46 protein-coding genes and 1 pseudogene (1 of these 47 running past the window's edge) are annotated in these 57,671 nt (G+C 42.8%); 23 read left to right on the top strand and 24 right to left on the bottom strand.

Annotated features, from left to right (window positions below; translation table 11 throughout):
• Both ACFSCZ_RS06680 and ACFSCZ_RS06675 read left to right on the top strand, forming a co-directional pair.
• Positions 1 to 904, top strand: partial view of an LLM class flavin-dependent oxidoreductase gene (locus tag ACFSCZ_RS06680; RefSeq protein WP_380773046.1) — the 3' portion only. The gene continues 470 nt to the left of window position 1, outside the view; the window shows 904 of its 1,374 coding nt (coding positions 471-1,374); the start codon falls outside the window, past its left edge; it ends in the stop codon at positions 902 to 904.
• Positions 905 to 1,413: 509 nt separating this feature from the next.
• Positions 1,414 to 2,667 carry a glycosyl hydrolase family 18 protein gene (locus tag ACFSCZ_RS06675; protein WP_380773044.1) on the top strand — a complete coding sequence of 418 codons (1,254 nt, stop codon included), beginning with the start codon at positions 1,414 to 1,416 and terminating at the stop codon, positions 2,665 to 2,667.
• 111 nt (positions 2,668 to 2,778) lie between these two features.
• On the opposite strand, the gene ACFSCZ_RS06670 is transcribed toward ACFSCZ_RS06675, so the two are convergent.
• Positions 2,779 to 3,780, bottom strand: a complete 1,002-nt coding sequence (locus tag ACFSCZ_RS06670; RefSeq protein ID WP_380773043.1) for an ABC transporter substrate-binding protein — start codon at positions 3,778 to 3,780, stop codon at positions 2,779 to 2,781.
• 369 nt (positions 3,781 to 4,149) lie between these two features.
• On the opposite strand from ACFSCZ_RS06670, the gene ACFSCZ_RS06665 reads away from it, so the two are divergent.
• The 5 genes and pseudogenes from ACFSCZ_RS06665 (at position 4,150) to ACFSCZ_RS06645 (ending at position 11,443) form a co-directional block, all read left to right on the top strand.
• Positions 4,150 to 5,514 (top strand): spore germination protein, encoded by a 1,365-nt coding sequence (locus ACFSCZ_RS06665; protein ID WP_380773041.1) that lies wholly within the window; start codon positions 4,150 to 4,152, stop codon positions 5,512 to 5,514.
• Positions 5,511 to 6,605, top strand: a complete 1,095-nt coding sequence (locus tag ACFSCZ_RS06660) for a GerAB/ArcD/ProY family transporter (RefSeq protein ID WP_380773040.1) — start codon at positions 5,511 to 5,513, stop codon at positions 6,603 to 6,605. Before ACFSCZ_RS06665 ends, ACFSCZ_RS06660 begins: the two co-directional genes overlap by 4 nt.
• Positions 6,602 to 7,714, top strand: coding sequence for a Ger(x)C family spore germination protein (locus tag ACFSCZ_RS06655; protein ID WP_380773039.1), 1,113 nt, complete (start codon positions 6,602 to 6,604; stop codon positions 7,712 to 7,714). Before ACFSCZ_RS06660 ends, ACFSCZ_RS06655 begins: the two co-directional genes overlap by 4 nt.
• Before the next feature lie 679 nt (positions 7,715 to 8,393).
• The gene (locus tag ACFSCZ_RS06650; RefSeq protein WP_380773108.1) at positions 8,394 to 10,112 is read left to right on the top strand and encodes a sigma 54-interacting transcriptional regulator; all 1,719 of its coding nucleotides are present in this window, start codon (positions 8,394 to 8,396) and stop codon (positions 10,110 to 10,112) included.
• Positions 10,113 to 10,241: 129 nt separating this feature from the next.
• A pseudogene (locus ACFSCZ_RS06645) lies at positions 10,242 to 11,443 on the top strand (IS256 family transposase).
• Positions 11,444 to 11,780: 337 nt separating this feature from the next.
• Here the strand turns inward: ACFSCZ_RS06645 and ACFSCZ_RS06640 are convergent.
• From ACFSCZ_RS06640 to ACFSCZ_RS06610, 7 genes are all read right to left on the bottom strand, one after another.
• Positions 11,781 to 13,019, bottom strand: a complete 1,239-nt coding sequence (locus ACFSCZ_RS06640) for a M20 family metallo-hydrolase (RefSeq protein ID WP_380773037.1) — start codon at positions 13,017 to 13,019, stop codon at positions 11,781 to 11,783.
• A gap of 34 nt (positions 13,020 to 13,053) precedes the next feature.
• Complete coding sequence (locus tag ACFSCZ_RS06635) at positions 13,054 to 14,670, bottom strand: amidohydrolase (protein ID WP_380773036.1); 1,617 nt, start codon at positions 14,668 to 14,670, stop codon at positions 13,054 to 13,056.
• A gap of 182 nt (positions 14,671 to 14,852) precedes the next feature.
• Positions 14,853 to 16,133 carry a TRAP transporter large permease gene (locus ACFSCZ_RS06630; protein WP_380773035.1) on the bottom strand — a complete coding sequence of 427 codons (1,281 nt, stop codon included), beginning with the start codon at positions 16,131 to 16,133 and terminating at the stop codon, positions 14,853 to 14,855.
• Positions 16,134 to 16,200: 67 nt separating this feature from the next.
• Positions 16,201 to 16,710 carry a TRAP transporter small permease gene (locus ACFSCZ_RS06625; RefSeq protein WP_380773034.1) on the bottom strand — a complete coding sequence of 170 codons (510 nt, stop codon included), beginning with the start codon at positions 16,708 to 16,710 and terminating at the stop codon, positions 16,201 to 16,203.
• Between the two features lie 58 nt (positions 16,711 to 16,768).
• The gene (locus tag ACFSCZ_RS06620) at positions 16,769 to 17,812 is read right to left on the bottom strand and encodes a TRAP transporter substrate-binding protein (protein WP_380773033.1); all 1,044 of its coding nucleotides are present in this window, start codon (positions 17,810 to 17,812) and stop codon (positions 16,769 to 16,771) included.
• Positions 17,813 to 18,532: 720 nt separating this feature from the next.
• On the bottom strand, positions 18,533 to 19,999 hold the full coding sequence (gucD, locus tag ACFSCZ_RS06615) for an alpha-ketoglutaric semialdehyde dehydrogenase GucD (RefSeq protein ID WP_380773032.1): 1,467 nt from the start codon (positions 19,997 to 19,999) through the stop codon (positions 18,533 to 18,535).
• Positions 20,000 to 20,031: 32 nt separating this feature from the next.
• On the bottom strand, positions 20,032 to 21,369 hold the full coding sequence (locus ACFSCZ_RS06610) for an aminotransferase family protein (RefSeq protein ID WP_380773031.1): 1,338 nt from the start codon (positions 21,367 to 21,369) through the stop codon (positions 20,032 to 20,034).
• 270 nt (positions 21,370 to 21,639) lie between these two features.
• Between ACFSCZ_RS06610 and ACFSCZ_RS06605 the strand changes: the two genes are divergently transcribed.
• Complete coding sequence (locus tag ACFSCZ_RS06605) at positions 21,640 to 22,380, top strand: SDR family oxidoreductase (protein ID WP_380773029.1); 741 nt, start codon at positions 21,640 to 21,642, stop codon at positions 22,378 to 22,380.
• A 73-nt stretch (positions 22,381 to 22,453) separates the two neighbouring features.
• Here ACFSCZ_RS06605 and ACFSCZ_RS06600 read toward each other — a convergent pair whose 3' ends face one another.
• The 5 genes from ACFSCZ_RS06600 to ACFSCZ_RS06580 all read right to left on the bottom strand — a co-directional run bounded on the left by ACFSCZ_RS06600 (position 22,454) and on the right by ACFSCZ_RS06580 (position 27,416).
• On the bottom strand, positions 22,454 to 23,566 hold the full coding sequence (locus tag ACFSCZ_RS06600; protein ID WP_380773107.1) for a GerAB/ArcD/ProY family transporter: 1,113 nt from the start codon (positions 23,564 to 23,566) through the stop codon (positions 22,454 to 22,456).
• Between the two features lie 30 nt (positions 23,567 to 23,596).
• Positions 23,597 to 23,824: a hypothetical protein gene (locus tag ACFSCZ_RS06595; RefSeq protein WP_380773028.1), complete on the bottom strand. Its 228-nt coding sequence runs from the start codon at positions 23,822 to 23,824 to the stop codon at positions 23,597 to 23,599.
• Positions 23,821 to 25,011, bottom strand: a complete 1,191-nt coding sequence (locus tag ACFSCZ_RS06590) for a Ger(x)C family spore germination protein (protein WP_380773027.1) — start codon at positions 25,009 to 25,011, stop codon at positions 23,821 to 23,823. Before ACFSCZ_RS06590 ends, ACFSCZ_RS06595 begins: the two co-directional genes overlap by 4 nt.
• 14 nt (positions 25,012 to 25,025) lie before the next feature.
• Positions 25,026 to 26,609: a spore germination protein gene (locus tag ACFSCZ_RS06585; protein ID WP_380773026.1), complete on the bottom strand. Its 1,584-nt coding sequence runs from the start codon at positions 26,607 to 26,609 to the stop codon at positions 25,026 to 25,028.
• A gap of 78 nt (positions 26,610 to 26,687) precedes the next feature.
• Positions 26,688 to 27,416 carry a YqjF family protein gene (locus tag ACFSCZ_RS06580; protein ID WP_380773025.1) on the bottom strand — a complete coding sequence of 243 codons (729 nt, stop codon included), beginning with the start codon at positions 27,414 to 27,416 and terminating at the stop codon, positions 26,688 to 26,690.
• 138 nt (positions 27,417 to 27,554) lie between these two features.
• Between ACFSCZ_RS06580 and ACFSCZ_RS06575 the strand changes: the two genes are divergently transcribed.
• The 5 genes from ACFSCZ_RS06575 to ACFSCZ_RS06555 all read left to right on the top strand — a co-directional run bounded on the left by ACFSCZ_RS06575 (position 27,555) and on the right by ACFSCZ_RS06555 (position 33,216).
• Positions 27,555 to 28,961 (top strand): FMN-binding glutamate synthase family protein, encoded by a 1,407-nt coding sequence (locus ACFSCZ_RS06575; protein WP_380773024.1) that lies wholly within the window; start codon positions 27,555 to 27,557, stop codon positions 28,959 to 28,961.
• A gap of 319 nt (positions 28,962 to 29,280) precedes the next feature.
• Positions 29,281 to 29,808 (top strand): PepSY domain-containing protein, encoded by a 528-nt coding sequence (locus ACFSCZ_RS06570; RefSeq protein ID WP_380773023.1) that lies wholly within the window; start codon positions 29,281 to 29,283, stop codon positions 29,806 to 29,808.
• A gap of 752 nt (positions 29,809 to 30,560) precedes the next feature.
• Positions 30,561 to 30,749 carry a hypothetical protein gene (locus ACFSCZ_RS06565; RefSeq protein ID WP_380773022.1) on the top strand — a complete coding sequence of 63 codons (189 nt, stop codon included), beginning with the start codon at positions 30,561 to 30,563 and terminating at the stop codon, positions 30,747 to 30,749.
• Positions 30,746 to 32,155, top strand: a complete 1,410-nt coding sequence (locus ACFSCZ_RS06560; RefSeq protein ID WP_380773021.1) for an amidase — start codon at positions 30,746 to 30,748, stop codon at positions 32,153 to 32,155. The genes ACFSCZ_RS06565 and ACFSCZ_RS06560 overlap by 4 nt, the downstream gene beginning before the upstream one ends.
• Positions 32,156 to 32,370: 215 nt before the next feature.
• The gene (locus tag ACFSCZ_RS06555) at positions 32,371 to 33,216 is read left to right on the top strand and encodes an MBL fold metallo-hydrolase (RefSeq protein ID WP_380773020.1); all 846 of its coding nucleotides are present in this window, start codon (positions 32,371 to 32,373) and stop codon (positions 33,214 to 33,216) included.
• 599 nt (positions 33,217 to 33,815) lie between these two features.
• Here the strand turns inward: ACFSCZ_RS06555 and ACFSCZ_RS06550 are convergent.
• Positions 33,816 to 35,882 (bottom strand): catalase, encoded by a 2,067-nt coding sequence (locus tag ACFSCZ_RS06550; protein ID WP_380773019.1) that lies wholly within the window; start codon positions 35,880 to 35,882, stop codon positions 33,816 to 33,818.
• Between the two features lie 383 nt (positions 35,883 to 36,265).
• Between ACFSCZ_RS06550 and ACFSCZ_RS06545 the strand changes: the two genes are divergently transcribed.
• Both ACFSCZ_RS06545 and ACFSCZ_RS06540 read left to right on the top strand, forming a co-directional pair.
• The gene (locus tag ACFSCZ_RS06545) at positions 36,266 to 36,943 is read left to right on the top strand and encodes a DUF421 domain-containing protein (RefSeq protein WP_380773018.1); all 678 of its coding nucleotides are present in this window, start codon (positions 36,266 to 36,268) and stop codon (positions 36,941 to 36,943) included.
• Between the two features lie 23 nt (positions 36,944 to 36,966).
• Entirely contained in the window at positions 36,967 to 38,082 is a 1,116-nt protein-coding gene (locus ACFSCZ_RS06540) for an NAD(P)/FAD-dependent oxidoreductase (RefSeq protein ID WP_380773017.1), read from the top strand.
• A gap of 190 nt (positions 38,083 to 38,272) precedes the next feature.
• Here the strand turns inward: ACFSCZ_RS06540 and ACFSCZ_RS06535 are convergent, their stop codons facing one another.
• Together ACFSCZ_RS06535 and ACFSCZ_RS06530 are read right to left on the bottom strand one after the other, a co-directional pair.
• Positions 38,273 to 38,518, bottom strand: coding sequence for a hypothetical protein (locus ACFSCZ_RS06535; RefSeq protein WP_380773016.1), 246 nt, complete (start codon positions 38,516 to 38,518; stop codon positions 38,273 to 38,275).
• Positions 38,519 to 38,580: 62 nt separating this feature from the next.
• Positions 38,581 to 39,165 (bottom strand): class I SAM-dependent methyltransferase, encoded by a 585-nt coding sequence (locus ACFSCZ_RS06530; RefSeq protein ID WP_380773015.1) that lies wholly within the window; start codon positions 39,163 to 39,165, stop codon positions 38,581 to 38,583.
• A 190-nt stretch (positions 39,166 to 39,355) separates the two neighbouring features.
• Between ACFSCZ_RS06530 and ACFSCZ_RS06525 the strand changes: the two genes are divergently transcribed.
• The gene (locus ACFSCZ_RS06525; RefSeq protein ID WP_380773014.1) at positions 39,356 to 40,351 is read left to right on the top strand and encodes a zinc-binding dehydrogenase; all 996 of its coding nucleotides are present in this window, start codon (positions 39,356 to 39,358) and stop codon (positions 40,349 to 40,351) included.
• A gap of 348 nt (positions 40,352 to 40,699) precedes the next feature.
• Here ACFSCZ_RS06525 and aspA read toward each other — a convergent pair whose 3' ends face one another.
• From aspA to ACFSCZ_RS06500, 5 genes are all read right to left on the bottom strand, one after another.
• Positions 40,700 to 42,112 (bottom strand): aspartate ammonia-lyase, encoded by a 1,413-nt coding sequence (gene aspA, locus ACFSCZ_RS06520; RefSeq protein ID WP_380773013.1) that lies wholly within the window; start codon positions 42,110 to 42,112, stop codon positions 40,700 to 40,702.
• Positions 42,113 to 42,266: 154 nt separating this feature from the next.
• Positions 42,267 to 43,607, bottom strand: a complete 1,341-nt coding sequence (locus ACFSCZ_RS06515) for an MATE family efflux transporter (protein WP_380773012.1) — start codon at positions 43,605 to 43,607, stop codon at positions 42,267 to 42,269.
• Between the two features lie 958 nt (positions 43,608 to 44,565).
• Complete coding sequence (locus ACFSCZ_RS06510) at positions 44,566 to 45,360, bottom strand: carbon-nitrogen hydrolase family protein (protein WP_380773011.1); 795 nt, start codon at positions 45,358 to 45,360, stop codon at positions 44,566 to 44,568.
• Between the two features lie 42 nt (positions 45,361 to 45,402).
• Positions 45,403 to 46,221, bottom strand: a complete 819-nt coding sequence (locus ACFSCZ_RS06505) for a carbon-nitrogen hydrolase family protein (protein WP_380773010.1) — start codon at positions 46,219 to 46,221, stop codon at positions 45,403 to 45,405.
• Positions 46,218 to 47,465, bottom strand: a complete 1,248-nt coding sequence (locus ACFSCZ_RS06500) for a sigma-54 interaction domain-containing protein (protein WP_380773008.1) — start codon at positions 47,463 to 47,465, stop codon at positions 46,218 to 46,220. The genes ACFSCZ_RS06505 and ACFSCZ_RS06500 overlap by 4 nt, the downstream gene beginning before the upstream one ends.
• A 245-nt stretch (positions 47,466 to 47,710) precedes the next feature.
• Here ACFSCZ_RS06500 and ACFSCZ_RS06495 point away from each other — a divergent pair, with 245 nt between their 5' ends.
• From ACFSCZ_RS06495 to ACFSCZ_RS06475, 5 genes are all read left to right on the top strand, one after another.
• A complete protein-coding gene (locus ACFSCZ_RS06495; protein WP_380773007.1) occupies positions 47,711 to 49,054 on the top strand; it encodes an APC family permease in 1,344 nt (447 codons plus the stop codon).
• A 216-nt stretch (positions 49,055 to 49,270) separates the two neighbouring features.
• Positions 49,271 to 50,203, top strand: a complete 933-nt coding sequence (locus ACFSCZ_RS06490) for a metal ABC transporter solute-binding protein, Zn/Mn family (protein WP_380773006.1) — start codon at positions 49,271 to 49,273, stop codon at positions 50,201 to 50,203.
• 14 nt (positions 50,204 to 50,217) lie between these two features.
• Positions 50,218 to 50,967, top strand: coding sequence for a metal ABC transporter ATP-binding protein (locus ACFSCZ_RS06485; protein WP_380773005.1), 750 nt, complete (start codon positions 50,218 to 50,220; stop codon positions 50,965 to 50,967).
• A 17-nt stretch (positions 50,968 to 50,984) separates the two neighbouring features.
• Positions 50,985 to 52,295: a metal ABC transporter permease gene (locus ACFSCZ_RS06480; protein ID WP_380773004.1), complete on the top strand. Its 1,311-nt coding sequence runs from the start codon at positions 50,985 to 50,987 to the stop codon at positions 52,293 to 52,295.
• Entirely contained in the window at positions 52,285 to 53,169 is an 885-nt protein-coding gene (locus ACFSCZ_RS06475; protein WP_380773003.1) for a metal ABC transporter permease, read from the top strand. The genes ACFSCZ_RS06480 and ACFSCZ_RS06475 overlap by 11 nt, the downstream gene beginning before the upstream one ends.
• Positions 53,170 to 53,729: 560 nt before the next feature.
• Here the strand turns inward: ACFSCZ_RS06475 and ACFSCZ_RS06470 are convergent.
• A complete protein-coding gene (locus ACFSCZ_RS06470) occupies positions 53,730 to 54,308 on the bottom strand; it encodes a superoxide dismutase family protein (RefSeq protein WP_380773002.1) in 579 nt (192 codons plus the stop codon).
• 162 nt (positions 54,309 to 54,470) lie between these two features.
• Here ACFSCZ_RS06470 and ACFSCZ_RS06465 point away from each other — a divergent pair, with 162 nt between their 5' ends.
• A complete protein-coding gene (locus ACFSCZ_RS06465; RefSeq protein WP_380773001.1) occupies positions 54,471 to 55,316 on the top strand; it encodes a lipoate--protein ligase family protein in 846 nt (281 codons plus the stop codon).
• Positions 55,303 to 56,247, top strand: coding sequence for a lipoyl synthase (gene lipA / locus ACFSCZ_RS06460; protein WP_380773000.1), 945 nt, complete (start codon positions 55,303 to 55,305; stop codon positions 56,245 to 56,247). Before ACFSCZ_RS06465 ends, lipA begins: the two co-directional genes overlap by 14 nt.
• 148 nt (positions 56,248 to 56,395) lie before the next feature.
• Here lipA and ACFSCZ_RS06455 read toward each other — a convergent pair whose 3' ends face one another.
• Together ACFSCZ_RS06455 and ACFSCZ_RS06450 are read right to left on the bottom strand one after the other, a co-directional pair.
• Positions 56,396 to 56,821, bottom strand: coding sequence for a GNAT family N-acetyltransferase (locus ACFSCZ_RS06455; protein WP_380772999.1), 426 nt, complete (start codon positions 56,819 to 56,821; stop codon positions 56,396 to 56,398).
• A 49-nt stretch (positions 56,822 to 56,870) separates the two neighbouring features.
• Entirely contained in the window at positions 56,871 to 57,422 is a 552-nt protein-coding gene (locus ACFSCZ_RS06450; RefSeq protein ID WP_380772997.1) for a GNAT family N-acetyltransferase, read from the bottom strand.
• Between the last annotated feature and the right edge of the window lie 249 nt (positions 57,423 to 57,671).

The following is a 57,671-nucleotide window of genomic DNA, read 5'->3' as shown; positions in this document are numbered from 1 at the left end:
CTACGGTACGCTGGATGAATATGCAGATGTATTATATAAACTTTGGGAAGGTTCATGGGATGAAGGAGCCCTTTTGAAAGATAGAGAGAGTGGAATCTATGCGGATCCCGCTAAAGTGCATAAAATCAACCACGCGGGTAAGTATTATAAAGTCGAGGGACCTCACCTTGTTTCACCGTCACCTCAACGGACACCTGTACTATTTCAAGCCGGATCCTCACCGACCGGACGGGACTTTGCGGCCCGGAATGCAGAGGGCATATTTATCAAAGCACCTAGTCCGGAAATTGCCCGTAGACAAATTGAAGAAACTCGACAGCTGGCCGTTCAGCATGGAAGAAAAGCCGAAGATCTTCGTTTTTATCAAGGTTTATCTTTTGTCATAGGAAAAACGGAAGAAGAGGCACAGCGTAAAGCAATTGAACTTGAAAATAAAATTGATTTGGAAATGATGATTGCACATATGGCTGGTGCAGCAGGCATGGATTTAGGAAATGTCAGCTTGGATACACCACTTGAAAATATTGACTCAAAGGGAGTAAAAAGTTTCATTCATTGGATTAAAGAATACACAGAAGGAAGAACTCCTACAGTAAAAGATTTGGCCCTATACCATATTAGAACCATCAGAATAGCTGGAACTCCAGAAACCATTGCTAATCAACTTGAACAATGGCAAAAGGCCGGGGTTGATGGGATTAATGTGATTAGTGCAACAATTCCCGGTTCCTATGAGGAGTTCATTGATTATGTGATGCCTGTACTCCGCCAGCGCGGATTGGCCCGGAATCCAGGTGAAGTACATGGTACTTTCCGGCAAAAACTATTTGGAGAGGATCGTTTAAATGACCGTCACCCGGCTGCCCAATATAGAGGTGCCTTTGGTCCATCCACGAAATCCTAAAATGGGGATTAAACTGATCAGACGTATAGATTATAAAATCGTGAATGATCACCGGAAAGCCAGCTGGCTCGGAATGTCTGACCTTTAACTGATGATGCAGATGGGCAGGAATGTCCATTCCCGCATGCTCAGTTATGAACGAAGTCTCCAGGCTGCTTTTAAGCGGCATTCTGGACAAACATTGCAAAAGAGCAGATGAAATGGCAATCAGAACATGCTCGGAATGTAAAAGCATACCGACTGAAAATGAATTACCATAGGAGCAGGCTCTGCCCTGCTTCTTTTTTTTCAAACTTTGTTGCAGGTATCCAATGATGAATTACCTTATAAAACAGCGAATGTGATGTTGCCGTTTAAAGGACTGGCATAAAGTAAGGACATTTATATTAAAGGTAGGGCCGCTGTAGCTGAAACAGGTAAAATTGTGCCAGCGTTTCCCCATTCATAAGCAAAAGCTTCCTTTCATATATATCAATGGTAAGACCATCCGCAATGAAACGGGGTGCCATATGTTTATTTATGTTGTGAAGCTGGGGGATTCTTTGTTTTCCATTGCTGCAAAATACCGGATTACCATGGACAGTCTCCGGATAATAAACGGGTTGCGGACAGACCGGCTAGTCCCGGGCCAGGACTTACTTATACCATCAAATGTATATATTGTGCAGCCGGGCGATTCACTTTTTACGATTGCCCGGAGTGCATTTATTTCAGCGGATTCGATTCGGTTATATAATGGCCTGGAGTCGGACGATCTCGCAGTCGGAATGGAGCTGTATTTGCCGCCAAGGGAAAAGTATCCTGAGGAAGGGCTCAGTTATGTCACACCTTCATCGCCGGCTCAAAATGTACTGAACATTGAAACGTTTGCACCGATCATCCAAAACTTCGGTGTCTTTGAGTATCATATGTTACCTGATGGCAGTTTAAGCACGTTGGATGATGAGCAGTTGATCTCCCTGATTTGGAATAACGGTTCCTCCCCTATTGCCGTGATTACCAATTTGACAGAGGCAGGATTCAGTTCTCAGCTCACATTTCAAGTGTTAAATAACCCGTCGTTAAGACAGCGGGTGATTGAGAATATCTATCACCTGGTCAAAAGTAAAAATTATGCCGGTGTTAACGTGGACTTTGAACAGGTGTCAGAAAGTGAGCGCGACCTGTACAGCGGATTTTTGGCCGAACTGCGGAGGCGGCTGCAGCCCGAAGGCTTTACCCTTTCCGCAGCGGTCCCCGCCAAAACATCTGAGGACATTCCTTGGCTGAGGGGATTTGATTATGGGGGGATTGGGGCTGCAGTCGATTTTGTTTTTATTATGGCGTACGACTGGCATGAAGCCGGCAGTGCCCCAGGGCCTGTAGCGCCCATCACCGAAGTGAGAAAAACGATTAACTATGCGTTGACAAAGATGTCCAGGGATAAAATTGTGCTGGGCGTTCCGCGCTATGGTTATAACTGGACCATGACCAACGGAGAGGTTGCCGGTGCAAGCGCCTTTTCTGTTTCCAATGCTTATGCAACTGCTATGAAGTACCAAGTACCGATCTCCTACTCCGAAGAGTACCAGCAGCCTCATTTTACGTATTGGGATGAAACCGGCAGGAGGCACATTGTCTGGTTTGAGGATGTCCGTGCACGGGCAGCAAAATACCAATTGGTGATAGACTACGGTCTGCGGGGCGTAGGCGCATGGCAGCTCGGCCTGCATTTTCCACAATCAGGCTACCTGTTCAGAGAGTTTTTTTCAAAGAGAAGCTGAATTTTCTAAGGAGAAGACAAGGAATCCTTCAGAGAAACATGTGGGACAACTACGTTTCTATTACTTTAAAAAACTCCTTCTCAGGTTAACAGCCTGAAAAGGAGTTTGTTTCTACTCGTAAATCTCGGCTTCCCACTCGGGCTTGATATCCACCCCGATGGTTTCTGCCACTTCCTTGTTCACCATGAACTTCAATGTTTTTGGCGGCTCAGCAGGAATTTCTGCAGGCGTCTTCTCACCTTTTAAAATTTGAATAGCCATTTCCCCAGCCCTATATCCAATTTCTGTAAAATCCACTCCAAAAGCAGCAAAGGCGCCTCTCGGGACTGAGTCAATATCGGCTGCCAGCAAGGGAACTTTCTGGCTTGTCGCAACATCCGCAACTGATTCGAAAGCAGAGACTACCATGTTGTCGGTAATGATGTAAAAAGCATCCACCTGATCTACAATTGACTCTGTTGCCTGCTTAACTTCGGCACTTGTAGAAACCGTGGCTTCTACCAACTCCAGACCATATTCATCCATCTGCTCCTGTATTCTATCAATTTGGGCACGTGAGTTTTGCTCACCGGCATTATAGACAATACCGACTTTTTCAGCCCCCAATTCCTCTGACAAAAATTCCAGGGCTACCGGAATTGAATCCGGATGATGATGGCTTGTCCCGGTCACATTGCCGCCGGGTTCTTCCATGGAATCAATCAGCTCTGCACCGACAGGATCCACTACAGATGTAAACACAATCGGAATGTCCGTTGTTTTACCAAGTGCTGCCTGGGCGCTTGGCGTCGAATTGGCAAAGATTAAATCCACATTTTGTCCCGCCAGATTGGACGCAATGGAGTCGTTGGCACTGTTGTCTCCTTGTGCATTTTGGATATCAAACTCCACATGTAAGTCTGATTCCTCAAGGGCCTGCTGAAATCCTTCCGTTGCCTGGTTCAAGGAAGGATGCTCCATCAATTGAGTAATTCCAATTGTATACGTTTCTGTACTTTCCGGTTCGCTCCCTTCAGAAGGCTCCGCTTCCGGTGCTGCAGATTCATTGCTGCCGCATGCCCCCAAGATCAGGATGGCTCCCAACAGGGACATAAGTCCTTTGCTTCGTCTCATTTCCCCACTCCTCAATACATTACTAAATTACTAACTTTTTAGAAAATTATAGTTCAACTGGGACAGCCTGTCAATGTTTTTCCCATTGTCGAACTGCGGCACAGCATACGAAGGTGTAAAAGCAAAGCATTTAAGTTAATTGATTTTATATGATAAAGCTCCTGGAAGTCACGCGTTCTGTTCGGTGTTGTTTTTTATGATAATCAGTGATGGACTTTCCTTGCCGCTGTAATAGCCGGCTGCTTGCTTGAGGGATCCCAAAATTATCCGATTCGCATAATATCCCCCGCCTGCGGCAAACTATGGAAGAGCAAACGCAAAAATGCGAGTATATCTCAATATATAACCCACGTGAAGGAGCTGCCGGCCATGCGTAAAAAAGTTCCAATTCCATACACTCCTTCAGAAACAATCGAATGGATAAAAAAAGAGATTAGTTCTTTCGATATTGTACATAAGCCGCTTGAAATCAAAGGCAAAAAAATGTTGCTTGTGTATATTAAAACAGTCGTTGACGGTGTCCGCCTGCAGGAAGGAATCATCCGGCCGTTTTTTGAGCTGTCTTCCACGGGAGAAGTAGAAGCTTACTTGTCTTCCCTCCCTAACCGGGTCAACATTGAAACGAAAGAACAGCTGCTTATTGAACTTACCAAAGGCAGTGTCCTGATCTATGTGAACGATCAACTTTTTTTGTTTGATTTCACGCTGGTCAGTACAGATAATGTCTTGGAAAGCAATGTTGAGCCAACGGTTCAGGGGCCTCAACTTTCATTAAGCGAGAGCTTAATGACAAATGTCAATATCATTCGGCAGCGTTATCATCAGCCGTCTTTAACCATCGAAATGCTGGACATTGGCCAAAAGTCTAATCTTCCACTGGCTGTCATTTATGACCAGGATGAAGTCAATGATCTTGTTCTCAAAGAAGTGCTTCAAAGAGTCAAACATATCGACAGGGATATCGTTCAATCGTCCTCCGAACTTAGTACCCTGATTAACCACAAAAAGTTCTCGTTAATTCCAAAGCTAATGATTACCGAAAGATCTGACCGGATCATATACAATATTTCGGCAGGAAAAGTTGTCCTCATGCTTGACGGTGATTCGAACGCTGTGATTGCACCTGGTGTGTTTTTTGATTTTATGACGGCGATTGAAGACAGCTACCACGCTTTCTGGATATCGAAATTTGCCTTATCAATGCGGTATTTTGCTTTGTTCTTATGCTTGACACTGCCGGGACTGTATGTAGCGGTCATTTCATATAATCCCGATGTCATTCGTGCGGAACTCGCCCTGTCCGTCGCCGGGAGCCGGATCGGTGTCCCCTATGCTTCCTTTGTGGAAATCCTGTTTATGTTAGTCGTCATGGAGTTATTAACAGAAGCCAGTATTCGCCTGCCCAAAGCCATTAGTGCGACGGCCACAACCGTTGGGGGATTAATTTTGGGTACAGCCGCAACAGAAGCAGCCCTGACATCCAATGTGATGATTATAATCATCTCCCTTGTGGCAATTTCAACTTTTGTCGTTCCTATTAATGAAATGGGATTGGCCATCAGGGTGTTTCGTTACGTCATCCTATTTTTCGCTTCGATTGCAGGAATGGCAGGAGTCATGCTGAGTCTGGTCGGATTTGTGATGTATCTGTCCAATGTGAGAAGTTTTGGAGAACCTTATTTGAGACTGTACTATAGAAGCCGAGTAAAAGAGATCAAGGGGAACAACTCATGAACCGCTTCATATTTTACTGTATTTTAGTCAATATGATTGCCAATATGATTTCAGCCGTTTCCAAAATTCTAATGGATCATAAAAAAGATGGCATTTTTCTTTCCATGTTATTGGCCGTACTTTCTGGTATGGTCATTGTCTATGTGTTTGGAAAGTTCTTTTCCAAATTTCCGGGTAAGGACTTACAGACACTGCTGGAAGAATATACGCCTGTCTGGGTAAGCAAGCCGGTTCTTTTTTTAACGGTTCTTCACTGGTTTATTTCGGGAGTGTTGTCTATTGTTTCCTATACTTTTATGCTGAAACGATTTTTAACACCGGAAATGCCGATCACGTGGATCGCCACAACGATTCTTATTATTATCTCTTATGGTATTTTAATGAATACCAAGAGCGTGCTGTACACAATAGAAAATATTTTGTTATTTTCCCTGCCTATTGTACTTTATCTTGTTTTCAAAGCTTATACCAACCGATTATTTGAGTGGGATTTTGTCCGGGAGGCGTTCATGTACGTAAATACCCTTCCAACCTATAGCTCTTATGCAGCAGCGATGTTTATCTTCTTAGGAATTACAAACATTGTCGTGTTTAATCCAGTGTTCAAAGACCCGATTAAAATGACATGGAAGCACACCCTTTTCACCGGTTTTCTCGGCTCTTTAGTGTTGCTTACCCTATATCTCGTCCCCATAGGGATGAACGGGTTTGAAAGAGTGGATCACCTTGTCTATCCCGCTATCTCTACAAGCGATACCCTTCGAATGACATTTGGGATCATTGAGAGGGTACTGTACCTATTTTTGCCACTATTCCTGGCCATTTCTATCCTCAACCTCCTTCTCCATTGGCATGTGGCGATTGAGGCATGTAAAAGCCTGTTTTTTCCCAAGTGGCTGAAATGGAGGAACACCAACTATACCCCTCACCTGTATATAGCGGTATTTTGGGTAATCACACTCATAACTATAAAATCTCTTTCAGAGTACAGCCTGCTGCAGTATTCCAAGTACTTTTACAACCTTATTCCCCTCTCTAGTTTGTTTTATTTTTTTATTTTTTGGCTGATTCGAAGGAGGGCAAAAACATGAAGCTGATGTCGATCCTGAAAATGTGTATCGCTTGCGCGTCTGTCTTTCTTCTGGCCAGCTGCGGTTTTAAAGATATCGATAAGAGAGTCTTTGTCCAGGCTGTCGGTGTAGACTATACAGACAACGAGGAAAAACCGTATAAGGTGACGTTAAAATTAGCTGTTCCATCCGGATCGTTAAAGGAATCAGGGACCAAGTATGCCTACTTAACAAGGGAAGATTCCTCTATAGCCGCGGCCATCCGCTTTTTAAAAACCAACGTGGATAAAGAACTGGATTTTAGCCATGCCAAACTCATTGTTTTCGATGAACAACTTTTTAATAGAGATATTAGAGATGCTTTGGATTTCTTTTTCAGAAGAAGAGATATTCAAATGATTTCCTGGGTTGCCGTTGGAAGGCCCTCTGCCGAAAAAGTCCTCCAGGTAGAGCCCGAATCTGAAATGGCCGGGTCGCACACTCTCATGAATTTTTTCTCCGGGAACGGTGTAGAGAGTGCCTATATTGTGTCAACGTTTCTGTTTGAAGCAAGAAGAGAAGTAGCTGAAACTGGACTTGATCCCATCATCCCGATTATACGGGCCAGTGAAGACGGAAAGAAACTGATGGTCAATCGGTCATTTATCTTTTCTTGGGATAATCGATCTGCTGAACTGCATTCCGGGCAAACGAAAATGTATAACATCATGGCAAATCGAATGGAAAGACTGGAAATTGAAGTAGATAATCAGGACAAGGAAAAGAATTTTACGGTATCCATCGATACGATAAAAACAAAATTTAAGCTTTTGGCAGATCCCGGAAAGGCTCCTGTCTTGAAGATGGATATTAAAGCCGCCGGCATAATGGAAGAATCCTCATTTGAAATGGATCCCATAGACTTGGACCATTACAGCAAGCTTGCATCTGACCACGCCAAGAAGGATACTGAAAAACTTTTAAAATTCCTGCAGAAAGAGAATATGGATCCGCTTGGATTCGGACTTCGCTACAAAGCGACCAGGCTCCAAAACGGCCATAGAATTGACGAATGGCGTGCCATGTATCCTGATCTGAAGTTTGATGTATCTGTGGATGTGAACATCAAAAGTACAGGAACCGTGGAATAGATAATGAGATTGGCTTTGCAAGAGGGGGCTTCCCCTCTCCTTATATGGTTTATACCAAAGCATACGGCTGCTTTCTTTATTGGAAGGAATCTTTCCATCATCCTTCTACATTCCTCGATAACAAATGATAAATCCATTTTCATCTCACCAGTGGATATGGTATGTTTAAAGTACCGGTACTGCAGAAAAACACGAAAAAGAACGAAGAAAGAGTATCTGTACCGAGAGATATGATTGTTTCTCCAACAAGCCTATTAGCTCCTTTACATGACTAAGAAAAAAAACCAAAGAACATAAAAACTGAATAGACGGTACTCCCGCAACTCTCCATATCTATAACAATAAAAGTCAATGATTACAGACATATCAAATTTCATATGTTGAAATTATTCGATAAAGAGTTATATCATATAAAGTAGATAGATTGATTTCTTCCAATAAGCAGGTTTGATTAAAAAATTTTTAATATTTATTGTATTACCTCCTTTTAGTCAAATTCTTTCTACTGATAAAGGAAGTTGGTGACACAACCGGTTGTCTCTTTAGCATCATCGGGAATGACAAGTATCAGAAATATCAGATCTGCATCATCAGGAATCAGACAAGCAAAGATTAGCTGATATTTCTATACAGCTTTTAAACTTCCATAGAATAAGAGAGGATGGTTTCATTGAAAACGATGACTGACGATTCTTATAAATTTATATTAAATCAGCTTCCTTTCGGAGTTCTTTTAATGAATCAAGAAGGAGAGATCAATTATTGTAATCAGACCGCCGCTGAATTGCTGAACCTTTCAACAACAAACTTACGATCCAAGTCTTTCGTCGATTTATTTTCTTTAGAAGACACAGATCTTATTGAAGTTTTACATGTTGGAAGCGTTTTTAAAAGACAGGCAAAAGTAAATGATAAAAAATTTTCCGTGATCCTGCAAAAGAATGAAAATAAAGAAGAAATCCTATGTACCTTTAAAGCGATGTCCGATGATGACAACCCTGCTCCTGAAATGAATCAAAAAACAGGCTTAAAAGACCTGCCTATTGATGATATTTTAAACTCGTTACAAGACGAAATTTTTATTACTGATTCTGAAGGAAAAACCTTGTTTGTTAATTCAACCGGGAAATCCTTATACGGACTCAAGCCAGAAGAAATGGTTGGTGAAGATGTAGATACCTTAGTAAAGAAAGGGCTTTTTTCTCCTTCTCTCTTTCCGGTTGTAAAAAAGCGCAAGGAAAAGGTATCTATGATCCAGCGAACCATAGAGGGGAAAACGGCTCACGTCATTGCCAACCCTGTTTTTGATTCCGGCGGTGACATCACACATATCGTTTTTACAGGAAGGGATATTACAGAAATTAAGTATCTGAAAAAAGAAATTGAACGAAATGAGACTTTATTGGAGGCCTATAAATCTGAATTGGAAAATCTTCAGCCTTTTGTTCCGCAAAAAGATTTGATCGCCATTTCTCCAAATATGAGAAAAGTTGTGCATATGGCCAGTAAAGTCGCCCAAGTGGACTCGACCATTCTGATTACTGGAGAATCAGGGGTTGGAAAAGGCGTAATTGCCCGATTTATCCATGATCACAGTCCACGAAAAGATCAGCCCTTTGTTCAAATTAATTGTGGGGCCATCCCCGAGAACTTAATTGAATCCGAATTATTCGGGTATCACGGCGGTGCTTTTACCGGGGCAAACGCAAAAGGAAAAAAAGGGCTTTTTGAACAAGCAGCCGGCGGCACCATTTTTCTTGATGAGATAGGAGAAATGCCGCTCAATCTGCAAGTAAAGTTATTAAAGGTTTTACAAGAGAAAGAATTTCAGCCTATTGGCAGCTCAGAAACCATTAAAGTAGACATTCGAATTATTGCTGCAACGAATAAAGATTTACACAAAGAAGTAAAGACCGGCAGCTTTCGAGACGATCTATATTATAGGCTGAGTGTCGTTCCTATTCACATTCCTCCGCTTAGAGAGAGGCCTGAGGATATCTCATACATGATAGACTTCTTTTTAGATAAAATGAATGAGAAATATAACAGCAACACTTCTTTATCATTAGAACTCATGAACACACTTGTTCATTATCATTGGCCGGGCAATGTGAGAGAGTTGGAAAATTTAATAGAACGCTTAGTGGTTACATCTGAAAGCAACCAAATATCCGTCCATGATTTGCCCGAAAACTTTAGAATTCAAGCGGCTGAAAATGCAGTGGTTGTAACCGATGTCATTCCGCTGAAACAAGCAAAAGAAGAATTGGAAGAACAGCTGATTCGTAAGGCTTATAGTATGAACAATAGTTCTTATAAGGTTGCAGACTTGCTGGGAATCAATCAATCCACCGCTATCCGAAAAATAAATAAATATATTAGGGACGGCAAGTTGTAATGAACATGTTGCTATAGTCTTTTTTAAAAGTGAAAGGACGGTGCGGAAAAAGTTGTGTAAATAAGTTTCAAATCAATCCTCCTTGGCGAGATTTAGGATAAATAATTTTGCTAAGGAGGATTTTTCGTCATGAAATTACCTAAGGAACTAATTAAAGAACTTGTAAGGGAGAAAAAATTTACAAGTACCAATCAAATCATGGACGCAATTAAAGAAATGTTTTCCGATGTCTTGGAGGAGATACTTCAATGTAAAATTGATGAGCAGCTGGGGTATGAAAAGCACCAACGTCGGGGTGATGGCCCTAATAATTATCGAAATGGCTCAACAAAACGGAAATTAAAAACACAATTTGGTGAAGTTGAAATAAACGTTCCTCGAGACAGAAATGGCTCGTATGAGCCACAAATTTTAGACAAATACCAAAGAAATGTGGATGGTCTAGAGGAAAAAATACTATCTCTTTACGCTTACGGTATGTCAACAAGGGATATCCAGGAACAAGTTAAAGATCTCTATAATATTGAGATTTCCTCTGAGTTAGTTAGTAAAATTAGTGATAGGATTATGCCCCAAGTAAATGAGTGGCAAAGCCGTCCACTTGAAGCCTATTACCCTTTTATCTTCATGGATGCCATCCATTATAAAATTCGAGATAATCATCAAATTGTCTCGAAAGCGGCCTATGTTGTATTGGGAATTAACAATGAAGGCAATAAAGAAATATTAGGCATCTGGGTTGGGGGAAATGAAAGTAGTAAATTCTGGTTAGGTGTGTTGAATGATTTGAAAACAAGAGGCGTTAAAACGGTTAATCTATTCTGTGTAGATGGGCTTACAGGTTTTAGGGAGGCCATTCAAGCCGTGTATCCTTTCGCTGGTATTCAACGTTGTATCATTCATCAGATTCGTTCAAGTACAAAGTATGTTTCTTATAAACATATAAAAGAATTTGTCGCTGATTTAAAGTTAATCTACACTTCTATCAATGAAGAATCGGGCATGGAAAGGCTCATAGAGTTTAAAGAAAAATGGGGTGAAGAGTATCCAACTGCGGTTAAATCATGGGAGAAAAAAATTGGGATATTTTAGCTACCTTCTTTGCATATCCGCCGGAAATGAGGCGAATAATATATACTACGAATGTAATCGAAGGATTACGTCGCCAGTTTAGAAAAGTGACCAAAACAAAGTCCATATTCCCTAATGATGATAGCTTAAGGAATATGCTTTACTTGGCATCACAAAATATTACAAAAAAATGGACCATGCGCTATCGTAATTGGAACATAATCTTGGGCCAGCTAGAGATTTTGAACCAAACATCATAGTTGGGGACTCTGTCCCCAACCCCCTAAAGTTTATCGCATTTGTTTTCCCTAAAACGAAAAAAACGGACAGATCTTGTCCGTCCGTTTTAGTGTAAAAACCATAAAACCGCTCAGGTTGCACTTCTGCATTGCCCTATCCTGTTTTATGGTAAAAGGCAATTATAGTATTGCCTAGATTGGATTTTTCATACCTATTATTTCTTGCCTTGTGAAGATTGTCGAATATTACTTACACAAGATTTTACGCAGACCCAGTAAAGGGCTATGCCTCTAATAGTATCTATGAAAATTCCCCTCCAGAGATTAAACATGGAGGGGATCAACTTTTTTAAAACAACTATACCTTATCAGCTAATTCCAATACAACGTTCAATAATAGAGTTGTTGCTTTTTGAATGTCTTCATATGAAGTAAACTCTTCCTCACAATGGCTAAAGCCATTAGCACTTGGCGTGAAAATCATCGCTGTTTTACATATATCATTCATAAATTTTGCATCATGCCCTGCACCGCTTACCATATACTGATGAGTATAATTAAGCTTGTTTGACTCTTCTTGAATTACATCTATTAATTCAGCGGAAAAATGTGTACCATCTATGTTCCATGTCTGTTTAACGGAACAATCTACTCCGCTTTCCTCTGAAATTTGTTCCAGACTTTCTTGAATGGTCCTTATTACCGTATTTCTAATGTCATCATCGAGATGTCTTACATCAAAAGTAAACCTGACCTCTCCGGCAAAAATATTGACGATTGAGGGAAATACTTCAAAAACGCCTACAGTGGTCGACAAGTCTTCATATTTTTGGGTTGCTTCATCAATGGCGAGTACCATTTTGGAAGCAGCCACCAGGGCATCCTTTCGGCCATAAGCAGGGTGCGCTCCATGGCTCGCATGGCCTGTGACAGTTACTTCAAAACGGGTCATGCCCTTTACACCTTTAACAATGCCGATTTCTTTTTTATTCTTCTCAAGTAGCGGACCTTGTTCTATATGCAGCTCTATAAAGTATTCAACATTCAAACGCCTATTTTCTTCTTGACCTTTGTATCCTGTTTCATTTAAGGCTTCTTCAAAGAAGATTCCGTCTCTATCCCGCAGACCGTATGCAAATTCCTTTGTATAGTTCCCCGTAGCAACCCCAGATCCGATCATTGGAGGGGTAAACCTTTCCCCTTCTTCATTCGTAAAGTTGACGATTTCAATCGGACGTTCTGTTTCGATATGATTTTCATTTAAAGTCCGAATTACTTCCAAAGCTGATAAAACTCCTAAAACCCCATCAAATCTTCCCCCTCTTGGTTGGGTGTCCAGGTGGGAACCGATCATGATGGATTTGGCGTCTTTATTTCTTCCTTCCCTTTTACCATAAATGTTGCCAACATCATCAATACGTACACTCAGCCCTTCTTCTTTCAGCCAGTTCACAAAAATATCTCTCATTTTTTTGTCTTCCGCAGTTAAAGTCAACCTTGTTAACCCATTTTTTTCTGTGGCACCAATGTTTGAGCTTACATCAAAAGCAGCTTTCAGTCTCTCCATATTTATCTTTAATGTATCTTTAGCAGCCAATAACCATTCCCCTTTCCCATTTATTCGAATGGGGTCATACACTGTGTATCTCTAATTCTTTCTGATAGACGATCTCCCCATCGATGATCGTCATTTCCACCTCAGTCTCTTTTACTTCTACAGCAGAATAGTTCATAAATCCGCCAGGAAGTATGGTTAAGTCTGCAAACTTCCCTATTTCGATGCTTCCAACTTCATGATCTGTAAAAGCAGCTTTTGCAGCGTTGATCGTATACATTTTCACTGCGTCGTACAAAGGAATTCCCTCTTGCGGGACGATTTTGTCGCCTTGTATCGATTCCCGGCTCATTGCTGTATACATTCCAATAAGCGGTGAACATGGGATCACTGGTGAATCTGAACTGCCGGCTACGAGAATCCCGGCATCCAATAAGGTTTTCACAGCATACAATCCCTTAACGACTTGTTCATTCAACACCCTTTTATAGGTGTCACCCGCAAAATGAACAATGCCCGGATGAGGGACGGCAATGATATCTGATTCCTTTAACCGGTCTACAATTTCTTCATGAATAATCCCGCAATGCTCAATCCGATGGCGATGATCCTCTCTCGGATATAGCTTTAATGCACGTTCATAAGCACTGAGTATATGTTCAATGGCCCGGTCACCTATTCCGTGTACAGCGACTTGAAACCCTGCCTTGTGTGCACCAATAATTTTTTCCGACAGTTCCTCCGGTGAATATATTAAAATCCCTGTATTATCTACCGAGTTCGTGTATGGTTGATTTACCGCAGCTGTTTGGCCGCTTAACGTCCCATCCGCGAACATTTTTATTGCGCCAATCTTAAATAAACTATTGCCAAACCCGGTTAACAAGCCTAACTGTTTTGCCTCTTTAAAATAGCTCTCCAAAATCATCCCGTTCATTCTAACTCCGAGTGTTCCATCCAGAGACATTTCAATTAAAGCACGTAATTCGTTCATGGTGCCTGTCAAAAAGCCCAGCCCTGCTTCATGAACATGAGTAATCCCATTCTTCCTGTAATGGTCGGAAGCACATTTCACAGCCTCCTTCAATGAATGAGTCGAATACGGTGGAAGATGTTCCTTCATAAGGTCCATAGCTGTCTCTCTCAGTATTCCCTTTACAGATCCATCTGCGTTTCTTATGATTTCGCCGCCGTCCGGATCAGGTGTACCATTGTTAATACCGGCAATGGACAAAGCTTTGTCATTCACTACCGCTGTATGGAGACAAAAGCGTGTAATATAAACCGGATTGGGGATATGTGAAAGGTCGGACGCATCGGGAAGTCTTTTTTCTGCAATATTCGCCTCATTTAATCCCCAGCCAATAATCCATTCGTTCTCATTTTCTTTTTCTTTAGCTGCTTCTTCAATGGCCGTCACAATTTCATTAATAGAAGATTTCCCGCAATTGACATTCATTAAGTTATACCCGGTTTGGAAAATATGTTGATGGGCATCAATAAAACCAGGCAGGACTGTTTTTCCATCCAAATCAATAACTGTTGTTTTATCGTGAATCGTATGTTTCATGTCCGAATATGAGCCCACTTGAACAATCTTTCCATCTTTGACTGCAATAGCCTCTGTAATCGTTCCATGGTTATCCATCGAAACAATTTCACCGTTATAAAGAACTAAATCGGCTGTTATCAAACCACTTCCTCCTCCATACATAAATATCATTATCATAAAATCGCAGAGAGTAAATTACTTGTAAACAGCTCGCATCATTATTTTTTTACATGAACCGGTGGCGTCATTTTCAATCCATCCCAAAACCGGCTCTGTGTATATCAGAGAAACAGAATCAAAAGGGAATATCGGCTTCCAATTTATTAACCAATTAAACTCGGTAAATATAAGGATAAGAATGGGAACACGATAATCAATACCAAACTTATGAGCATAACTAAAAGGAATGGAACACTGGCTTTAAATATGGATTCGATCGGTGACTTAGAGACTGCTGAAGCAACGAATAGATTGACACCAAATGGCGGAGTCACATATCCGATCGCCAGGTTCAGGATCATAATTACACCGAAATGTACAGGGTCTATACCTATTTGAGTGGCAATTGGCAGCAAGATTGGAGTCAAGATGACAATGGATACGACCACATCAATAAAGGCTCCCACTAAAAGTAAGAAAAGATTAATCAATATAAGCAGAACCCACTTATTATCCGAGATGGAGGTTAATGCTTCCACAATGGCATTTGGGATTCTTTCAATCGTTAAAATATAAGCAAAAGTAAATGACAAGCCAACCATATAAATGGTTGCCCCTAATAATCGAAGGGTTTCTGTCAAACTTTCATACAGTTCTTTTCTTCGCAAGTTTTTGTGAATAAACATCCCGACAATGAACGCATAAACAACCGCTACGACGGAAGCTTCGGTCGGAGTAAACCACCCTAAGTAAATGCCCCCCAGGACAATAATGGGTGCCAGTAATGACCATTTTGCATTCCATGTTGCTTTTATGATGTCACTAATAGAGGATCTTGTGGAATCCACGACGATATCTTTTTTTCGTAAAACAAGATAAGAGGCAACCATAAGCAGGATACCAATTAGAATCCCCGGTATAATTCCCGCTGCAAACAATTTCCCAATGGAAACCTCTGCTACCACTCCATATAAGATAAAAGGGATACTCGGCGGAATGATGACTCCGAGTGAGCCGGAAACAGCAGTGATACCTGCCGCAAAACCTGTTCCATACCTGTTCTTCTTCATTTCGGGAATCATAAACGACCCAATGGCACCAACCGTTGCTGGTCCGGAACCCGAAATCGCCGCGAAAAACATACTGGTCAGCGTTGTCACCATCGCCAACCCTCCCTTAACCCAGCCAATCAAGGCATTGGATAAGTCAAGGAGCCTCTTGGAAATTCCGCCTTTCCCCATCAATATACCTGCTAAAGTAAAAAAGGAAATTGACATGATCACCGTTGAGTTGATTCCTTTTAATGCCTGGTCCAAAACGACAAAAACATCTATATTACTGGCTAATACGATCGTAGCCAAACACGCCATGCCAATCGCTATACCTATCGGCAGTCCCAGGATGATAAATATAAATAAACTCGCAAATAATATAATTGTAGTCACACAGCCCACCTCATTAAAAATCAAACTAGTTTACAAGCTATCGTATAAGTCTCCAAAATCTCACTTTTTAAAGAGTAGGAGTCGTATCTGTGTCAGGACCTTCATCTTTAGGGCCGCCTTTAATAAGCTCAATGAACTCTTGTATAAGGCGAATACTCATTAACACACCGCTTATGGGGATGGCAAGATTTACAATCCATAATGGCACATTCAACATTGGGCTAGTAAAGTTTGAGACTTGCTGCTCTATAACCCATTGGGTACCCGCAACCACGAGGAAAATAGAGAAACCTAAAAATAAAAGAAGCTCCACGTATTTTACGTAATGCTTTTTTCCTCTGAATATCATTTCAGTAAACATTTCAATCCGGATATGACTTTTGGTTCTGATTGCATACGCAACCCCGATCCACGCCAGCCACATGAAAATAAATCTGGACAATTCATCGAAATAGCCAATGATTGGAATATGGATTAAATAACGGAAAACCACTTGTGAAAAAACCAGAAGAATAATGACGATAAACCCTATCATAAGAATCCATTCATCCAGCTTTTTATCCAAGAATTTTTTCATTTTTACACCACCATTATGAACGAGTCCAGGCTAGATCACTAACCTAGACTCGTATATATTATTCCGAATAAGATGTTGCAATATCGATTAAATCCTTGCCAATTTCACTTTCATATTTCTCATAGATTGGCTGGACGGCTTCTTCAAATTTTTTGAGTTCTTCATCCGACAATTCGATGACTTCAACGCCTTCGTCAACCATTTTTTGATGGTCTGTTTTTTCCTGTTCAGTAACCAATTGGCGGTGCTTTTCACCAACTATATTTCCTGCATCCAGTAATATTTGCTGAAGGTCTTCAGGCAGGCTGTCAAATTTTTCTTTATTAATAAAGGTTACGGCCGGATGGAAGAAATGATTAGATACGGTAAAGTAATCGACCACTTCATAGAAGCTGGATGAAATCACATAAGCAGCTGTAGAATCCAGCATGTCAAATGTTCCTTGGGAAAGAGCAGAGTATACTTCTCCAAAGGCCAGACCAGATGCATTGGCTCCAAGGGAGTTAAAGATGTCCATGTGCATTTTGTTTTCCATGACCCTCATGCGCTTTCCATTTAAGTCTTCTACGGATTCAATCGGGTCACCCGCTGAAACCAACTGTTTAAAGCCGGTTGACCCCCAACCAATGGACACTAATCCCATTTCTTCTAATTTCTTATCCAAAGCAGCACCCAGCTCACCATCAAGTGCAGCATATGCTTGCTCTTCATTTTTGAAAAGGAATGGCAAGTCAAAGACCATAAAGCTGGAGTTCAAGCTGCTCATTGCAGGAGCAGCACTCATCGCGATGTCAACATCACCTTTAATTGTTGCTTCAGCCCCATCTGTTTCGGAAGGATAGAGCTGCCCACAACAAAATACTTCAATTTGTAAACGGCCTTCGGACAATTCTTCCACTTTTTCTTTATATTCCACAGCAACGGCATGGGTTGGATGGTTTTCTTGGGCCACATGGTAATAATTTAATGTAATAGGGTCCTCACTCGTTCCGCTTCCCCCGCTCGCTGAATCACTGCCGCCGCTCGAACCGCAGGCTGTAATCATTAGTACGGACAATACAAGAAAACTTAGGAAAAGAAGACGTTTGAATACTTTACTCACAATATTTTCCCCCTCATTCTTCATCTTAAATAAATCTATTTGACTGAGATTTCCGAGTGGCTGATTATTGGGCTTGCCGTAAAATCGGTCACTCGAGCTTTATAGGTTGTTATTTTGTAAAAACGATCGATCGCTGGGCTAAGCTTCTTCCCTCTGGCATTTTTGCGTAAGCCCTTTCAAAGAACTTTTATTTGAAAGTTACGCTGATATCACACATAAATTCCATGAAAAACCTGACATACCATTCCACTTCTCGACAAACGATTCCAGTTCATATAACATCACCATACTGCAATCGAATACATTACTTAGTAAGAATCATTCATATCCCTTTTCACTCGATACAAATTCCCCCATCCCGGCTATTTTATAAATACTTAATTGCAATTTTCATGCCACTACATCTGAAAATTTACTAAAGGTGATCTCTTTAATAAATTAAAAAGGTTTGTACCGATCTTACAAAGAAGAATCCTTATGACACTTCCAAACATAACACCCATGGTTGAAGGCTGTATTACTAAACAGATCCAAAAAATAAATGCTTTTTGACATGAATGCAATGCAGAAGAGCATTATTTTTCAGTTCGGTGTTATTTCTTTTTAAAAACAAGGACATCTCTTTAAACAATGCTTCCTTGCATGAAAAGAGATGTCCAAATGCATTCATGTTACTTCAGTTACCCATGGCAGCTAAAACAGAATGAATCATATTCTTCGTTAAACCTTTTTAATAAAAACTGTTTTTATTTGAGTGAAGAACTCTTTTGCAGCTTCCCCTTGCTCTCTTGCTCCGCTGCTGGAGGATTTCATCCCCCCAAAAGGTGCCTGATACTCCACTCCAGCGCTTTCAGCATTCACTCTTACCAAACCGGTTTCGATCTCATCCATAAATTCCATTATATGATTGAGGTCCTTTGTAAAAATGGAAGCACTGAGTCCATATTTTGTATCATTGGCCATTTCAATGGCTTCCTCAAAATTGGACACCTCCATGAGAGCAATGACCGGCCCAAATATTTCCTCACGGGCCAAAGTCATTTCCGGTGAAACCCCTTCAAAAATGGTCGGCTCAATGTAAAACCCTTGATCATACTCCGGCCCTGTTAATGCTTTTCCGCCCAACAACAGAGCTGCTCCTTCTTCAATCCCTTTTTCAATAAAACCTAACACGCTGTTAAATTGGTTTTCACTGGCACAGGGCCCCATCCAAACGCCTTCGGTTAATCCATTGCCTACTGTAATCGTTTTAGCTTTTTCTATTAATTTTTCTTTAAATTGGTCGTAAATACCGCTTTCAACAATGACACGGCTTGTAGCGGTACACTTTTGCCCCGTTGAACGAAAAGCACCATTTAATACAGCGTCCACTGCTTGATCAATATTTGCATCTTCTGCAACAATGACCGGGTTTTTTCCGCCCAACTCGAGCTGAAACTTAATGCCTTTTTCAGCAGCCATTCTGGCAACATGTTTTCCGACATTTTCGGATCCTGTAAAAGTAATCCCGTTTAAAAACGGATGTTGGAGCATTTCCTGCCCTATGACAGAGCCGGATCCAGTAACCATATTTAGCACACCGTCCGGCAGCCCTGCCTTGGCGAAGCATTCTACCACTTTTCCTGTCGTGACAGCACTTTCAGTCGCCGGCTTAAGGACAACCGTATTCCCATACACAAGAGCAGGCGCCATTTTCCAGATCGGGATGGCCACCGGAAAGTTCCATGGAGTAATCACTCCCACAACTCCTAGAGGTGCACGCTTTGTCAAAAGCAAAGCGTCTTTATCGGATGATGGAATAACATCCCCTTCTTTTCTGACTCCTTCATTTGCATAATAGCGTAAAATTTGAACTCCTCTGGTGACCTCTCCCAATGCTTCAGAATAAGCTTTGCCCATTTCTTTTGTAAGAGTTTCAGCAATTGGTTTGGCATTTTGCTCTAAAATATTTGCTGCTTTATATAAAAATTCGCCTCTGGCAGGCTGTCCCATTCTCCACCATTCTTTCTTGGCGCTGTGAGCAGCATTCATAGCTGAGTCTACATCATCTTTTGTAGAACTTTGAACATACCCTACGACTTGTCTATCTGCAGGGCTTATACTTTTTATCACTTTCCCTGAGGCAGACTCTACCCATTGGTTATTAATAAAGTTTTTAATCGTTTCCTCTTTAGTAATGATTTGCATGCTGGAATAACCCCTTTAAAAAGATATACCCTTTAAGCAAGTTCTTTCTTCACTGCTCCAATTGCTTCATTTAAAATATTAATCATTTTATTAATTTCATATTTATCAATCGTTAGTGGAGGAGCAAATATGAGTGTATCTGCACCTTCGTAGATTACTCCACGATGGATGAGCCCTCTTTTTAAGGATTCTGCGACAATTTTAGGAGCTAAAGGATCGGCAAATCTTTCATTTGTCTTTCTGTCTTTGACGATTTCAATAGCCCCCATTAATCCTAGGCCGCGCACTTCTCCGATAATTTCATGTTCTTGTTGCAGCCACTTAAATCCTTGGAGCATTTCTTCGCCCATCAATTTAGAGTTGTTAACCAAATCTTCCTCTTCAATAATTTCAATATTTTTTAGAGCTACTGCACAAGCCGTCGGGTGTCCGCTGTACGTATATCCGTGCATGAACAACCCATCGGAAAGCTCTATGAGATCGTTATGAATTTCTCTGGAGATAATCACACCGCCAAGGGCTGCATAGCCGCTTGTAATCCCTTTGGCTACGGACATGAGGTCAGGTACAATTCCAAATTGTTCGACTCCAAAAAATGTTCCAGTTCTGCCGAAACCTGTAATGACCTCATCTGCAATAAATAGAATATTATGCTCTTCACAGATGGCCTTTATTTCTTTGAAGTAATCTTGTGGAGGCAAATGAACTCCGCCTGTTCCCTGAATAGGTTCCGAAATAAACGCAGCAATTGTTTCTGCCCCTTCTGCTTCAATAAAGGCTTTAAAGGCTTCTGGAGTACTGTCTACATAATAAAAATCTGGAGCCAGTGAAGTTGTAAAATCCCTGAATGGCTTTAATCCTGTAGCGCTGGTTGCTCCCATGGCTACACCATGATATGACTTTCTGCGCGATACAATTTTCTTTTTATCAGGCAACCCTTTCAACTTCCAATAATGGCGGACTAATTTAAAAGCCGTATCATTGGATTCGGATCCACCGGATGTGAAGAAGACCGTATCCAGCCCTTCCGGGGTAATTTCCGCTATTTTAGCAGCTAATTGAATGGCGGGTTCGTGGCTAAAGGTTGCAAATGTCGAACTGAATCCGAGCTTTGCCATCTGCTCCATGGATACTTTCCCTAACTCTTCTCTTCCGTGCCCAATGTTCACATTCCAGAGTGAGGAAAGGCCGTCAATATATTCTTTACCCTCGGTATCTTTTAAGTAGATCCCTTTTCCTTCTGTAAAGATCAGAGCCGGCCCCTCCTCCTGTTGCTGCTTAATTGAAGAGGTTGGATGCAAAAAGTGTTTTTTGTCCCATTCCGCCAACACTTCCCGGTCCGTAGTGGATGTAGATAAGACTTGTGACATATATAGTCCTCCTTCAAAATTATTCTAATTAGATACGTCATTTTGTATCTATATCTTCTAAAAGCAAATATTGTGCCAATTATTTTGTACATCCCCTCCATACTTTTCATACTTTTTTGTAAAAAACCAATGCGATCGTGCATTTATGTAATGTAATTGAACATTGTTTTAGGTTTTATTTACAAAAAGGACTTAATTCTCTCTTTTAACATGGAAGTTGGAATAATTTTTGCTTCTATTCATAAACAAACTATGAAAGAGGTGCAAACGATGAAAGGAAAAGTTGCGATCATTACAGGAGCAAGCAGCGGAATTGGTTATTCGACAGCCAACTTACTTGCCGGGAACGGAATCACAGTTATGCTGGCTGCACGAAGAGAAGACAGATTAATGCAGGTAAGAGATGAAATCATTAGAAAGGGCGGGAAGGCAAGTTACAAGGTAACGGATGTCACGTCTTATGACCAAATGAAAGAATTGGCAAACCAGACACTGCAAGAGTTTGGCAAGATTGATATCTTAATTAACAACGCAGGCATTATGCCTATTTCTTATATGAGGAAACTGAAGGTAGATGATTGGAATCGAATGATCGATGTAAATATAAAAGGTGTTTTACACGGCATTGCTGCTGTTTTGCCGGCGATGGAAGAAAGGAATGAAGGACATATTATCAATATTTCCTCTGTCGCGGGACACGAAGTATACCCGCCCCGTGTTTTATACAGTGCCACCAAGCATGCGGTTCGCATTATTACAGAAGGATTGCGTAAAGAATTGCTTCCCACTCAAAACATTAGAACAACACTGCTTTCACCGGGATCTGTGGAAACAGAACTGGTCAACAGCGTCAATGACGAGGAAGTCCTGCACATGATCCAACAGGAAGGATCACTCGATCATAGTTTAAACAGTGAGGATATTGCCAATGCCATCCTCTATGCTATTCAACAACCAAGTACGGTGTCCGTGAACGATATGATTATTAGGCCGACGGCTCAGAGAAGGTAATACTGCCATTCTTAATGAGGGAAGGTCTTTTACCTTCCCCCGTCCTGATTATGTAGTTCTGCGCTTGCATCACTTACTGCCTACTGCCACTATTCCCGGCATTCTTTTTGCCTTTTTTTCTTCGTGCCATTGCAATGATCAGCAGGAACAGTGGAATCAAGACTTGAAATAATAAGGAGTAAAATGGAAATACCTCAGTTATACGATTAAATACCATGGTATTGGGCAGGCCTAAAAAAGCAAACTGTACAATTAATATCCCAAACGGCCAGATAATCGGTCGGAAATCGGAGAGCTTCAGCCATTGGGCGGCAGCGAGAACCACCGCATAGTAGAATACGGTTATTTTGATAAAAGCACCGATTATCCAGACAGCTACGATTACGGCTTCCAGGTTTTCAAAAAATTCCGCCAAACTTGCGTACCTTCCGACAATTATAAGGGGATATGTTTTAAGTTTGGTTGTTTCCCCCAATATAAACAGGACAACCAGATTCACCAGTACCAGAGTCAACATAGTGATAAAAACTGAAAGAAAGCCATATTTCATGGCTTTGGATGGATTTGAAAGAAAAGGCAGCAGAAAGCTGATTAAGAAAAATTCTGCGAACCATCCGGCGGGTATTACCGCTCCCTTAAGTGGAGGGATCATCCCATTTTCCAAAACAGGCAGAATATTTTTCACTTCAAAGTCCGGGGCCAAAAACATGAATACAACCAAAAGCGGGAGAAAGAATAACGGCAGTAAAATTTGGCCGGATCTTGCCATAACTTCGACTCCGCCGTGAACGCAGAGGGCACATACTAATACCATCGATGCGGCCACGACGGCTTGCGGAGTTTTTAAAAGAAAAGAGATATTCAAAAAATCACTATATGCCCTGACAACTACTCCAGTGGCTCCCAAGTAAAAAAAAATAATAAAAAAACCAAATATTTTTCCCGGAATCCGTCCAATAATTTCCTCACTAAATTCGATAACTGTTTTTCCGGGATACCGTTCATGGAGACAAACCATAATAAAAACGGATAAAAATCCGGCTAATGAAGCAATCATGGGAGCGATCCACATATCTCTGCCTGCGTATTCAGCGACGGCACCTGGAACGGAAAGGATTGCGGTTGCAATAATGGCGGGGTACAGCAGCAACGCCATTTGTAAAGATGAAATTTTTCCTCCTTCCATAACTCCCACTTCCTTTCTCTCCGATCTGCTTTACATTCCTATCCACTTTCCAACGGGTCCAAATATCCATTTAAGAAAAGTCCCGGGTCCAGGCAAATGACCCAGTTTAAAGGCAGACAGTACCAGCCCTATAAGCAAAAGGGTTACAAACACCCCCTTATCCTTTCCGGGGTGATTTTTCATTTTGGGCCACTGTAAAGTTATAATGATTGCTATGACAACGGTTGTTGAAAAAAGCTGTTTCCATTCCAACTTCATTGAGCCCCGCTTCCTTTGATTGGTTCCTGGATCAGCCCCGGCCATTGGATATGCGCATCTATTTTAAATTCAGTCTTGATCTCCGGAAACATCTCTTGCCAGTTTTCTTTCACTCTCGTCCACTCTTGCGGATGCTTGCGGTGAAACTCTTTTCCATAACCTGCAATATCCGCTTTGAGTTCCTGGGTTTCCTCCAGGGATTTCTGAATGTGACTTTGAATTTTACTTTTAAAAGCTTCTTTTACTTTTTTTTCAGCCTTAGGATCATTTACCGTCATGCTCGTTGAGTTCTGATAGATGGCACCTTCAGCTTGGATATCGAGCCGCATTTTCCATTCCCCATCTTCGATCAGCGGTTTCTTGTTTATGTCGATGTTAACAAGAAAGATGGAAATTTTTCCTTTTTCCCCGTCTGGCTGAAAAGTTACCGTATGATCCTTTAATTTTCCATTTAACCAAAGTATGCCCCTATTTGCCGATTCAGAAATGACCCCAATCATTCGATCCTCTTTGAGAATAGCTGTTCCATTCAACACCACATGCTTGGGGGTGATCTTATCTTCATCAGCAGTTATTGTTACATAAGGAAGGAAGGCGCTTTGGTATTTGTTCACTAACATCTCATCCAGATCCTGCAGAGTGACCCCTGTTCCCCGGTCACGACTGGATACTTCCCTTAATGTTTCAGCAGAATAACGTTCCAGGGTACTTTTAACATCTAAAAGAGATTTGGCTTTCCCCTCGCTAACCATGACAAATGCTTTTTCCCTTGTCTGCCGATGCCGAGCAAGGAAATCTAAATGTTCTTGAATACCCTCTTTTGCAGCTTCCTCTCCAAATATAAAGATCTTGCATGACCCCCAAAAGACTTTTCGGGGCAACTCCGTCTGCAGCTTGGAGAGAGCATCGGCAAAATTACGGCCCTTATGAGATGCGACCATAGTCGTATCCCCACTGGCACCCCCTCCTCCACCGCTTCCACCCAGTGTACTGCCGCCAAAAGATTTAGGAATGAAAATTTCCAACGACAGCTCTACTTGACCATCATCGGTCTTATCAATACCCGTGGCTGTTACAATAGCCAAATCATTCATTTCAATCCGGTCCCAGCACCCGCTAAGCAGTAACAGCATTCCGGTAAAAAAACCAATAAAGGTGACCTTTTTAATGGATTTGTTTTTCATCATTTTCACCGTCCCGGCTAACTGTCCGTTTCACCCGGACGATAGGGACCGGGCTGAAGGTTAGGCGTTTGCCGCTGTACATTGATATTCTTGTTGAATTGAGGCCGCTTTTCCATCATCCAAAAAGGTGATCTCCAGAGGACATCTTTCAGCTCTCGCTTTTTCAAAGGAGCTAAAGGCTGTAAATAAGTCTCTCCAAAGGATCGGAGTGAACACAAATGAATAATCATGACTAACACTCCCAACATGATACCCAGAATACCAAGTGTTCCGGCTAGAAAAATGAATGGAAAACGAAGATACCGGAAGGCATATCCTACAACATATCTTGGGACCAGGAAAGAAGCAATCGCTGTTGTTGCCACCACGATGACCATTGGTGCGGATACCAAACCGGCCTGTACGGCTGACTGTCCGATCACCAAGGCACCGACAATACTTACGGCAGCTCCAATTTGATTGGGCAGCCTGACCCCCGCTTCACGAAGGGCTTCAAGCATGACCTCCATCAGTATAACTTCCACCAAAGCCGGATAGGGCACGCTCTCCCTTGCACTGGCAATGGTTAAGAGCAATGTGTCAGGTATCATCTCCTGATGATACGTAGTGATGGCAACATAAAGGGAAGGGAGTAATAGTGAGGCTATAATAAGGACATATCTCATCCACCGGACAAGTGTGCCAACGATATAGCGTTCGTAGTAATCATCCGGCGCCTGCAACATGGAAAAAAACGTAACGGGAGCAATTAAGGCATGAGGAGTTCCGTCGGTCAGTATTGCTGCACGCCCTTCCAGCAAATGAGCACTCACTACATCCGGCCGCTCCGTTGACAGGATCTGCGGAAAAGGAGAATTTGGGTTATCTTCAATCATCTCTTCAATATACTCACTTTCCAGTACTCCATCGATGTCAATTCTGTGCAGCCTGCTTTCCATCTCCTCTATCAATTTTGGCTCAGCAATCCCTTCAATATAGGCAAGGATGATGGCCGTTTTCGTATATCGTCCAATTCTTATCTTTTTTAATTTCAGCGCCGGGCTTTTAATGATCCTGCGAAGCAATGAAGTGTTTACTTCAAGTGACTCTATAAACCCTTCGCGTGGCCCTCTGATCACCTTTTCTGCATCCGGTTCCTCAATAGCCCTTTTTTGAAATTTTGTAAGACCGAGTGAAAAAGCTTTATCTGCACCGTCCACCAGTAAAAGGACATTTCCGGTTGAAATTGCTTTAATACAGTCTGACAATTGGTCGATTTTCTCTAACTTTGTTGAGGAAATGGTATTTTCAATGAGCGAAATCATTGATCCTTTTGGCTTTTCGCTGTTTTTCTTCAACAGCGACTTCAGAATGTCTCCATCCAGCAGCTCCAGATCCGTAAGGCCCCCAATATAGATGACCATGCCAGAAACATGTCCGAAAAAGGTAAAATCTCTAAAGACAACATCGGAGCAGTCCGCATAGATTGACCGGAGTGCCTGTTCGTTTTCCTCCAGGCTTGTTGCCAGTCTTTCCTGCAGATGGGAAGGCGGTTGCTCTTTTTGAACAGGACTTGTTTGATTGCCTTTTTTTCTTAGCAATTTTTGCACATTTCGTATCAAGCCTGTCCCCTCCGTTCCAATGTCTTCTTTCCTATCGTTCTACAAAAAGCCCTTATTATTCAGATAAAATGGCGGTTTTTACAGTTTTTTTACGTTCCACATGAGGGAATCGACTCCTTTAGAAAAATGAGCAATGGGCCTCTCATCCGCACGGATATTTAATGTTGATAAAAGTGTGTTTTTGCCAATCTCTATTTCTGCTTTTTGCAGCGGCCATGGCTGATGATGGATATCTCCGTGATAGAGATCCTGTTTATTTTTGGTGGTGTAAAAGCAATATTTCTCAGTGAGAAAATGATCCAGCGTTCCCTCTTTCGGAAAAAACACTTCTGAAGCCGGAGTACAGCTTCCTTCGAAAAATACAGGCTCATATTTGCGGGCGTTCGTATAGGAAATGACGGAGCCTGTCTGCTGAATCTGAACATCCGCCGTATGATACGGCAGCCGATACCACTTTTTTGCGATATTCAGGGAAGCCCAGTCTCCGACGTCCAACGTAATGAAAAAGACACCCGGCTTCCCATTATAACGGACATATGTACGAACATTCATTTCGGCAAAGGGAGGGATTACAGAAAGAAAGGGTATCCCGCGAAAGTAAATCCCTTTCATCCAAAAAGCCACAATACCGATCCAGGCAGAGCCTTCATATGTATCGATCACGACGGAGGATGGAAGAAGCGGCTGCAGCTGGTTCGGATGGACCGGCCAATGGAGAAACAGCGCATTTCGCCATGACTGCCGCATGATCCAATTGTTCGGCGGAAGCGGAATTGGACGGTGGGCGGTTTCTTTGTATAAGTCCATGATCTTCCCTTCCTTTCCAGCGTTTACAATTAATGTGTGCAATGGCCGGTAATCTATACCAAGCTTCATTGGACATACTTTCTTCCCTTCTGAGGAAGAATACAAAGACAAATTCGAAAAAGTTTGGAGGACAAGTATGTGGCTCAAATATTGTCCTATATCACCTTTGTGCTAGTTGTTCTCATGTTTATCGGAATGTTATTTGGACTTTTGTTCTGGCGTTGGATCGCAAAAAAAGTGGTTAAAGGGAGTACAAAAATTCTCTTCTCCGACAGCTACCAGGAGAACCTCATTGAACTGCTTCCCGGCCTTAGGCACATTGGCATTCAGAATGTCCTGGAAAATAATCTGCGTTCAGCTACAGGGGATCTGCTGCACCGCCCTCTTGGCTCGTCCAAAACCTGGCCGCATTTGGATACCATTACATTTCTGCCTGCACAGACTACTCCATTTCCGGTTTCAGGTGAAGAAAATGTAGATGTCAGTGTTACGATTGGACCCAGGGCCAAAAAACCAATGACAATTAAAATTCCGTTAATGATCAGCGGCATGGCCTTTGGCGTGGGACTCAGCGAACAAGCCAGGATTGCTTTAGCCGGTGCAGCCAATAAGGCAGGCACAGCCATCAATTCCGGTGAAGGCCCCGTTTTGGATGAAGAGTTGAAAGCGGCCGGAAAATACATTCTTCAATTTTCCAAAACGGAATGGGGAAAAGAAGAAAAGTTGATTAAACAGGCGGACATGATTGAAATTAAGCTGGGGCAAGGAGCTAAAATGGGGATGGGTACAAAAATTTCTCCAGAAAACTTGACTGGCAAAGCCCGGGAGATCATGAACTTAAAAAAAGATGAAATAGCAGTCATCCATGAACATTTTTTTGACAATCAGACTTTAAAGGATTTGAAGGAACTCGTGAAGGAATTGCGCGACCTATCAGGCGGCGTGCCTATCGGTGCAAAAATTGGTGCTGGCGGAAAAATTGAAGAAGACATCGATCACCTTCTGGAAATGGGTGTTGATTTCATTGCGGTGGACGGCGCACAGGCAGCCACCCACTCTGGTCCTCCCATAATGGCCGATGATTTTGGTATTCCAACTTTGCATGCGGTCGTAAGGGCAGCAAACCACCTGACAAAAAGAAAGATGAAAGGACGGGTCAGTTTGATTGTCTCAGGAGGGCTCATGGTACCGGGACACTTTTTAAAAGTATTGGCACTCGGAGCTGACGCAGTCTACTTAGGATCGGTCATGTTATATGCCGTTTCCCATACTCAGGTTACACGCGCCCTCCCCTTCGAACCGCCGACCCAAATCGTCTGGCATGAAGGAAAACACATCAATCAATTCAAGGTGGAGGAAGGAACCCGTTCTGCAGAAAAATTCCTGACCGCCAGCATAGAGGAAATGAAAGAAGCTCTGCGCGCCATGGGAAAGCGATCATTAGATGAACTCTCCCGAAAGGACCTGGTTTCCTACGATGAACTGACGGCAAGGATGATCGGTATACCGTTTACGTTTCGGGAATGGCCGGTAAAGAAGAAATAATTTAGGGAGGTACTTTCAGTTCAAAAGTTTTTAGTGTGAAATGAATGGTTCAGGCGAGAAAAAGTAAGTAAATTACGCTTTTCTCGCCCGATCATGTTCCGATCTGCTTTTGAACTGTAGAAGACTAATCTATTCATCACTGAAAGCCGGATTTGATCAGATTGAGAGTTCTGCCGTCAAATTAACACATTCCCGCTTTGTGATTTCTCTGCATGTATATGCAATGGCCTCTTTCTCATCAATTTCTCATTTTCTTATCAGAAATCCCTCATATTCAGTAAGTAAGATGAAATTAGAACAAAGAGGAGGGACAGCAACCATGATGAAAAGAAAATTGTTGACTGGAACGATTGCGGGATTGATTGTTTTAGGCGGAGCCATCGGAGTAGGTGCAGCTTCAAAATCAGATCATACTCATGCAGCAAAAAAAGCAAACTTTATTACAGATGAAGAAGCAAAGAAAATCGCATTGAACCAATTTGGAGGCAAACTAAAAGAAATTGAACTGGAAAAGGACGATGGCCATTACGTTTACGAGATAGAATTAGTGCTGGAGGACCAAGGTGAGATCGATTTGGACATCCATGCGGTGACAGGTGAAATTTTGGAGGCAGACAAAGAGGACGATGATGAAAATGATCATCCTGCAAGTAACAATTCCTTCATTTCCCTTGAAGAAGCAGTAGAAACAGCCTTGAAAGATACACCCGGAGAAGTGAAAGAGGCTGAATATGATGATGGTCACTATGAGATTGAAATTAAAACTGGAAAAAATGAAGTGGAAATCAAAATAGATGCAAACAGCGGGAAAATCATTGGGAAAGAAGTAGACCGGAAGGATGACTAAGTAAACAGAACGAGCCAAGAGTGCTTTAAACTAAACTTCTCAGATTGAATTTAGCAATGAACTTTTGTATGAAATGTAATTAAGAAAACCAGATTATCTGTGTATTTTTATGCATATGTATCATGAGGCTTCTATGGTCAGCACGGCAAACTCATAGCTTGCCTGGCATAGGGGCCTATCATGGTCACCTTTCCACATAAAGCCCTGGTTATTCATAAATGAATGTAAACCCAAAATTTCCAAATGAAACCGCTATTTATATGCCACATACACTCAGATTTGTTCAATTTCCTCTTAAGTACTCACTTATTCAAAGCATTTCAAACGACGAATGATTGGACTGATTATTGATATTTTGGGCTAGATGAAAGCTTGCGGAAATATAGGGGTAGAATAAGCACTCCGTTTATATTTCCAATTTTCTGCCTGTATTTTGCTTAATAATAACCAAGTGATAAAGAAAGATAATAGCCTATAATGCCCAAGTTCAATCCCTATATAAGCTGATTCCCCAACCTTTTTATGCAATCACCTCTTCATATGTCTCTTTTCCCTTCAAATGACTTTGCTACACACGGTTTCTAACTAAAAATCAAAAGAACCGATGCAGTTTGTCTATGATAACCCCCAACGAGATATTTAACAGCATATTTTCCGGAACTTTCTTATAACAACGGCATATAGTGGTTACATCTACTTACCCAGACTGAGAGAAAAGTCAATCCGAATAATACATCAGGAGGAAAAATGTAGTGGATTATAAAAGTTATTTGGCTCAAGGATTATATTTACAAGGAATACCTGTTAACGAAAATGAAATACACCATATTTATAACATACTCTCTATAATCAATCAGGCGGAAGCACCGCTAAAAAAACTTCCAAGTCTTAACTTTGAAAACCCCATAACCATTTTTGATAAGGAGTTGTTGGTGCCATGACTGATTTAGCGTACTTACCAGCAACAGAACTATCGCCACTCATACAAACAAGGCAGCTGTCCCCTGTAGAATTAACAAAACATCTATTAAACCGGATGGAGAAAATCGATCCTATCATAAATTCGTATATTACAAAACTAAATGAGTTAGCCCTCAAGCAGGCAAAAGAAGCAGAAAACAGCATTATGCAGGGTCAATATAAGGGACCTCTCCACGGGATACCAATCGGCATCAAAGACAATTTTGAAACAAAAGGGATTCGGACTACTTCTGGGGAAAAGATTTTTGCAAATTATATCCCCAATAAAACGGCAACAACAGTAAAAAAACTATTAGGATCCGGCGGAATTATGTTAGGAAAGCTAAACATGCATCAACTTGGGCTTGGTTCAACCGGGATTAACCCGACTTATGGTGCTGTACGAAACCCTTGGAACACGCATTATATGACAGGTGGATCAAGCAGTGGCAGTGCCGCCGCGTTAGCCGCGGGTATGGCAACGCTTGCAACTGGAACCGATACGTGGGGTTCTAATCGGATACCTGCGGCTATGTGTGGCGTTTACGGATTAAAGCCTACAATTGGGCTTGTTAGTACCTATGGGATTGTCCCGACAACCCTTTCCATGGATGATGGAGGCCCATTCGCACGGTCAGTTTCGGATTTGGCGTTAATGCTTAACTCCATGGCAGGCTATGACCCCAAAGACCCTCTAAGCCTGAATGTACCTTTTAAAGATTACACCGCTAATCTAGGTAAAGGGATCAGAGGTTTAAAAATTGGTATTCCTACTTACTATTTAGAGGGATTAGAACCAGATATAGAAAAACTCTTTACCCATGCGATATCAACCCTAAAGGCTTTGGGAGCAGAAGTAAGAGAAATAGTGATGCCAGAATTATCTTTGGCAACATTTTCTGGCTACGCGACTGCAACAGGAGAAGGTGCCACCATTCATCAACAATGGCTACAGACTCATTTACAGGATTATGCAGCTGACAGTCGGGCTCTCCTTTTATCCGGTTCATTGCTGCCTACACCAAAATACCTCAGAGCCCAGCAAGCCCGAAGAAGGCTAACAAAGGCATTTAATGAAGCCTTTAAGGATGTTGATACCATATTAGGCCCAACTACCCCTATCACGACTCCCGCATTCAGTAAGAATTGGGTTAGTCAAAATTTGGAAGTCGTAAGAAACGGTTTGCCATTTACTGTCCCTGCCAATTTAACAGGAATACCGAGCTTATGTGTTCCAATGGGACTCGATTCTAAGGGACTTCCTGCAGGTATGCAATTGATTGGAAAACATTTTTCTGAACAATTACTATTTCAAATGGGGTATGCCTGGGAGAGTACAAATCCGTTGAGTTATCGAACTAATCATGCTGAGGTTTTTAACTCTTGAGCACATATCCGAATTTCAGTAAAAGCAGCCTGTTAGGCGGCAAGTCACAGGCTAATACCTTTGATTGGTAACTACCTGTTTTTTACTAAAATACAACTGACTTTCAAAATAACGTATCCATTTCTTAAATGTCCAAAAATTACCTTTTAAAAAGAAAATAATGTATTCATTATAAGGAAAACTAACTATGTATTTCACTATATGGAGGTAACTTTATGGACAAACAAATGAATTATGGCAGTGATTATAAGTACATTCCTACAACTTCGGTTGGAAGCGGCGTGGGTATTGAGGTACTGCCAGACATTTTCTGTCATACTGTACAAATCGTTAATATTCACTTGGTAGGGGACCCAAATACAAAAGATTTTGTATTGGTTGATGCGGGAATGCCTGAGTCCGCGCAGGAAATTATCTCAGCTATTGAGAACCGATTTGGACAAAACAGTAAGCCTAAGGCAATCATTTTAACTCACGGTCATTTTGATCATGTTGGAGCTGTGGTTGAATTAGTGAAACACTGGAATATTCCTGTTTATGCTCATGAGTTAGAGCTTCCTTTTTTAACAGGAAAAATGAGTTACCCAGAGCCGGATCCAACGGTTGAAGGTGGTATGGTAGCAAAGATGTCACCCATGTTCCCGAACGAACCAATTGATTTGGGAACGAACATCAAACCGTTTCCCGCCGATGGAACGGTACCTCATATGGCAGGATTTAAGTGGATTCATACTCCTGGACATTCTCCTGGGCATGTTTCATTGTTTAGAGAAAGAGACAGGGCTTTAATCGCAGGGGATGCTTTTGTTACGGTTAAACAAGAATATCTCTATAAAGTTTTAACCCAAGAGCAGGAAATTAGTGGACCTCCAAGGTATTTAACAACAGACTGGAATGCAGCAAAAGATTCGGTTAAAACTTTGGCTTCGTTAAAACCAACTGTAGCTGTTACTGGTCATGGACTACCAATGACGGGTGAGATACTAACAGATAATCTTCAAAGGTTAGTTGAAAACTTTGATGAAATCGCTAAACCTGATTATGGAAAGTATGTAAACTAGGCTAGATATTTCGTTAAGTATCCAAACTTGATTAATTTACCGAAATTAATACCAAGGGAAAACTCATAGCTTTGCTGTGTTACGAAAGGATAAAAGCCCTAAGAGGAACTTTTTTATCGTTTTCTCTTGGGCTTTTTTCTACTGCTTTTTGAATCGATTTAAACATGCAGGGGGCTTGGACTGGGAACAATTATTGCTTTCACCTTCAGATTTTATCTAAAGATTATGTCCGAAAAACATTTGCTGTGGGTACACTGGATGTGTACGTTTCATAGGAAAGTGGATAAAATTTAATTGATTTTTATTGGGTTAGGAACAACGGAATTGTCTTTTCTGAGATCCGTTAAGCCCTCCCCTTTCCTGCAAACCCTTGTTGTTATTTCTGCCTTTCTCCGATTCGCCCATTTTCTGTAGGCAGATTGGGGCTTCCTTAACCCTAACTCGCTCCTTTCCTAAAAAAGGTTAGGTTTGATACTTATTTTATATTAAAAGCGATAGGTCAACCAGCTTATAATATAAAATCACTTCATTTAATCTAACCCTTTGTAATTTCATTCAACTCGTTTTCGTATCCCTTTAAGTTACCAAAAATCAATAAACTACATTCTATTCCAAAAACGATGTGTACTAATGGCAGTGATAAAATCCTTTTCGAAATTAGGGTTATTTTCCGAAAAAACAACGCCCTCCAGGTTATTATTTTTAGACGTTCTTATAAAAGATTGCCCAGTGGTTGCAACACCAATTGGTTTAAAGTGTTTATAGGCCTCATAAACAAATTCCCGTATGTCTTGCATGAATTTGGCTTGATTCTGAGCTTTTCCGCCAACCACGTAAAGTGCATCGTAAAGAACGGAATATTTAGTAAGAAACGTTTCGTTTACCTCTATTTCAGTTCCGTCTAATCCGGTAACAAAGCCAAGTTGTTCGCCTATAATATCCATAAATACCCCGCTTTGTTCTAAGGAATTTAAAGTATTTTTTACTTCGCTGCCATTAAAGCGATTACCAATTAGAACCCCCACTTTTTGTGTAGCAGCTGAATGCGGTGTATTTAACTGGCTAAGGGATGGGTAGCTTGCATCAACAGGTACATGCGGTCCTTTAGGCGGATTTACCCCTAATTTCTCTGCTAAAACAGTTGCCAAACGTATATCTACATTTGCCCACATATCAACATTTTGCTGTCTGACCGATTTACTTTTAACATACTGAAGATGATAAAGAAGACATTCTGTAAGGTCTTCTCTCTCAATGGATGATAAACTGTTCCAAAACATTCTTGGCTGTGAAAAAAAGTCCGTAAAGGAGTCACTTGGGATTTCTCTTGTAATGTGGCCGTCCACTTCCTCTGGTAAATGGACATAGCCTCCTTCTTCCGGAGTTGCTTCGGCAGGTGTGTTTCCAGCTAATGAATTGTTATGAAAATGTACGGAATCCACATCAATCCGGTACCTCAGATAACTGTCTCTCAAGTTATAATTTGTTTTGACAATCGGTTTATTTACGGGTAGTTCTTCAAAATTAGCAGAATGATGACGGTGCAATTCGGTATCCCGATACGCAATCGCCCTGGCCTGTAAAACAGGGTCATTCGTGAAGTCGATTCCTGGAACTACATTCGCAGGGTCAAAGGCAGATTGTTCTCCCTCGGCAAAGAAATTATCAATAAGCCGATTTAGCGTCATCTTACCGATAACTTCAAGAGGGACGATTTCTTCCGGCCAAAGTTTCGTATTATCTAAGACATCAAAATCATACTTAAATTCATCTTCCTGACTAATCAGCTGGATGCCAAGTTCATATTCAGGGTAGGCACCTTTTTGAATCGCTTCAATTATATCTCGGCGATGGAAGTCGGGATCAACCCCTCCGATCACATTGGCTTCATCAAGCAGCAAAGAATGAACACCTAGTTTAGGAATCCATTTAAACCGGACGAAAGTACCTTTTCCTCGTTCATTCACAAACCAAAATGTATTAATGGGCCAGCCTGCCATCATCCGCCAACTTCTGGGACGGCCCCTCATGGACATCAGCCACATCACCATATGGGCGCTTTCCTGGTTGTTTGCGACATAGTCCCAAAAGTTATCATGTGCCGTCGTGGCCTGCGGAATTTCATCGCGCGGGTTTGGTTTTGCTGCATGAACGACATCCATAAATTTCATTCCATCGGCAACAATAAAGACAGGAAATTGGAGTGATAACATATCGTAATTTCCTTCTTGCGTGTAAAACTTTGTAGCAAACCCTCGGATATCTACAGCTGTGTCTTTCGATCCTTTACTTCCTTGGAAAGTAGAAAATCGAACATTTACGGGAGTTTTACGTCCTGCCTTACCAAGGAAATGAGCTCGTGTCACATGTTTCATTGGTTTATAGGCCTCAAAATCTCCATACACATTAAACCCTCTTGCATGAACAACTTTCTCCGGTATTCTTTCGCGATCAAAGTGCGTCTGTTTTTTATAATAATGAAAGTCTTGTAATAGTGTTGGTCCTCGTTTTCCTGCTCTTAATGTTGTTCGGCTATTAGAAACTCTTGTACCATGGTCATCGGTCATCTTCTTGCCGGGACCTGTATTTTTATGACGGTATTGTTCGAGTTGTTCATCTTTCTTATCAACAGGCTTATTTCTGGAAGGTGTATTTTCCATGTCCATAATATCACCATCCTACGCGGATAGATTTTAAGTACTTTTATATACATATTTGACAAAAAGTTAATCTATACCTAATTCTAAATTAGCGCCCGTTAATCGAGAGTTACAGTTTTTTTTCAGAACCCTGTATCCCATAATGACTGTCTTAAGCCAGTTAAGCTTTAAAGGTCAGCTGTCTTTAATCAGCTGGCCAAAAGTTAAAAAACAACCTTAAATAGTTTGATGTAAAACTAAAGATAGGGCAGTTACATTGATCCATAATATTTATCCCACAGACTGTTGGGGGTGGCTTTTCTGCCATCCACCCAAGTTTTTCTCATACCTCTTAAATGCTTACTCACCGCTTCCCTGTGGTATAGGGAACATAGAGGTGATAAAAAACAATGGATTATTTGCAAATTACCCTTAAATTAATTATTGGGCTTGGCGCTCTTCTTGTGGTGACCAGGCTTCTCGGAAAGAAAGAGATGGGACAATTTACTCCATTCGACTTTATTTATGCTCTTATTTTAGGAGCGCTCTTGGAAGAAACCATTTATGAGCATAAAACGCCGGTTTGGCAAATGCTGTTTGGCATTGTGGTTTGGGCTGTGTTAATTTATACAGTAGAGGTGCTTGTCATGAAAAATGAGAAGCTGAGAAAGTTGCTAAAGGGCAGTTCATCCAGACTGATGAAAAATGGTAAACTGGACCTCAATAAAATGAAGAAAAACCATATCGAGATGGAACAGCTTCGCACGATGCTTCGGCAAAAGGGAATTTTTTCCCTGGAAGAAGTGCGTGATATCTATCTTGAAACCAGCGGGAACATCAGCATTAAAAAATATGCAGACTTTGAACCTCCTACAGCAGAGATATTGAAGTTGAAGGTTTACGATGAGGATCCGACAATACTGCTGGTGGATGAAGGCAAAATAGAGGAAGACATGCTTAAATTTATTGGAAAATCCAAAGACTGGCTCCACAAACAGCTGCAGAAAGAAGGATATTCCAGCATTGATCATATTCTGTATGCAGAATGGTCTGAAGCAAAAGGTTTTTTTGTAAAAACCTATTCATAAAGAGATTGAAAAGGATGTAAACCATGGATCAATATATTGTCATCGGTGCCGGAATTTTTGGTGCATCAACCGCCTATCATCTGGCAAAGACGGGAGCGGAGGTAACGGTCATTGACCGTAAAGACCAAGGACAGGCAACAGAGGCGGCTGCCGGGATTGTATGCCCCTGGCTGTCACAAAGGAGGAACAAAGCCTGGTATAAGCTGGTAAAAACAGGGGCAGCTTTTTACCCTGGACTGATTTCCGAATTGGAAGAGGCCGGGGAAATCCAAACCGGCTATGTCAGAGCCGGCGCCATCAGCCTGCATACCGACCGGGAAAAATTGCTCGAGATGAAGGAAAGGGCGGTGACCAGACGGGAAGAGGCCCCTGAAATCGGTGAAATCCGATTGTTGGACCCGATCGAAACACGTTCACTGTTTCCCCCTTTGGCAGAAGAATACGGCGCCGTGTATGTAAGCGGGGCTGCCCGCATTCAAGGACATGCATTAAGGGATGCTCTATTGCGTTCAGCGAAACGTTTGGGAGCAAAGGTCGTGTACGGTGATGCGAGGCTTGTATTGGAAGGAAAAAAAGTGGCCGGCGCAGAGGCCAATGGCAACTTTTATAAAGCTGACAAAGCCGTCATTACGGCGGGGGCCTGGATTCAAGAGCTGATGCAATCCATTGGAGTAGACTTTCGTTCAAAAGATTTGAAAGCCCAGATCGTCCATATGGAACTGCCCGAAACCAGGACAGACAACTGGCCCGTGATCATGCCTCCAGGGAGCCAGTACATCGTTCCTTTTGAAGATGGAAGAATTGTAGCCGGCGCCACCTATGAAAACTTCACTCATTTTGATCTGCGCGTTACAGCCGGTGGAGTGCATGAAATATTGGAAAAAGCCTTGAGCGTGGCTCCCGGACTTGCGGATAGCACAATCTTGGAAACAAAGGTTGGCTTCCGCCCCTATACTCCTGAATCCACTCCGGTGGCAGGAGAGCTGCCCGGCTTTGAAAATATTTGGATCGGAAACGGATTGGGGGCAACCGGCCTGACCGCTGGCCCTTATCTGGGATCCGAGCTTGCGCGGCTGGCACTGGGAGAGGAGCCGCTGATGGACTTAAGTCTGTATAGGGTGGAGCGGGCGTTGGGGTGAACACCTTGACTGGAGTGTTAAAGCAAGCAGCGGGGGCTTTTTCCAGAATAAAGCTGCTCCTGCTCTATCACATCCTCCATTTCTCTGATGAGCAAGTTACTTTTAAACAACACTGGCGATGTATATTCCTCCGGCTTTTTTATTAAAAAAGAAAAAACGTACAATGTTCTGCACGTTCCATATTAAAAGACTATAGCCAAAAAATTCCAATGATGACAAGCGCCCCCAAAATAATTCCGCCTACCTGACCGACCATTGCCGGAGTAACGACGGGCTTTGGCGTAAAAAATTTAATATCCTCGATATCTTGCTCAAGTTTTTCCATTTTTGTTCTCATTTCTTTTATTTCTTTTAGTAATTCTGTATTTGTTTCTTCCCTTGCCTTCAGCTCTTTCAATTCATTCAACAACTGCAGGGTTGAGTCTTCCTTTTCCATATGTTCTTCCTCCCTTTTAACAATTGATACGAACTCGTTCGTTGAAGGTTTCACTGTTTCGATTACTTTACGCCCAAAATGACAGAAGCCTTGTGCTTTTTCTTTCCGTACCTGTTGATCATCACATGTGTAAATCCGCAGTTTTCCAGCCATTTCTTTATTCTTGTATCTGTATACTTTTGGTAGATCTCCCCTTTTCCTGTCCGAATCGTTATGGCCGCTGTCCCCTTCTTCTTTAACACTCTATAAATCTCTTTTATATTTGATTCGGGATGATCCCAAAAATAAATGCAGTGGATACTGTAAACCTTATCAAAAAATTCGTCGGGGAAATCCAATTTCCCTCCATCACCTACTCGAAGATCGACAGTTCCTTGATGAATCCATGTCTTGTTTCTCCTGGAAGCCACTTCAAACATTGTGCTCGAATGATCGACGCCAAAAATTTTTCCATCTTGAATTTTTTCTGCTGCCAAATTCGTCGCCTGGCCTGTCCCGTAACCAATTTCCAGCACTTGATCATCCGGCTGGACATTAAGATGTTTTATTGTTTCAACATGCTCTGCCTTATTATATAGATCCATCGTCCAGCCAAAAAACTTTCCAACAGCCCCTGCGGGTTTTCCAAACTGCCCCAAGTCTCCCAACCGATTGTCCCCCTCTTTAAAATTTTCATCTGTATCTGGTAACTCCAGTTAATCGGACAGCCGGGCTGCAGTCAATAAAATTTTATAAAAGTTGAAATATATGAAATTCAAGTCCCTGTACCACGTAATCAGTATCCGTATGATAGACTATGAGAAAGGTTAGAATTTTATACAAAATGGGGGGATTTTGTTGAAAGCGATTGTACATGAAGGTGCAGCAGGCATAGATGGTTTGTCCGTACGCGAGATGGAAATAGGAGAACCGGGTCCCGGAGAAGTACGAATTAAATTAAAAACAGCCGGTTTAAATCACAGGGATCTATTTGTGGTCAACGAACGCCATAAGCCTACAGACCCGCCCTTGATTGTTGGATCCGATGGAGCAGGGATTGTGGATGCAGTCGGTGAAGGTGTTACTCATGTTAGGGCAGGAGACGAAGTCGTAATTAACCCGGGATTAGGATGGAAAGAAAATAGTGACGCTCCTCCTGAAGGTTTCGATATTGTGGGACTTCCAGGCCATGGAACATTCGCCGAATATATTGTTTTGCCCGCCGAAAATGCTGTGGCACGACCTAAGCATTTAATGTGGGAAGAAGCAGGCGTATTTGGCCTAGCTGCATTGACGGGTTATCGCGCTCTTTTCACAAGAGGTAAGATCCAGGCCGGACAAACTGTACTCCTTCCCGGAGTTGGAAGCGGCGTGATCACTTTTATTTTACAATTTGCCAAAGCAGCCGGCGCTACAGTCTATGTGACTTCGCGGTCCGAGGAAAAGCGGCGGAGAGCCCTTGAATTGGGCGCAGATAAAGCAATTGACAGCAATGGCGACTGGGATGAACAATTAGGCGGCGAAAAAGTAGACTTGGTGATTGAATCAGTCGGCGCAGCCACTTTCAATAAATCTCTTCATCAGCTTCGTCCCGGCGGTACGATTGTCACTTTCGGCGCTTCGGCCGGCGATGAAGTTCAAATCGATATCCGCAGCTTCTTCTATGGCCAATTCAATTTGCTTGGCTCCACGATGGGAAGTGCTGAAGAATTTAAAGACGTCATAGAATTTATGGAAAAACATCAGATCAAACCGGAAATTGAAGCAATTTTTCCGATGAGCAAGTATGAAATTGCCTTCAATCGTCTGGAGGAAGCAGAGCAGTTTGGAAAAGTTGGTTTCTTAATAGATTAATGAAGAAGGACGGGCCTGGTGCTCCGTCCTTTACTTATGCCCAATAGTGGATAACTTTGTGGATAATGTGATTTATTTCCACTTCTTATCACTTAAAATGTGAATCATTTATTATTAAAAAATCCCATAAACTTGTAGCATCTGTGGACAATGATGACGGTGATCCCTCTTTTCCACAATTTGTGGGCAAGGATGATCCATAACTGTGGATGATTGGATCATCTTACATGCGGCTATCCCCAAAACTCCATTTTTCCTTTTAAAAAAAAACCCCCGCTCGTGCGAGGGTCCCTCATTCTCTTTTCGGTAAATTCCGGGGCGTGACCACAGGCATCTGTTGAAAAAACTTTATTTACCTGCAATGCCCGGGTTTGTCATTTCAAATGGATCCAGTATGTTGTCCAGCTGTTCTTCTGTAAGGATTCCGAGTTCGAGACACAGTTCTCTGACGGAACGCCCGGTTTGAAGGGCCTCTCTGGCGATGGCAGCGGCAGCTTCGTACCCGATATGCGGATTCACTGCTGTGATTATACCAACGCTCGATTCTACATAGTGTTTCATCTTGTCCTCATTCGCTGTAATCCCGGATACACAGTATTCTGTAAATACTTTAAAACCGTTGGTCATGACGGTGATGGAATCCAGCAAGTTATACACAAGTACAGGTCCCATGACATTCAATTCAAATTGTCCCGCTTCAGAAGCAAGGCTGATCGTCTGGTCATTTCCAATGACTTGAAATGCCACCTGATTAATCAGCTCAGCCATCACCGGATTCACTTTTCCGGGCATGATCGACGAGCCCGGCTGTCTTGCCGGAAGGTTGATTTCTGCCAGACCTGCTTTTGGTCCCGAAGCCATAAATCTCAGATCGTTCGCAATTTTGGACATGTTCGTCATGCAAATCTTCAAGGCCGCCGACACTTCTGTATAGGCATCGGTATTTTGCGTGGCATCCACGAGGTTTTCCGCTGCTTTCACCGGCAGGCCGCTGATCTCCCGCAAATAGTCCACAGCCAGCTCAATATATTTTGGATCCGCGTTCAATCCGGTCCCTACGGCTGTTGCTCCCAAGTTTACTTCGTACAGTCCCTCTTTAGATCTTCTGATACGCTTGATATCCCTTTCAATGACGCGGCTGTACGCACCGAACTCCTGGCCAAGCCGGATGGGAACCGCGTCCTGCAGGTGGGTTCTCCCCATTTTAATTACATGATCAAATTCCTTTTGCTTCTCTTGAAAAACAGCCTTCATGTCCTCCATGACTTCCAGCAGTCCATCCAGCACATGTAAAACCGCCACATGAATGGCAGTCGGAACGGTATCATTCGTTGATTGCGCCATATTCACATGAGTGTTCGGACTGATGGTTGCATAGTCCCCTTTTGGTTTACCGAGTAATTCAAGAGCCCGGTTTGCGATTACTTCATTGGCATTCATATTCATAGATGTGCCAGCGCCGCCCTGGATAGGATCTACGATAAATTGGTCATGCATCTTCCCTTCAATCACTTCCTGGGCTGCTTCCACAATCACCTGTCCGATTTCTCCGGGAAGCATGCCTATTTCGGTGTTGGCTAAAGCGGCCGCTTTTTTTACAATGGCCAGCGCTTTAATTAAATCTTTGTGAAGTTTATTACCTGTAATAGGGAAATTCTCAACGGCCCGGATCGTTTGAATCCCGTAGTAAGCATTGACAGGCACTTCTTTTGATCCCAAAAAATCCTTCTCCACTCGCGTTTCCATGACTGATGCTCTCATTCTTTGCGCCTCCAGTTATGATTCGTCTTTATTTTATATAAGACTGCCCGGACTCAAGTTCAAGCCCGGGCGATATTGACAATATAGTTACATCATACAATGTTCCATACCTTTTGAAAACAACCTATTACAAAATCTATTTTTTAACAGACGATTAAGCTTGTTCTTTAAACAGCTCCTTTTCCCTCCATTTCCCAAAGCGGTAATAAGCATAGGCTAACAGACTGCTGATGACAAAACTGGAAGCAATCCCAACACCGATTCCTTTTTCCCCCAGCCATTTGGCAAAAAGGGCAGTAAGGGGAAATCTCAGCACCCAGAAAGACGCAATATTCAATAGGAGTACCTGGAACATGGCGCCCGCAGCCCGGACAACACCATTCCATACAAAATTCAGCCCCAGAAACGGATAGAAGAAGGCAATGATTTTTACATATTCCGTTCCAAATGCCACTGCCCCCTCGTCGGAAATGAACATCCGGATTCCCCATTTGGCAAAAAGAAAGATAATGACGGCTGCCAGCAGCATGGCCGCCAAGTTTAGCAGCAGCGCATACGTTGTAATTTTCTTAACACGGTCCCATTGCTTGATGGCAATGTTTTGCCCTGCCATACTATTGACTGCCGTTCCCAATGCGTGTGCCGGCAACATAATTATGCTGTCCAGCCGTTGCGCCGCACCGTATCCCGCCACAGCATCGGGTCCAAATGAAGTAACCACACTCATAATGGCGGCCATTCCTGCAGAAATCACCATCATTTGCATTCCGGAAGGAATCCCTTGTTTTAAAATAATGGAGACTTCCTCTTTCTTTGGAAGCTTGGGCAGGGTAAACGGAATCTGCCTGTAGCGGATGCTGACAATCAGACCGTAGAAGAATGCTGTCCCTTGAGCCGTGACCGTCGCATATGCGGCCCCATCAATGCCCCAGTCAAATACATGAATGAACAGCGGGTCCAGTACTGCATTTAAAATAACAGCCATTAAAACAAAGCGGACAGGCGTCCTGCTGTTGCCCAGCGCCCGGAACACAGTAGAAATAAAGTTATAGCCAAATAGAAATAAAATTCCCAGAAAATTAATCTGCAAATAACGGACCGCGTCCGCAATCATTGACGGAGGTGTCCCCAGGAACTGTAAAATATCTATTGCAAAAATAAATCCTGCTGCACCCAGGGCAATGGCCATGCCGCTTAAAATCACAACAAAGGCGTTGACAAAGCTCCTTAGACTGGCATCATCGTCTTTTCCTTTCAGTTGGGAAAGAATGGTCAGCGTGGCATTATTGACTCCGATAATAAATGATAACACCGTAAAAATAACCGTACTGGATACCGCCACTGCACCCAGCGCATTGGCACCCAGCAAATTCCCGACCCAGAGGCTGTCCACGAATTGATAAGACGTTTGAAGAAGATTCGTCACTAAAATAGGCAGCGAAAAAGCAAGAAGCTGCTTCCCGATCGGGCCGGTTGTAAAATCCTGCTGTTTCATTGTTCCGATATCCTTTCCAGAAAGTCCTCCCTTCATTATATATGCAGTATGCAGGGAAAAGCATGATTTTCGTTTGAGAGTTTGGATTCAAACGTATGGTTAGCTTGTCTTACAGATTGTCAAGTTACGAAAAAACGCAATTTTATCCGTTTTTGCCGGCTAATCAAACAATTGATTAAAAGGAGCGGATTGGGTAGCAGTATTGTAGTTAAGCAAATGTTTAAAGATTGACATGAACGGGCAGCTGCGGAAAATAAATAGCTTTATACCAAGGATGGCAATCGAAACCATCAGGAATCCGTGTCTAAACATACATCATTTGGGCGCCCCCATGAAGACTGAAATACAATATAGTCCGTTCATTCGTTTAGACCCCATCATCATGACGAACGAAAAAACATACATTCCATTCATTCTGGTTCTTTGCATCTCTCAAGGCGACCAATACAACATGATGCGCGTTCATTCGGGCTCTTTGAGCCTCATCCCCCCATGGAGACCAAAAACCATACAGTTCATTTGCTTTCTTTGATCCTCCATGAAGACCGAAATACAATACAGTCCGTTCAATCGGGCTCTTTAAGCCTCCCAAGACGACCAATACAACATAAAACCAGAAAGTGGGCAGTCATGAACAACTCTACACAACCAATCAATAGATCATGCTCGTCATTCGAAGCGATGAACACTTCATAGAGACGGAGTAACAGTAAATCCTGACATTCAGGCTCCTTGAATTTCTAAAAAGTCCGAAAGACGTGCAAATGCTCCTATAATTTTAAAACCGTGCTTTACACTCTCTTTCCTGCTAAATCCTCTTAATCAAACGTTTGATTGAAAAATTTCCCGCTCCACTAATCCATTAGGAACAAGATTACATCAAGTTCTGCCTGTCTAATCAAACGTTTGATACATCCTCCCAATAAAAAAAGCCCGGCATAACCGCCGGGTTTCCGTTCTATGATTTGGAAAGTACAGAATACAGCTCCGCTCTCCGATTAGCCACGTAGTTCATTTTAGGATCAAGCCCTTGGTTGACAGGCATTTCCGCTGTTTTTACACCCTCATGGTCTTTCATTTCCAAAAGGATGTCCCCAGTAGCATCGATAATCATACTGTCACCGCAAAAATCTAAATCTCCTTCTACCCCAAGGCGGTTACAGATGATCACCGGGATTTCATTTTCCATGGCCCGAGCGCGGGAATACAGATGGTGATGCAGTTCATATGGATGCATGTTTGCGTTGACGATCACGATGAAATCCGCTCCCTGCAATTTGAGTGCACGGGCAATTTCCGGAAATTCTACATCAAAGCAGATCATCATTCCAATTTTACCCAAAGGTGTATCAATGACTTTAAAATCGGACCCTTGTGAAAAATATTTTTTCTCCTCATCAAACAAATGTGTTTTCCGATAAATGCCCAGTATCTCACCGTTGTCATCAATCAGGGCAGAGGAAATATAGTATTGGCCATTTTCCCCCTTTTCCGGATAACTAACCGCCGTGTATAGCCCATGCTCCAAGCTTAACTTTCTGATCTCAGTCATGCCCGGGCCCTCTTCGGTTTCAGCCAGCTGTTCTAATTGCGGACCAACGGAATAACCAGATAAAAACAATTCGGGGAACACGATCAGATCCGCCTGATCTTTCTTCGCCTGGATCATGGCATCCGAAATCAGTTGAAGGTTATGCTGTATGTCCCCTAACTTCGGTGTTAATTGTGCTACAGAAACTTTAATCGTTTTCACGATCATCCCTCCTCACTTCATAATTATGCAAGTTTCATGCCATCAAAAAAGCTTCTCCGTATTTTTATTGAACCCTTCTGCTTCATATACAGCTGTACGGCGATTATGAAGGTAATCCAGCACTTCCTTTTCGGGGTTCGTATGGGATAAATCAATAGGAATGACAGGAACCTCCTCATTATTTGTCCCTTTGTATACTTCTCTGCCGTCAGGATGGACGACCTGGCTTTCTCCAAAGAAAATATTTTCATTGTCCAGCCCAACCATATTCGCCAATGCTGTATATACATGGTTTTCCAATGCCCGCGCCTTGATAAAAGTATCCTGAAAGTGCTGGTAAGGCACCATATTCGCTGCCAAAACCAGCAAAAGCTGCGCTCCCTTGATCGACAGAAGCCTCGCTGATTCAGGAAATTCCATATCATACGTAACCAGCAGACCGATGTCCCCTTCCGGAAGTGAAAATACAGGGAATGAATCCCCTGGAGCAAACCAGTCCTTTTCACGGTGATACAAATGAACTTTTCGGTATTTCCCGATAATGTCCCCATCTTTCCCGATGAACAAGGCAGTATTATACATGGCATCGCCATCCAGTTCCGGAAAACCGACAATTGCTCCTACATGGCATTCCCCGGCTTTTTTTCTGATCTTCTGTATACTTGGTCCATCTGCAGGTTCAGCCAGCTGCGGCAGTTGTTGATCCATGACGTAACCGGTTAGATACAGCTCGGGAAACAGAACATAATCCGCTCCTTTATCGCTTGCCTCTTCCAGGCTTTGGAGAATACGCAACAGGTTCGTCTCTTTGTTCCCCAATTCACATCTCAGCTGCGCCAGGGCAATGTGGATGGTGCTCATGGTTTCAACCTCTCTTCCTCCCGATACTGCTTCACTTTCTTTGCAATAGTGGACTGGTCCACCTGTAAAACTTCCGCCGCTTTATAGGTGGTTCCATATCGTTCATATGCACGTAATATCAGGTCTTTTTCCAGTTTCCTTTTGGCTTCTTTAAGCGGGGGAAGCTGTTCTGCCGCTTCGAATGGCGGGTGATCTTCGCTTTGTCCCAATTCCTCAGACTGCGTTACAACCATCCGCTCAATGGTATTCTCTAATTCCCGGATATTTCCTCGCCAAGGGTCTTCCAACAGACGGGCTTTTGCCTGTGAAGACAAAGAGAATTGCCGCCCATATTGCTTGTTGAATTTCTGAACAAAATGCTCGGCCAGTGGAATAATCTCCTCTCTGCGTTCCCTGAGTGGCGGGATGGTGAGCGGAACAACATGAAGACGATAATACAAGTCTTCACGGAAGGTCTTATCCAGAACCATTTGCTGCAAATCCTTATTCGTCGCCGCGATAATCCGGATATCCACCTTTATGCTTTTCGTACCGCCTACTTTCCGAAACGTGTGTTCCTGCAATACTTCCAACAGCTTGGACTGCACAGAAAAAGGCAGTTCTGCTATTTCGTCTAAAAACAGAATACCACCATCAGCTGATTCTATCAGCCCTTTCTTCCCTTTGCTTCTCCCTCCGGTAAAAGCACCCGGTTCATAGCCAAATAATTCAGATTCAATTAGGCTGTCAGGGATTGCACCGCAATTCACAGTAATGAACGGCTGCTTAGAGCGGGAGCTCACTTCATGAATATAACGGGCAAGCCTTGTTTTTCCCACTCCGGTTTCACCTAATAACAGCACTGTGGAATCCACTTCTGAGATCCGATGAATAATATCAATGATTTTTTTCATTGATTCGGATTTAGCCGGTATTTGCCCTAATGTTCCTGGAGCAAGCATTCCGTCTTCCCCCTGAAAACCTGCCGTTAACCGAGTAATAATAATGAAATAGGAAATTTTCTTACTTGTTTCAGGAAAATCTAATGTAAAAAAGGATACCCAGTCTCCTGAACGGAGTCTTGATACATGAGTTCCCTTGGCCAAAGAGGGAGCACCGTCCTCCAAAACACGATCCCAGTCAATCTGATAGAGGTGAACTCCTGTCTGAAGAGACAGTGAAGAGCCTAATACCTTCTCCATATCTCCATCGATACGCACAATTTGGTGTTCCTTGTTCATAAAAATGACGGCGTACTCCAACATGGTTTAACCTCCTTTACAAGGGAAATAATACAATGATAAATATCATTATTAATGAATAAATTCATTATATTTCATTTACCTTGTGTTATGCAAGCGCTTTTGATGATTCCTATTTTATTTTAATGAAAAAAATCATTAAAATAATTGTATCATACTGCACTTCCCTTTATTTCAGCCGGAAATTACTTTGGCATGATTATTGCAATAGAATAATATACAAGCTTAATGATGAAAGGATGTACAAATTGGAACAGAGCTCTCAGTCTTTAAAACGTACTTTAACCCTTTGGCCAGTCGTGCTCTTCGGCCTTGCCTATATGACGCCGATGATTGTATTCGGTATCTACGGTGTACTAGCTGATGAAACCGGAGGTGTAGTAGCAACCGCCTATCTCGTAGCCATGGTGGCCATGCTGTTCACCGCATACAGTTACGGACAGATGGTAAAGGCCTACCCAATTTCTGGTTCCGCTTATACTTTTACACGGAAATCTATTAATCCACACTTGGGTTTTATGGTTGGTTGGGCAGTCATACTCGATTATGTCTTTTTGCCAATGGTTATTTGGCTGATTGGAAGCGTTTATTTACATGCTGCTTTTCCGGCTATTGACACATGGGTTTGGATTTTGGCCTTTATTATCATCACTTCAGCCATTAACATTATAGGAATACGTGTAACAACGACGATCAACTTTATTATGATGCTTTTTCAGTTTTTGGTGATCGGCCTATTCATTATTTTATCGGTTGTCAGTTTGTCCCAAGGTGAAGGCATGGGCACATTTTTCACAGCAACGCCTTTCTTCAACGAGGATATGGCATTTTCGCTTGTCTTGGCAGGAGCTTCCATTGCCTGTTACTCTTTCTTGGGATTTGATGCAGTCACTACTCTTTCCGAGGAAACGGTCAGTCCCGAAAAAACATTGCCACGGGCAATCTTTCTCATTGCTTTGATAGGCGGAGCAATTTTTGTTATCGTTTCCTACTTTGTATATTTAATATTTCCTGATCATACTCAATTTGAAAATTATGACACTGCCGGATTGGAAATTGCCCAGTTTATTGGAGGCAATCTGTTCAGCGCTATATTCCTTGCCGGAATGATTACAGCCCAATTTGCATCAGGGCTTTCCGCTCAGGCGAGCGCATCTCGTCTTCTCTTTGCAATGGGAAGGGATAATGTCCTGCCAAGGAAATTATTCGGACTTTTACACCGTTCATTCCGTACACCCATCGGCAATATCATTGTCATTGGGATGATTGGTTTAATTGCCTTGGCAATGAATGTATCCACATCGACTTCTTTTATTAACTTTGGAGCATTTATCACCTTTACGTTTGTTAACCTGTCAGTGATCGGCCATTATTATGTGAGAGGGAAAAAACGGCACGGGAAGGATCTGATTCTCTACTTGGTGCTGCCTCTCATTGGAACAGCCTTAAATGTCTGGCTGTTTACCAACTTGGATATCCACGCGTTAACGCTCGGTTCCATCTGGGCTGCCATCGGGTTTATTTACCTTCTGATCATGACAAAGGGATTTAAGAAAGAGCCTCCTGAGATGAAGTTTGAAGAAGCCGATTAATAGAAACAAAGGCTGTTTGAAAAACCACCGGTTTTTCAGGCAGCTTTTTATTTTTTTAACAAAAAGTTGCGTGAGGTCAAATTTATTGTTGACGACAAACTTTATCTTGCATATGATTTAATTATGCGGTAGGTAAACTATATTTGCCTAAGGCAACTTTTGCTGCCAAAGGAATGTTTATAAATCAACAATCCATTTTTTGAAAGGAGACTATTGATGAAAAAATTATTGATGTGGCTGGCTGTTTTATGGACTTTCTCTGTCATAACTGCCTGCTCGGGAGCAGCAACTGACTCAGGGGCTCAAACGGATGAAGGAAAAAAAATCAAGGTGACATCTACTACATCTCAAGTCGGTGATATTGTCAATCATGTCGGCGGAGAATACGTGGAAGCTGACAGTCTGATGGGACCGGGAACGGATCCTCACCTATACCAGGCCACTCAACAGGATATCGGGAAATTAAGCGAGGCCGACCTTATTTTTTACAATGGTCTTCACCTGGAAGGTAAGATGGGAGAGATCCTAGAAAAGATGCAAGACCAAAAGCCGGTCCGTGCAGTGTCCGATGCTGTTCCGGAAGAGAAACTGATTAAAGAGGGCAAAGATGCATATGACCCGCATATTTGGTTTGACGCCGGGCTTTGGCAATATGCCGTTGATGAAGTGGTTGAAGGGTTAAGTGAAGTCGATCCGGAACATGCCGATCAGTACGCCGCCAACGGCGACAGCTACAAAAATGAATTGGCGGAAGTGGATGAGTGGGCCAAGGAGATGCTCGCAGACATTCCGGAACAAAGCCGGGTATTAGTCACTGCCCATGATGCGTTTCATTATTTCGGCAATGCCTATGACATAGAGGTCAAAGGACTGCAAGGATTAAGCACCGACTCTGAATATGGCATTAAAGATGTTCAGAACATTGTCAATCTGCTCGTGGAGCGTGAAATTAAGGCTGTGTTTGTGGAAAGTTCTATTTCCGAAAGATCCATCAATGCTGTTGTGGAAGGGGCCAAAGAAAAAGGCCACGATGTGGTGATCGGAGGAGAATTGTATTCTGATGCCATGGGAGAAGAAGGAACTGAAGAGGGAACGTATATTGGCATGTTTAAACATAATATCCGGACGATTCAACAGTCCTTAAAATAAGGAGGTACCAATGAATGGAACCGCTGAGAGTTGAAAATATCACAGTTGCCTATCATAAAAAACCGGTTCTTATCGAAGTAAGCTTTGCAGTGCCGGAAGGCAAACTCATCAGTATCATCGGTCCGAATGGTGCGGGAAAATCCACACTGATTAAATCAATTCTCGGGCTTGTACCAAAAGCGAGCGGACATGTGGAAATCTACGGAAAACCTTATTCAAAACAGCGGAAATTAATCGGGTATGTTCCTCAGCGCGGAGAAGTTGACTGGGATTTCCCCACGAACGCGCTGGACGTTGTTTTAATGGGAAGATACGGGCATGTAGGATGGATAAAAAGGCCTTCGAAAAAAGATATTGCCTATGCCGAAGAATGCCTGGAAAAAGTCGGCATGTCTGCCTATGCCGGACGGCAAATCAGACAATTGTCCGGCGGTCAGCAGCAGCGGGTATTTCTGGCCCGTGCCCTTGCACAGGATGCCACTGTTTACTTCATGGATGAACCATTTGCCGGTGTAGATGCTGCTACCGAAAAAGCGATTATTTCCATTTTGAACGAGTTAAAAAACCAGGGAAAAACAGTCCTTGTGGTCCATCATGATTTACAGACAGTGACGGAGTATTTTGATTGGACATTGCTCCTTAATAAGCGCCTGTTGGAAGCAGGCCCGACCCAAGAGGTTTTCACCGTCGAAAACTTGCAAAAAACGTACGGAAGCCGACTGGCTTTTTTGGAAAAAGGCACGGCTTCCATCAACCAATCTTAAAACAGGAGGGACGCCCCATGGCACAAGAATGGTTCGCCTTGCTGACAGACGCCAATACCCGGTGGGTACTGTTTGGCACAATGCTGCTGGGAATTACAAGCGGTGTTCTCGGCAGTTTTGCACTGCTAAGAAAGCAAAGCCTGATCGGAGACGCCATGGCACATGCGGCATTGCCCGGCGTCTGTATAGCTTTTATTTTGCATGGAGAAAAATCCATGCCGCTGTTCTTGGCCGGCGCAGCCTTGGCCGGATTATTGGCTGCATATTTCATACAACTGATTTCCAAACAGTCAAGAATAAAAGAAGATACGGCGATCGGCCTTACGCTGTCCGTATTTTTCGGTTTTGGCATTGTCTTGCTGACACGTATCACGCAGGCTCCCGGAGGCAATAAAAGCGGCTTAAATGACTTTATTTTTGGAAAGGCAGCGGCTCTCGTAGGCAGTGATGTTCAATTCATTACAGGTACAGGGGCGGTTTTACTTCTTATCACATTGTTATTTTTTAAGGAGTTTAAGTTACTCAGCTTTGATCCGCAATTTGCTCAAGGGATTGGCATGCCGGTCAAGTGGATGAATGGTCTTCTTATGGTTCTGATCGTCGGCGCTGTCGTGATCGGCATTCAGGCCGTTGGTGTAGTTCTTATGTCAGCTATGCTTATCACCCCTGCCATCGCAGCCAGATACTGGACTGACCGTCTCAGCCATATGATCTTCATTTCAGGTGCAGTGGGAGGGTTCTCCGGTGTCTGCGGAACCTTGCTCAGCACACAGGCCGAAAAATTGGCTACAGGTCCGATCATTGTAGTAGCAGAGACGATGATTTTTCTATTCTCACTGTTATTGGCTCCGAGAAGAGGCCTCCTGGCCAAAATGCTGCACCATATTCAAGTCCAAAAAGAAACGGCAAAAAAAGCCGTATTAATATCATTGTATGAGCTGTACGAAGAGACGAACAGCTGCGATGTTCCTTTGGATAAACTAATGAAGCGCAGGCCGTTCGGAACCGTTTTTTTCCAATGGGCTATGAAACAACTGAAGCGGGAGCTGCTGATCAAACAACATGAAAAAGGATCCGTGATTCTGACAGAGGGCGGGCTCAAATCAGCCTATCAGCATACATTGAATCAGCGCTTATATGAAGTGTATTTAATGCATGAACGTGAATTTGCCCTTCCGGACATGGAAGATAAGCAGTTTGATATGGAGAAAATATCCCCTCAGTTAAAAGAGAAACTGCAAGAAAAACTTAGGCAATACGGACGTGAACCCTTATATATGTATCGTACCCAACGTATAAAAGAAAGGAACGTTGCAAATGAGTTATGAAGCGTGGATCATTTTAACCGGCTCATTGGTTGGCATTACATGCGGAATTACCGGTTGCTTCCTCATATTGCGGAAAATGGCCATGCTCGCAGACGCCATCAGTCATACCGTTTTGCTGGGCATTGTGCTGGCTTTTCTTATCAGTCAGTCGATAAACGGGGTGTATATGCTGATCGGGGCAACGATTGTCGGATTGCTGACAGCCTTCTTTGTTCAGCTTTTGCACTCTAGCGGCGTACAATCCGATGCAGCCATTGGGGTAGTATTTACCGCCCTCTTTGCAGTCGGGGTCATTCTGATCTCCATGTTTGCCGGAAACGTTCACTTGGATGTGAATCACGCTCTCATGGGCGACATCACGTTTATCCCGTGGGATACGGTGACTTGGAACGGAATAAATATGGGTCCCAAAGCAGTCTGGATGCTGGGATTCGTATTGTCTCTCAATCTCTTGCTCATTACTTTATTTTATAAAGAATTTAAAATTTCTTCATTTGACCCGCAGATGGCAGCTGCCATCGGGATTCCGGTCCTCCTCATTCATTATTTGATGATGGGGATGGTTTCCCTTACAACCGTGGCTTCCTTTGACAGTGTGGGGGTCATTTTGGTCGTGGCCATGCTCATTGTACCCGGTGCAACAGCTTATTTGCTGACGGATAAACTGCACGTCATGCTGTGGCTCAGTGCACTGATCGGCGCTCTAAGTGCTGTGATCGGTTACTTTGGTGCCGTGGCATTTAATGTATCTATTGCCGGGGCCATGGCCGTAACAGCCGGAGGGATTTTTGCCCTTGTCTTCCTTTTTTCACCTGTTCATGGCCTTCTGTCGAAGTGTTTGGCCAAAAGGAAAGTACAGTCGTCCGGTGGTTAAAAACAGTACGAAGAGCATCTACATTTGAATGGTTTTTTCGGGGATAGGCGGCTGCGGGGGAACATACGGATGTCTGACGGCCGGATGTATTCCTATTGACTACAGGCTATGATATTTGAGGAAAGAAGCCAGGTTTTATCACGCCTGGCTCGCTTTCCGGGCTTATCATGCATCATGCCGCCCACTGGGATACATTCAAAATAGACAAAACAACCAGCCAAAATCATTTTACAAAATAAGACTTGGAGGGATGCGTTCCCTTTTAACGAGGTTGTTCTACCTTCGGGAACGAATAACGATAGATCAATCGGGGTTCTCCTAATTTCGGGAACGATGATCGACGATACGTTACCTTTCAACGCCAACTTTTCCTCACCTGGAACGATAACACCAGTACACCTTTCATTTTACCTTCTCCTAAAAACCTTCCATAAACATTCAATTCCTGAGCGAACGAATTCCTGCTGATCCAGTACTTCACAGTAATTTAAGTAACGACATAAAAAGCTCCCCTTGATGAGGCCTCATACATGACCTGCAGGGGAGTGTTGTTTCCAGGTTTAATTTCCTTCTTTCATAATTACGCCGCAAACGATCCGATCCCCGGCGTTTCCAGCAGGATCGGTCACATAATCATCGGCTCCGGCATGAATGACAAGGGCACTGCCGTCTTTGTCCAATAACGAATTCGGTTTCCCACGCTCCAATGTTACATCCGCTGTTCTAATCACCGTATCAATCGTTCCTTCAGATGATATTTCAATATTAGGCAAATCTCCTGCATGGTATCCTTTTGGATTGTGAAATCCATGCTCCTTTGCCGCAGGGTTAAAATGGCTGCCGGCTGATTGAAAATCAGGCGGCTCACATTTTCCTGTTTCGTGAATATGTATGGCCTTTTTCCCCGGCTCTAGTCCTTCCGCTTTCACATGAATAGCGATGCCCCTCGGGGTTTCTGACAGCTCCGCCTCACCCACTTTTTTCCCTTCAGTATTGATTAATTGTATATTCATGGGTTTTTCAGCACTCACTGGCGCCGCTTCATCTTGTTTTTCCGGATCAGCCGATTCTTGATTTCCACTGCACGCGCCTAACCATAACAGTAACAGCACTGCAGGTACGATCATTTTTCTCAACATCAGATGCCTCCTTTTTGAAAAAGTTATTAACTGTATGGGCGGTCCGCTCCAGATTTATACTCCCATCCGTCAGCCAAGCGGCTAACTTTACTTATGTTCTTGGGTTCGTTAAGATAAAATCAATATTGGGTTGTTTTCGGAATCCCGTAAGGAGTTGGTCAAATGAAGGATACATGGGGGTTATTGCACTCAGGCCACGATGACGCTGCGGTCAATATGGCGATGGATGAAGCATTGTTGAACTGGCACAGTGAAGGGAAAATCCCTCCTGTTTTACGCTTTTACGGCTGGTCCACGCCAACCCTTTCCGTCGGCCATTTTCAAAAAGTAGACCGTACGATCGATATGGACGGTGTCAAGCGGCATGGCTGCCAGTTTGTTCGCCGCCAAACAGGCGGAAGCGCCGTGTTACATGACGATGAATTAACATACAGTGTGATTGTTTCAGAAGACAAGCCGTACATATCCCAGTCTGTCCGGGAAGCCTATTACGAATTATCCAAGGGGATTATGGAAGGGTTTAACCAATTGGGTATTCAGGCAGACTACTCGATTCCAAAAGAGCGCTTTGTAGAACGGACCGCCGTCTGTTTTGAAAGGCCGTCTGATTATGAAATGCTTGTGGATGGAAAAAAAATTTCAGGCCATGCCCAAACTCGGAAAAAAGGTGTTCTGCTGCAGCACGGGTCTCTTCCATTCACCATAGATCAACAAATGCTGTTTGATCTATTTCGGTTCTCTGATGAAGAGACAAGGGAAAGAAAACGTTCGGTTTTTTCCAATAAAGCGATCAGCATCAACGAAGCTGCCGGCCGCCCTGTTACCTATGACATGGCTGTAAAAGCTTTTCAAACCGGCTTCGAAAAAGCTTTGAACCTGGAACTTGTTCCGTTTGAACTGACCAAAGAGCAATGGGCCGAGGTACAGGAACTGGCAGAATCAAAATACCGGTCTGATGATTGGAATATAAATTATCGAAAGAGAGTGTTGGCTCATGGCAAAAAATGAAGAATACGTTAGAAAGCCAGATTGGTTAAAAATCAAGATCAATACGAATGAGTCCTATACAGGCCTGAAAAAGCTGATGCGGGAAAAAAGCTTAAACACGGTCTGTGAAGAAGCGAGATGCCCGAATATTCACGAATGCTGGAGTGAACGAAAAACAGCGACATTCATGATTTTAGGTGATACGTGTACAAGGGGCTGCCGCTTTTGCGCGGTAAAAACGGGCCTTCCCACTGAATTGGATTGGGGAGAGCCTGCACGCGTAGCAGAATCTGTCAAAATTATGGGACTGCAGCATGTGGTTGTTACGGCTGTAGCCCGTGATGACCTGAAAGACGGCGGTGCAGCAGTTTTCGCAGAAACCGTGCGAAGAATCCGGGAAGTGAATCCGGGCTGTACGATCGAAATCCTTCCGTCTGACATGAAAGGTGACTACGAAAGCCTGTCCACCTTAATGTCCAGTGCTCCTGATATTTTTAACCATAATATCGAAACCGTCCGGCGCTTAACCCGCCGTGTCCGTGCACGGGCCATGTATGACCGGTCTCTCACATTGTTAAAACGCGTAAAAGAAATTTCACCTAAAACTCCAACCAAATCAAGCATTATGGTCGGTCTTGGAGAAACAAAAGAAGAAATTTTGGAAACTATGGATGACCTGCTTGCACATGACGTGGACATCATGACCATTGGCCAGTATCTGCAGCCGACGAAAAAACATTTGAAGGTAGAACGTTATTACCACCCGGACGAATTTGCAGAGCTCAAAGACATTGCATTATCCAAAGGATTCAGTCACTGTGAAGCGGGACCGCTCGTTCGCTCATCTTACCACGCCGACGAGCAGGTCAATGCCGCTTCTGCCCAAAGAAGAATCAAATATATGAAGGGCTATGAAGAGCAGGAAAACAAAGAGGCAGATTTTACCTTTTAAACATACGAGAGCCCGACACCCTTATATATTCAACTGGCTCTTACAGCCAAAAAAAACTCCTTCTAGGAAAAAGCCGCATCCCTTTAAACGGGTGCGGTTTTTTTTGGGGGTTATGATTAAGATCCGACGGATATACCCCCAAAAATTCTTATGAAGTCACAGCTTTCTTAAACGTACTCATTCTTTTCATCGTTTCATTTGGCTTAAATCCATATTTTTCATAAAATGTGTGGGCATCTTTTGTGGCCAGGCTCATATTCGTTTCTCGAATATCAGGGTGATTTAAAATACAGTCCAGGAGCCACTGCCCCAAGCCATGTCCCCTGTATGGAACATCAATGACAAAATCTAACAGCCAGGAGAAAACAACTGTGTCAGTAATCACCCGTGCATATCCGATTTGTCTTCCATCCGTGTATAACCCAAAGGAAACCGAATGTTCGATACTTTTTTCAATCGTCTCCCTCGGCCTGTCGGCTGCCCAATATGTTTCCCAAAGAAGACGGCACACCATGTCCAAATCTAAACGGCTGCGTTCGTCACTAATTGTAAATTGATCTTTTGTCCATTCCATCGCTGGGTCCCCCTTCTTTGAAACTAGCTGTCTATTGAATGTTGTCCGCTCAGGCTGAGGGCATTTTCCATTCTCGTGCAAGCATTCCATAAACGATATGATCTACAAAATGATCATACAGCCATTCGGCCTCACGGATGCGGCCCTCCATCACAAAACCAAGACGCTCCGGAATGGAACGGCTTCTGTAATTTTCCACTGCCGCCCTAATTTCTATCCTGTTTAATTTTAATTCTGTAAAGCCGTAATGGACAAGTGCTCTGACGGAACGCATCATGATCCCTTTACCTGTATAATGCTGATCCAGCCAATAGCCGACGGATCCCGAGCGGTTGCTCCAGTCAAAATCATTGAAGCCGGCAATGCCCACAACCTTTTCTTTATAAACCACAGCTGTATTCATGCTTTTATGCTGGGTAAAGCTGGTCCGGCTCTCTGTAATATAACGTCTCGTGTCATGGACGCTATTTATATCATCCAGCCAGGGAAGCCATGCGCGCAAATACTTCCTTGACCGGTCTGTCAATTCAAAAAGCCGGGCGGCATCATTTTGGTCAACCAGCTTTAAATAAATCTCCTTATCTACTACTTGGACAAACATACCGGTTCCCCCCCTGATCTTTTCAAAAACGTATGCACAGATACAGGGAATATCCATGTGATTTTATGATATACGAGACGGCATATTCAGACAAAACATCTGATTTTTTTATAAACAAAAAAGATGGGGCTGTCTAAATAGCCCCTAAAATAAATCAGGAGGAGAAAACCGAATCGTTTTTCTCCTCCTGATTTTGCATTTGTGGGCTTTTTTCCTAAAAGCAGCTGGCGGATGCCCGCCACTTTCAGG

It is taken from the genome of Siminovitchia sediminis, from assembly GCF_042680885.1.
Taxonomy (GTDB): Bacteria; Bacillota; Bacilli; order Bacillales; family Bacillaceae_C; genus Siminovitchia; species Siminovitchia sediminis.
Note: the sequence above shows the minus strand (reverse complement) of the source record. Positions and strands in the feature narration are given on the sequence as shown.

Excerpts from the sequence above, each read along its gene's own strand:
- ACFSCZ_RS06515 (WP_380773012.1), bottom strand. The coding sequence starts at position 43,607 with ATGAAACAGCAGGATTTTACAACCGGCCCGATCGGGAAGCAGCTTCTT.
- ACFSCZ_RS06660 (WP_380773040.1), top strand. The coding sequence starts at position 5,511 with ATGAACCGCTTCATATTTTACTGTATTTTAGTCAATATGATTGCCAAT.
- ACFSCZ_RS06610 (WP_380773031.1), bottom strand. The coding sequence starts at position 21,369 with ATGTCACAAGTCTTATCTACATCCACTACGGACCGGGAAGTGTTGGCG.
- ACFSCZ_RS06590 (WP_380773027.1), bottom strand. The coding sequence starts at position 25,011 with ATGATGAAAAACAAATCCATTAAAAAGGTCACCTTTATTGGTTTTTTT.
- ACFSCZ_RS06450 (WP_380772997.1), bottom strand. The coding sequence starts at position 57,422 with ATGTTTGTCCAAGTAGTAGATAAGGAGATTTATTTAAAGCTGGTTGAC.
- ACFSCZ_RS06505 (WP_380773010.1), bottom strand. The coding sequence starts at position 46,221 with ATGAGCACCATCCACATTGCCCTGGCGCAGCTGAGATGTGAATTGGGG.
- ACFSCZ_RS06560 (WP_380773021.1), top strand. The coding sequence starts at position 30,746 with ATGACTGATTTAGCGTACTTACCAGCAACAGAACTATCGCCACTCATA.
- ACFSCZ_RS06555 (WP_380773020.1), top strand. The coding sequence starts at position 32,371 with ATGGACAAACAAATGAATTATGGCAGTGATTATAAGTACATTCCTACA.
- ACFSCZ_RS06550 (WP_380773019.1), bottom strand. The coding sequence starts at position 35,882 with ATGGACATGGAAAATACACCTTCCAGAAATAAGCCTGTTGATAAGAAA.
- ACFSCZ_RS06490 (WP_380773006.1), top strand. The coding sequence starts at position 49,271 with ATGAAAAAATTATTGATGTGGCTGGCTGTTTTATGGACTTTCTCTGTC.
- aspA (WP_380773013.1), bottom strand. The coding sequence starts at position 42,112 with ATGAGAGCATCAGTCATGGAAACGCGAGTGGAGAAGGATTTTTTGGGA.
- ACFSCZ_RS06665 (WP_380773041.1), top strand. The coding sequence starts at position 4,150 with ATGCGTAAAAAAGTTCCAATTCCATACACTCCTTCAGAAACAATCGAA.
- gucD (WP_380773032.1), bottom strand. The coding sequence starts at position 19,999 with ATGCAAATCATTACTAAAGAGGAAACGATTAAAAACTTTATTAATAAC.
- ACFSCZ_RS06465 (WP_380773001.1), top strand. The coding sequence starts at position 54,471 with ATGAAGGATACATGGGGGTTATTGCACTCAGGCCACGATGACGCTGCG.
- ACFSCZ_RS06475 (WP_380773003.1), top strand. The coding sequence starts at position 52,285 with ATGAGTTATGAAGCGTGGATCATTTTAACCGGCTCATTGGTTGGCATT.
- ACFSCZ_RS06655 (WP_380773039.1), top strand. The coding sequence starts at position 6,602 with ATGAAGCTGATGTCGATCCTGAAAATGTGTATCGCTTGCGCGTCTGTC.
- ACFSCZ_RS06540 (WP_380773017.1), top strand. The coding sequence starts at position 36,967 with ATGGATCAATATATTGTCATCGGTGCCGGAATTTTTGGTGCATCAACC.
- ACFSCZ_RS06625 (WP_380773034.1), bottom strand. The coding sequence starts at position 16,710 with ATGAAAAAATTCTTGGATAAAAAGCTGGATGAATGGATTCTTATGATA.
- ACFSCZ_RS06600 (WP_380773107.1), bottom strand. The coding sequence starts at position 23,566 with ATGGAAGGAGGAAAAATTTCATCTTTACAAATGGCGTTGCTGCTGTAC.
- ACFSCZ_RS06470 (WP_380773002.1), bottom strand. The coding sequence starts at position 54,308 with ATGTTGAGAAAAATGATCGTACCTGCAGTGCTGTTACTGTTATGGTTA.
- ACFSCZ_RS06670 (WP_380773043.1), bottom strand. The coding sequence starts at position 3,780 with ATGAGACGAAGCAAAGGACTTATGTCCCTGTTGGGAGCCATCCTGATC.
- ACFSCZ_RS06480 (WP_380773004.1), top strand. The coding sequence starts at position 50,985 with ATGGCACAAGAATGGTTCGCCTTGCTGACAGACGCCAATACCCGGTGG.
- ACFSCZ_RS06535 (WP_380773016.1), bottom strand. The coding sequence starts at position 38,518 with ATGGAAAAGGAAGACTCAACCCTGCAGTTGTTGAATGAATTGAAAGAG.
- ACFSCZ_RS06545 (WP_380773018.1), top strand. The coding sequence starts at position 36,266 with ATGGATTATTTGCAAATTACCCTTAAATTAATTATTGGGCTTGGCGCT.
- ACFSCZ_RS06485 (WP_380773005.1), top strand. The coding sequence starts at position 50,218 with ATGGAACCGCTGAGAGTTGAAAATATCACAGTTGCCTATCATAAAAAA.
- ACFSCZ_RS06605 (WP_380773029.1), top strand. The coding sequence starts at position 21,640 with ATGAAAGGAAAAGTTGCGATCATTACAGGAGCAAGCAGCGGAATTGGT.
- ACFSCZ_RS06675 (WP_380773044.1), top strand. The coding sequence starts at position 1,414 with ATGTTTATTTATGTTGTGAAGCTGGGGGATTCTTTGTTTTCCATTGCT.
- lipA (WP_380773000.1), top strand. The coding sequence starts at position 55,303 with ATGGCAAAAAATGAAGAATACGTTAGAAAGCCAGATTGGTTAAAAATC.
- ACFSCZ_RS06455 (WP_380772999.1), bottom strand. The coding sequence starts at position 56,821 with ATGGAATGGACAAAAGATCAATTTACAATTAGTGACGAACGCAGCCGT.
- ACFSCZ_RS06580 (WP_380773025.1), bottom strand. The coding sequence starts at position 27,416 with ATGGACTTATACAAAGAAACCGCCCACCGTCCAATTCCGCTTCCGCCG.
- ACFSCZ_RS06570 (WP_380773023.1), top strand. The coding sequence starts at position 29,281 with ATGATGAAAAGAAAATTGTTGACTGGAACGATTGCGGGATTGATTGTT.
- ACFSCZ_RS06650 (WP_380773108.1), top strand. The coding sequence starts at position 8,394 with ATGACTGACGATTCTTATAAATTTATATTAAATCAGCTTCCTTTCGGA.
- ACFSCZ_RS06595 (WP_380773028.1), bottom strand. The coding sequence starts at position 23,824 with ATGAAGTTGGAATGGAAACAGCTTTTTTCAACAACCGTTGTCATAGCA.
- ACFSCZ_RS06500 (WP_380773008.1), bottom strand. The coding sequence starts at position 47,465 with ATGTTGGAGTACGCCGTCATTTTTATGAACAAGGAACACCAAATTGTG.